Annotated in this window: 47 protein-coding genes, 2 rRNA genes and 2 pseudogenes; 25 read left to right on the top strand and 26 right to left on the bottom strand. The window is 60.4% G+C overall.

Annotated elements, in window-relative coordinates; all coding sequences use genetic code 11:
* The first annotated feature begins 11 nt into the window (after nucleotides 1-11).
* From CAF78_RS08265 to CAF78_RS08255, 3 genes are all read left to right on the top strand, one after another.
* On the top strand, nucleotides 12-1139 hold the full coding sequence (locus CAF78_RS08265; protein ID WP_085674975.1) for a lytic polysaccharide monooxygenase: 1128 nt from the start codon (nucleotides 12-14) through the stop codon (nucleotides 1137-1139).
* Nucleotides 1140-1214: 75 nt separating this feature from the next.
* On the top strand, nucleotides 1215-1580 hold the full coding sequence (locus tag CAF78_RS08260) for a PilZ domain-containing protein (protein WP_085674974.1): 366 nt from the start codon (nucleotides 1215-1217) through the stop codon (nucleotides 1578-1580).
* Between the two features lie 263 nt (nucleotides 1581-1843).
* Nucleotides 1844-3361 carry a nucleobase:cation symporter-2 family protein gene (locus CAF78_RS08255; RefSeq protein ID WP_085674973.1) on the top strand — a complete coding sequence of 506 codons (1518 nt, stop codon included), beginning with the start codon at nucleotides 1844-1846 and terminating at the stop codon, nucleotides 3359-3361.
* Between the two features lie 60 nt (nucleotides 3362-3421).
* Here the strand turns inward: CAF78_RS08255 and radA are convergent, their stop codons facing one another.
* A complete protein-coding gene (gene radA / locus CAF78_RS08250) occupies nucleotides 3422-4789 on the bottom strand; it encodes a DNA repair protein RadA (RefSeq protein ID WP_085674972.1) in 1368 nt (455 codons plus the stop codon).
* Nucleotides 4790-4965: 176 nt separating this feature from the next.
* On the opposite strand from radA, the gene mscL reads away from it, so the two are divergent.
* On the top strand, nucleotides 4966-5385 hold the full coding sequence (mscL, locus tag CAF78_RS08245) for a large-conductance mechanosensitive channel protein MscL (RefSeq protein ID WP_085674971.1): 420 nt from the start codon (nucleotides 4966-4968) through the stop codon (nucleotides 5383-5385).
* 32 nt (nucleotides 5386-5417) lie between these two features.
* Here the strand turns inward: mscL and CAF78_RS08240 are convergent, their stop codons facing one another.
* Nucleotides 5418-6194 (bottom strand): ferredoxin--NADP reductase, encoded by a 777-nt coding sequence (locus tag CAF78_RS08240; RefSeq protein WP_085674970.1) that lies wholly within the window; start codon nucleotides 6192-6194, stop codon nucleotides 5418-5420.
* Between the two features lie 211 nt (nucleotides 6195-6405).
* Between CAF78_RS08240 and CAF78_RS08235 the strand changes: the two genes are divergently transcribed.
* Both CAF78_RS08235 and CAF78_RS08230 read left to right on the top strand, forming a co-directional pair.
* Entirely contained in the window at nucleotides 6406-7116 is a 711-nt protein-coding gene (locus tag CAF78_RS08235) for an autoinducer binding domain-containing protein (protein ID WP_085674969.1), read from the top strand.
* Nucleotides 7117-7209: 93 nt separating this feature from the next.
* The gene (locus CAF78_RS08230) at nucleotides 7210-8334 is read left to right on the top strand and encodes a methyltransferase (RefSeq protein WP_085674968.1); all 1125 of its coding nucleotides are present in this window, start codon (nucleotides 7210-7212) and stop codon (nucleotides 8332-8334) included.
* A gap of 30 nt (nucleotides 8335-8364) precedes the next feature.
* Here the strand turns inward: CAF78_RS08230 and CAF78_RS08225 are convergent, their stop codons facing one another.
* From CAF78_RS08225 to CAF78_RS08215, 3 genes are read right to left on the bottom strand one after another with little or no spacing between them, the layout of a single operon-like run.
* Nucleotides 8365-8520 carry a DUF2474 domain-containing protein gene (locus tag CAF78_RS08225; RefSeq protein ID WP_085674967.1) on the bottom strand — a complete coding sequence of 52 codons (156 nt, stop codon included), beginning with the start codon at nucleotides 8518-8520 and terminating at the stop codon, nucleotides 8365-8367.
* 9 nt (nucleotides 8521-8529) lie between these two features.
* The gene (cydB, locus tag CAF78_RS08220) at nucleotides 8530-9537 is read right to left on the bottom strand and encodes a cytochrome d ubiquinol oxidase subunit II (protein WP_085674966.1); all 1008 of its coding nucleotides are present in this window, start codon (nucleotides 9535-9537) and stop codon (nucleotides 8530-8532) included.
* A gap of 3 nt (nucleotides 9538-9540) precedes the next feature.
* Nucleotides 9541-10962, bottom strand: coding sequence for a cytochrome ubiquinol oxidase subunit I (locus tag CAF78_RS08215; protein WP_085674965.1), 1422 nt, complete (start codon nucleotides 10960-10962; stop codon nucleotides 9541-9543).
* A gap of 345 nt (nucleotides 10963-11307) precedes the next feature.
* Between CAF78_RS08215 and CAF78_RS08210 the strand changes: the two genes are divergently transcribed.
* From CAF78_RS08210 to trmA, 3 genes are all read left to right on the top strand, one after another.
* Nucleotides 11308-12528 carry an MFS transporter gene (locus CAF78_RS08210; RefSeq protein ID WP_085674964.1) on the top strand — a complete coding sequence of 407 codons (1221 nt, stop codon included), beginning with the start codon at nucleotides 11308-11310 and terminating at the stop codon, nucleotides 12526-12528.
* 281 nt (nucleotides 12529-12809) lie between these two features.
* Nucleotides 12810-14105: an NCS2 family permease gene (locus tag CAF78_RS08205; RefSeq protein ID WP_085674963.1), complete on the top strand. Its 1296-nt coding sequence runs from the start codon at nucleotides 12810-12812 to the stop codon at nucleotides 14103-14105.
* On the top strand, nucleotides 14102-15187 hold the full coding sequence (gene trmA / locus CAF78_RS08200; protein WP_085674962.1) for a tRNA (uridine(54)-C5)-methyltransferase TrmA: 1086 nt from the start codon (nucleotides 14102-14104) through the stop codon (nucleotides 15185-15187). Before CAF78_RS08205 ends, trmA begins: the two co-directional genes overlap by 4 nt.
* Before the next feature lie 129 nt (nucleotides 15188-15316).
* Here the strand turns inward: trmA and pcaG are convergent, their stop codons facing one another.
* A complete protein-coding gene (gene pcaG / locus CAF78_RS08195) occupies nucleotides 15317-15922 on the bottom strand; it encodes a protocatechuate 3,4-dioxygenase subunit alpha (RefSeq protein ID WP_085674961.1) in 606 nt (201 codons plus the stop codon).
* Nucleotides 15923-15932: 10 nt separating this feature from the next.
* Complete coding sequence (gene pcaH, locus CAF78_RS08190) at nucleotides 15933-16652, bottom strand: protocatechuate 3,4-dioxygenase subunit beta (protein ID WP_051100860.1); 720 nt, start codon at nucleotides 16650-16652, stop codon at nucleotides 15933-15935.
* Between the two features lie 188 nt (nucleotides 16653-16840).
* On the opposite strand from pcaH, the gene CAF78_RS08185 reads away from it, so the two are divergent.
* Both CAF78_RS08185 and CAF78_RS08180 read left to right on the top strand, forming a co-directional pair.
* Nucleotides 16841-17731, top strand: a complete 891-nt coding sequence (locus CAF78_RS08185) for a neutral zinc metallopeptidase (protein ID WP_085674960.1) — start codon at nucleotides 16841-16843, stop codon at nucleotides 17729-17731.
* A gap of 177 nt (nucleotides 17732-17908) precedes the next feature.
* Complete coding sequence (locus tag CAF78_RS08180) at nucleotides 17909-19828, top strand: methyl-accepting chemotaxis protein (protein ID WP_085674959.1); 1920 nt, start codon at nucleotides 17909-17911, stop codon at nucleotides 19826-19828.
* Between the two features lie 119 nt (nucleotides 19829-19947).
* Here CAF78_RS08180 and ggt read toward each other — a convergent pair whose 3' ends face one another.
* From ggt to CAF78_RS08165, 3 genes are all read right to left on the bottom strand, one after another.
* Complete coding sequence (gene ggt / locus CAF78_RS08175; protein WP_085674958.1) at nucleotides 19948-21615, bottom strand: gamma-glutamyltransferase; 1668 nt, start codon at nucleotides 21613-21615, stop codon at nucleotides 19948-19950.
* Between the two features lie 117 nt (nucleotides 21616-21732).
* Nucleotides 21733-22629, bottom strand: a complete 897-nt coding sequence (locus CAF78_RS08170; RefSeq protein ID WP_085674957.1) for a LysR family transcriptional regulator — start codon at nucleotides 22627-22629, stop codon at nucleotides 21733-21735.
* Nucleotides 22630-22659: 30 nt separating this feature from the next.
* On the bottom strand, nucleotides 22660-23250 hold the full coding sequence (locus tag CAF78_RS08165) for an NAD(P)H-dependent oxidoreductase (RefSeq protein WP_085674956.1): 591 nt from the start codon (nucleotides 23248-23250) through the stop codon (nucleotides 22660-22662).
* A gap of 205 nt (nucleotides 23251-23455) precedes the next feature.
* On the opposite strand from CAF78_RS08165, the gene CAF78_RS08160 reads away from it, so the two are divergent.
* Entirely contained in the window at nucleotides 23456-23770 is a 315-nt protein-coding gene (locus tag CAF78_RS08160; RefSeq protein WP_027918390.1) for a putative quinol monooxygenase, read from the top strand.
* Here the strand turns inward: CAF78_RS08160 and CAF78_RS08155 are convergent.
* Nucleotides 23760-24524, bottom strand: coding sequence for a sulfite exporter TauE/SafE family protein (locus CAF78_RS08155; protein ID WP_085674955.1), 765 nt, complete (start codon nucleotides 24522-24524; stop codon nucleotides 23760-23762). The two genes, CAF78_RS08160 and CAF78_RS08155, sit on opposite strands and share 11 nt — an antisense overlap.
* 78 nt (nucleotides 24525-24602) lie before the next feature.
* Here CAF78_RS08155 and CAF78_RS08150 point away from each other — a divergent pair, with 78 nt between their 5' ends.
* Nucleotides 24603-25499 (top strand): LysR substrate-binding domain-containing protein, encoded by an 897-nt coding sequence (locus CAF78_RS08150; protein ID WP_085674954.1) that lies wholly within the window; start codon nucleotides 24603-24605, stop codon nucleotides 25497-25499.
* Between the two features lie 53 nt (nucleotides 25500-25552).
* On the opposite strand, the gene CAF78_RS08145 is transcribed toward CAF78_RS08150, so the two are convergent.
* Nucleotides 25553-25960, bottom strand: coding sequence for a type II toxin-antitoxin system HicB family antitoxin (locus tag CAF78_RS08145; protein WP_085674953.1), 408 nt, complete (start codon nucleotides 25958-25960; stop codon nucleotides 25553-25555).
* Between the two features lie 148 nt (nucleotides 25961-26108).
* Nucleotides 26109-26384: a metal/formaldehyde-sensitive transcriptional repressor gene (locus tag CAF78_RS08140; RefSeq protein WP_054886890.1), complete on the bottom strand. Its 276-nt coding sequence runs from the start codon at nucleotides 26382-26384 to the stop codon at nucleotides 26109-26111.
* Between the two features lie 70 nt (nucleotides 26385-26454).
* Here CAF78_RS08140 and dmeF point away from each other — a divergent pair, with 70 nt between their 5' ends.
* The 4 genes from dmeF to CAF78_RS08120 all read left to right on the top strand — a co-directional run bounded on the left by dmeF (nucleotide 26455) and on the right by CAF78_RS08120 (nucleotide 29602).
* Nucleotides 26455-27387 (top strand): CDF family Co(II)/Ni(II) efflux transporter DmeF, encoded by a 933-nt coding sequence (gene dmeF, locus CAF78_RS08135; protein WP_085674952.1) that lies wholly within the window; start codon nucleotides 26455-26457, stop codon nucleotides 27385-27387.
* Between the two features lie 96 nt (nucleotides 27388-27483).
* The gene (locus CAF78_RS08130; protein ID WP_003258412.1) at nucleotides 27484-27828 is read left to right on the top strand and encodes a cupin domain-containing protein; all 345 of its coding nucleotides are present in this window, start codon (nucleotides 27484-27486) and stop codon (nucleotides 27826-27828) included.
* 297 nt (nucleotides 27829-28125) lie between these two features.
* The gene (locus CAF78_RS08125) at nucleotides 28126-28614 is read left to right on the top strand and encodes a type VI secretion system tube protein Hcp (protein ID WP_085674951.1); all 489 of its coding nucleotides are present in this window, start codon (nucleotides 28126-28128) and stop codon (nucleotides 28612-28614) included.
* 10 nt (nucleotides 28615-28624) lie between these two features.
* Nucleotides 28625-29602 carry a hypothetical protein gene (locus CAF78_RS08120; protein WP_085674950.1) on the top strand — a complete coding sequence of 326 codons (978 nt, stop codon included), beginning with the start codon at nucleotides 28625-28627 and terminating at the stop codon, nucleotides 29600-29602.
* 480 nt (nucleotides 29603-30082) lie between these two features.
* On the opposite strand, the gene mmsB is transcribed toward CAF78_RS08120, so the two are convergent.
* Both mmsB and CAF78_RS08110 read right to left on the bottom strand, forming a co-directional pair.
* Complete coding sequence (gene mmsB, locus CAF78_RS08115; RefSeq protein WP_085674949.1) at nucleotides 30083-30973, bottom strand: 3-hydroxyisobutyrate dehydrogenase; 891 nt, start codon at nucleotides 30971-30973, stop codon at nucleotides 30083-30085.
* A 10-nt stretch (nucleotides 30974-30983) separates the two neighbouring features.
* Nucleotides 30984-32510 (bottom strand): CoA-acylating methylmalonate-semialdehyde dehydrogenase, encoded by a 1527-nt coding sequence (locus tag CAF78_RS08110; protein ID WP_085674948.1) that lies wholly within the window; start codon nucleotides 32508-32510, stop codon nucleotides 30984-30986.
* Between the two features lie 132 nt (nucleotides 32511-32642).
* Here CAF78_RS08110 and CAF78_RS08105 point away from each other — a divergent pair, with 132 nt between their 5' ends.
* The 7 genes and pseudogenes from CAF78_RS08105 (at nucleotide 32643) to CAF78_RS08080 (ending at nucleotide 39985) form a co-directional block, all read left to right on the top strand.
* Nucleotides 32643-33587 carry a LysR family transcriptional regulator gene (locus tag CAF78_RS08105; protein ID WP_085674947.1) on the top strand — a complete coding sequence of 315 codons (945 nt, stop codon included), beginning with the start codon at nucleotides 32643-32645 and terminating at the stop codon, nucleotides 33585-33587.
* Nucleotides 33588-33721: 134 nt separating this feature from the next.
* A pseudogene (locus CAF78_RS08100) lies at nucleotides 33722-34099 on the top strand (tyrosine-type recombinase/integrase); the annotation flags it as partial.
* A gap of 401 nt (nucleotides 34100-34500) precedes the next feature.
* On the top strand, nucleotides 34501-35325 hold the full coding sequence (locus CAF78_RS27805; RefSeq protein ID WP_143515029.1) for a hypothetical protein: 825 nt from the start codon (nucleotides 34501-34503) through the stop codon (nucleotides 35323-35325).
* A gap of 1055 nt (nucleotides 35326-36380) precedes the next feature.
* Complete coding sequence (locus tag CAF78_RS08090) at nucleotides 36381-36953, top strand: hypothetical protein (protein WP_085674945.1); 573 nt, start codon at nucleotides 36381-36383, stop codon at nucleotides 36951-36953.
* Between the two features lie 25 nt (nucleotides 36954-36978).
* Nucleotides 36979-37329, top strand: coding sequence for a hypothetical protein (locus CAF78_RS27800; protein ID WP_143515028.1), 351 nt, complete (start codon nucleotides 36979-36981; stop codon nucleotides 37327-37329).
* Nucleotides 37330-38029: 700 nt separating this feature from the next.
* Complete coding sequence (locus CAF78_RS08085; RefSeq protein ID WP_085674944.1) at nucleotides 38030-38506, top strand: hypothetical protein; 477 nt, start codon at nucleotides 38030-38032, stop codon at nucleotides 38504-38506.
* Nucleotides 38507-39418: 912 nt separating this feature from the next.
* Nucleotides 39419-39985, top strand: coding sequence for a recombinase family protein (locus CAF78_RS08080; RefSeq protein WP_085674943.1), 567 nt, complete (start codon nucleotides 39419-39421; stop codon nucleotides 39983-39985).
* 406 nt (nucleotides 39986-40391) lie between these two features.
* Here the strand turns inward: CAF78_RS08080 and CAF78_RS08075 are convergent, their stop codons facing one another.
* The 3 genes from CAF78_RS08075 to CAF78_RS08065 all read right to left on the bottom strand — a co-directional run bounded on the left by CAF78_RS08075 (nucleotide 40392) and on the right by CAF78_RS08065 (nucleotide 44510).
* Nucleotides 40392-42119, bottom strand: coding sequence for an AIPR family protein (locus CAF78_RS08075; protein WP_085674942.1), 1728 nt, complete (start codon nucleotides 42117-42119; stop codon nucleotides 40392-40394).
* Between the two features lie 52 nt (nucleotides 42120-42171).
* The gene (locus CAF78_RS08070) at nucleotides 42172-43254 is read right to left on the bottom strand and encodes a type I restriction endonuclease (RefSeq protein WP_085674941.1); all 1083 of its coding nucleotides are present in this window, start codon (nucleotides 43252-43254) and stop codon (nucleotides 42172-42174) included.
* 347 nt (nucleotides 43255-43601) lie between these two features.
* A complete protein-coding gene (locus CAF78_RS08065; protein WP_256573855.1) occupies nucleotides 43602-44510 on the bottom strand; it encodes a tyrosine-type recombinase/integrase in 909 nt (302 codons plus the stop codon).
* A 490-nt stretch (nucleotides 44511-45000) separates the two neighbouring features.
* On the opposite strand from CAF78_RS08065, the pseudogene CAF78_RS27795 reads away from it, so the two are divergent.
* Nucleotides 45001-45138, top strand: a pseudogene (locus CAF78_RS27795) (LysR family transcriptional regulator); the annotation flags it as partial.
* Between the two features lie 335 nt (nucleotides 45139-45473).
* Here CAF78_RS27795 and CAF78_RS08060 read toward each other — a convergent pair.
* From CAF78_RS08060 to CAF78_RS08025, 8 genes are all read right to left on the bottom strand, one after another.
* A complete protein-coding gene (locus tag CAF78_RS08060; protein WP_085674939.1) occupies nucleotides 45474-45962 on the bottom strand; it encodes an OmpA family protein in 489 nt (162 codons plus the stop codon).
* Between the two features lie 3 nt (nucleotides 45963-45965).
* Nucleotides 45966-47237 (bottom strand): diguanylate cyclase domain-containing protein, encoded by a 1272-nt coding sequence (locus tag CAF78_RS08055; RefSeq protein ID WP_085675283.1) that lies wholly within the window; start codon nucleotides 47235-47237, stop codon nucleotides 45966-45968.
* Between the two features lie 11 nt (nucleotides 47238-47248).
* The gene (locus CAF78_RS08050; RefSeq protein ID WP_085674938.1) at nucleotides 47249-47815 is read right to left on the bottom strand and encodes a YfiR family protein; all 567 of its coding nucleotides are present in this window, start codon (nucleotides 47813-47815) and stop codon (nucleotides 47249-47251) included.
* A 71-nt stretch (nucleotides 47816-47886) separates the two neighbouring features.
* On the bottom strand, nucleotides 47887-49962 hold the full coding sequence (gene recD, locus CAF78_RS08045) for an exodeoxyribonuclease V subunit alpha (protein ID WP_085674937.1): 2076 nt from the start codon (nucleotides 49960-49962) through the stop codon (nucleotides 47887-47889).
* Nucleotides 49959-53630, bottom strand: coding sequence for an exodeoxyribonuclease V subunit beta (gene recB, locus CAF78_RS08040; RefSeq protein ID WP_085674936.1), 3672 nt, complete (start codon nucleotides 53628-53630; stop codon nucleotides 49959-49961). Before recB ends, recD begins: the two co-directional genes overlap by 4 nt.
* Complete coding sequence (gene recC, locus CAF78_RS08035; protein ID WP_085674935.1) at nucleotides 53627-57091, bottom strand: exodeoxyribonuclease V subunit gamma; 3465 nt, start codon at nucleotides 57089-57091, stop codon at nucleotides 53627-53629. Before recC ends, recB begins: the two co-directional genes overlap by 4 nt.
* A gap of 123 nt (nucleotides 57092-57214) precedes the next feature.
* Nucleotides 57215-57330 (bottom strand): 5S ribosomal RNA (rrf, locus tag CAF78_RS08030).
* A gap of 132 nt (nucleotides 57331-57462) precedes the next feature.
* Nucleotides 57463-57540, bottom strand: a 23S ribosomal RNA gene (locus CAF78_RS08025); the annotation flags it as partial.

Raw genomic sequence — 57540 nt, 5'->3', positions numbered from 1 at the left:
AGGAACTTGTTATGTCACTGAATAAGCATGCCCGCACGCGTGACCCACAAGCGATCAGCTGGAAAGTTTCGCCAAAACATGGCGCCGTCGCGTCACCTGCCTCTCGCGCCTACTTTGCCGAAAAACAAGGTCTTATCGAGGGTAACCTGCAATACGGCATTGAATGGGGCAAGTTTTTCCCTGCCGTGGTCGGCGGTCTGCAAGACCCGTACGCACCTACGGACTCCACAAATATTGCGCCACCGGTCGATGGCAAGATCGCCAGCGGTGAAAGGCCCATGGCAGCCTATCTGGACAGAACTGACATCGACTGGCAAAAACATAAAGTGTATGGGGGCGAGGCGCTAGACTTTGTTTGGGAGTTTTCAGCACGCCACAAGTACCGTCGTTTCAACTACTTTATTACTCGCGTGGGCTGGGACCCAAGCCAACCGCTGTCACGTGCACAATTCGAAGCCGAACCATTTGCGACGTTCCTGAATACCCGAAAACCCCACTGGGCATATACCGATGAAGAAATGTGGCCGGCCAATCCCACTACGCATACACTGACCCTGCCAATGCGAGAAGGCTATTATGTCTTGCTGGGCGTATGGGAAATTGCCGAAACCGACAAAGCGTTCTACCAGGTAATCGATCTGGACTTCTTGCCAGGTGGCGAACAACCCGAAGGCCCGGAGGCACCCACCGAACTGCACGACATGGGCACGACCGAAACTTCAGTAGACCTGATGTGGGCTCACCCAGCGAACAGTGCAGCGATTGTTGGCTATTTCATTTATCGAGATGGTAATCAGGTCGGCTGCGTGCCTGTTACCCAACGTACGTTCACCGATGACAACCTCACGCCCGACTCCAGCTACCGATACACCGTCAAGGCTTTTGACGCGGAGCATCGACTCTCAGCTTCGAGCAATGTGCATAATGCACGCACGAAACCCAGTGAGGGCGGTGGTGAGTATGAGGACTGGAAGCTTAATGAAACTTACACCACCGGTCAGATCGTCCGTCACAATCAATCACTGTGGCAGTGCCTGGCCAGCCATCCCGCCCTTGTAGAAAGCTGGGCCCCTGGGGCAGCGGATGGCTTCACGCTGTGGAAGGCATATGGCCGCAAACGCATAAGCATCAACCGCTAGGCCTTCCAACATTCGGCGCACAACTGTGTTGGCCATGGCTGGTCTATAGTCAGTGCAACTGACGAGGGGCCTGCCATGACCACTTCTGCCGACGACCGCCGCCGTTTCCAGCGCATCGATTTCGACGCCCCTACCGAACTGCGCCAGGGCGATCGCCGCTGGCCGGTGAAGCTGCTGGACCTGTCGCTCAAGGGTCTGCTGATCGAGCGCCCCTCCCCTTGGGACGCCGACCTGACCCAGGATTTCGATGCGATCATCCACCTCGACCGCAATGTCCGCGTGCAGATGCAGGTGGAACTGCGCCACGAAGAAGCCACCCGCCTGGGCTTCATCTGCCTCTATATCGACGTCGAATCGATGACCCACCTGCACCGTCTTGTGGAACTGAACGTGGCCGACAGCACCGAAATGATGCGTGAGCTGCGCGAACTGATCGAATAATGGAATCTCTTAGCTAGCTAACAGCATCCCCACGGACTGTTTCTTGTCTACCCAGACAGCTTTCTGCCTGGGTATCAGCACGTTGTACACACCCTTCTAGCACAGCCTCTGACAACTTGGTACGCGATCTGCATTAGCACCTTGCACACATTGCAAGGCCAGCTGTTCGCGCTCCGATCAAAATATTGTATACAATTTATGTAGCAATCATTTGTAGGAAATGTCTACAGTAGTGCCACAACAATAAACAGAGAGCCTGCTCCATGACTACGTCCCCTAGCACGTCTCCCGCCCAGCGCCCCGAGGATGAAAACCTCGGGCTGGGTGCCAACCTGGCCTATGGTCTGCAGCATGTGCTGACCATGTATGGCGGGATCGTCGCGGTACCCCTGATCCTGGGCCAGGCAGCCGGCCTCAACGGTGCCGAGATCGGCATGCTGATCGCCGCTTCACTGTTTGCCGGTGGCCTTGCCACCTTGCTGCAGACGCTGGGCATTCCGTTCTTCGGTTGCCAGTTGCCGCTGGTGCAGGGCGTTTCGTTTGCCGGCGTGGCGACCATGGGCGCCATTCTCAGCAGCGAGGGTGGGGGCGGCCTGCCTGGCGTGCTCGGCGCGGTCATGGCAGCGTCGGTGATCGGCTTTCTGATCACCCCGGTGTTCTCGCGCATCACCAAGTTCTTCCCGCCACTGGTGACCGGCATCGTCATCACCACCATCGGCCTGACCCTGATGCCGGTTGCCGCGCGCTGGGTGATGGGCGGCAACAGCGCGTCGCCGGAGTTCGGCAGCGTGGCCAACATCGGCCTGGCTGCACTGACCTTCGCCATCGTCCTGGTGCTGAGCAAGCTCGGTAGCGCGACCATCTCGCGCCTGTCGATCCTGCTGGCCATGGTGGTCGGCACGCTGATCGCCTGGGCGCTGGGCATGACCGATTTCAGCAAGGTCGGCCAGGGCCCGATGTTCGCCTTCCCCACCCCGTTCCACTTCGGCATGCCGGAATTCCACATCGCCGCGATCCTGTCGATGTGCATCGTGATCATGGTGACCCTGGTGGAAACCTCGGCCGACATCCTTGCCGTGGGTGAGATCATCGACACCAAGGTCGACTCCAAACGCCTGGGCAACGGCCTGCGCGCCGACATGGCATCGAGCATCCTGGCGCCAATCTTCGGCTCGTTCACCCAGAGCGCCTTCGCCCAGAACGTCGGCCTGGTGGCCGTGACCGGGGTCAAGAGCCGCTACGTGGTGGCCACCGGTGGCGTGATCCTGGTGGTACTCGGCCTGCTGCCGGTGATGGGCCGTGTGATTGCCGCCGTACCGACCCCGGTGCTGGGTGGTGCAGGCATCGTGCTGTTCGGCACCGTGGCCGCCAGCGGTATCCGCACCCTGTCGAAGGTCAACTACAAGAACAACGTCAACCTGATCATCGTCGCCGCCTCGCTGGGCTTCGGCATGATCCCGATCGCGGCGCCGACCTTCTACCACAACTTCCCCAACTGGTTCGAAACCATCTTCCACTCGGGCATCAGCTCGGCGGCCATCATGGCCATCCTGCTGAACCTGCTGTTCAACCACTTCAAGACGGGCAACTCGGAAAACCAGTCGGTATTCGCCGCGGCCTACGAACGCACCATCCAGTACTCGGACATCTCGTGCCTGCGCGATGGTGACTACTTCAAGGATGGCAAGCTATTCGATGCCGATGGCAACGAAGTGCCGGTCATGGAGCTGGACGAGCACGGCAACCAGGCGCCCAGGCGCAGTGCGGTTGCCGAACATTGACCGCTGACTGAGCAGTGAGGTGGGGGGAGCCGATGCGCATCATCGGCTCCCCTTTTTCATTTATTCGAACAAGGCATCCAGCGCCTGCTCCAGGCGGGTCACGGCAATCACCTGCAACCCCGCTGGCGGCTCCTTCGGCGCATTGCCCTTGGGCACGATGGCGCGCTTGAAGCCGTGCTTGGCCGCCTCTTTCAGGCGCTCCTGGCCACTGGGCACCGGCCGCACCTCGCCCGACAAGCCAATCTCACCGAACACCAGCAGCCCATGGGCCAACGGCCGGTTGCGCAGGCTGGACATCACCGCTGCCAGCAACGCCAGGTCCGAGGCCGTTTCCAGCACCTTCACCCCACCGACCACGTTGAGGAACACATCCTGGTCATGGGTGGGAATGCCACCATGCCGGTGCAACACCGCCAGCAACATGGCCAGGCGATTCTGGTCCAGGCCCAGGGTGACCCGCCGAGGGTTGGCCAGGTGGCTGTCGTCGACCAGCGCCTGCACCTCGACCAGCATCGGCCGGGTGCCTTCCCAGGTGGCCATGACCACACTGCCCGGCACTTCTTCCTGGGTGCGGTTGAGGAAGATCGCCGACGGGTTGGACACCTCTTTCAGGCCACGGTCGGTCATGCCGAACACGCCCAGTTCGTTGACCGCACCGAAGCGGTTCTTCACCGCCCGCAACAGCCGCAGGCGGCCGTCGGACTCGCCCTCGAAATACAGCACGGTATCGACCATGTGCTCCAGCACCCGCGGCCCGGCCAGCGAGCCTTCCTTGGTAACGTGGCCGACCAGGAAGATCGCCGTGCCGCTCTGCTTGGCATAACGCACCAGCAGGGCCGTGCTCTCGCGTACCTGGGCCACACCGCCAGGGGCCGACTGCAGCTGCTCGGTAAAGATGGTCTGGATCGAGTCGATCACCATGACCCGGGGCTTTTCCGCCCGTGCGGTGGCGATGATGGTTTCGATGCAGGTCTCGGTCATCACCTTGAGCTGGTCCTGGGGCAGGCCCAGGCGCCGCGAGCGCATGGCCACCTGTTGCTGCGACTCTTCACCGGTGACGTACAACGCCGGCAAGCCCACGGCGATGTTGCACAACGTCTGCAGCAGGATGGTCGATTTGCCGATCCCCGGGTCACCGCCGATCAGCACCACCGAACCATCGACCAGGCCACCGCCGAGCACGCGATCGAGTTCGGTGCTGCTGGTGGTGAAGCGCGGGATTTCTTCGACGCTGACTTCGGCCAGGGTCTTGATCTGCGCCTGTTGCCCGGTCCAGCCGGCACGGCCGCTGGGCGCCGCCGCACCACCGCTCTCGATCATGGTTTCGACCAGGGTGTTCCAGGCCCCGCAGTCGGCGCACTGGCCGGCCCATTTGGGGAAGGTCGCGCCGCACTCGGTGCAGCCATACAAACGCTTGGCCTTGGCCATGGGCGGGGTCTCCTGGAAAAAACCGCCATGATAGCCGAGGCCGACGTGTCTCGAACGCGTCGAGATGCGACAAAACTATTCGTTCTAACCGCAGTCACTACCCCTGAAGCCAACGCATGAAGCGTGCAAGTGGCTTACACTGCGTTTACCTCACCATTTGTTACAAGGAATCAAACATGGGCATGCTCAGTGAGTTCAAGGCCTTCGCGGTCAAAGGTAATGTCGTCGACATGGCGGTCGGTATCATCATCGGCGCGGCCTTCGGCAAGATCGTCTCCTCGTTCGTCGGGGACGTGATCATGCCACCACTGGGGCTGCTGATCGGCGGCGTCGACTTCAGCGACCTGGCCATTACCCTGAAGGCCGCCGAAGGGGATGTACCGGCCGTGGTGCTGGCCTACGGCAAGTTCATCCAGACCGTGATCGACTTCATCATCGTCGCCTTCGCCATCTTCATGGGCGTGAAGGCGATCAACAAGCTCAAGCGCGAAGAAGCCGTGGCGCCGACCACACCACCCGTACCGACACCGCAGGAAACTCTGCTGACCGAGATCCGCGACCTGCTCAAGGCGCAAAACCAGAACCGCCTGCCCTGAAACAGCAGGGGCCGCATCGCGGCCCCTGTGCATCACCAGTAGTTTTCCACCGCCACCTGCCCCGGCCGCTTGCTCAGGCTCAGCTGCAGGTCGCGCGCCTTGAGGACCTTGCGCGTCTCGTCGATCATCTCGGGGTTGCCACAGAGCATGATTCGCGAATGCTCGGGCGACAGCTCCAGCCCTGCCGCCTTTTCCAGTTCGCCATTCTCGATCAGCGTGGTGATGCGCGCATTCAATGCCCCAGGGTGCTGCTCACGGGTCACCACCGGAATGAACTGCAGCTTGCCGGCGAATTCGGCCAGATAGTCACGCTGTTCCAGGCCGGCGATGTCGTCTACATACGCCAGTTCTTTCGCCTCACGGACCGAATACACCAGCTTGATGTTGTCGAAGCGTTCCCAGGCTTCGAAGTCCTGCAGGATCGACATGAAGGGCGCAATGCCGGTACCGGTCGCCAGCAGCCACAGGTCGCGGCCGCCGACAAAGCGGTCGAGGGTCAGGTAGCCGAACGCCTGACGGTCGATCAACAGGGTATCGCCCTCGCCCAGGCGGCTCAGCTCACTGGTGAACTCCCCCCCCGGTACCACGATTGAAAAGAAGTCGAGGTATTCGTCATGGGGGGCACTGACCATCGAATAGGCACGCCAGACCACACTGCCATCGGCCTTGGTCACGCCCAGCCGGGCAAACTGGCCGGCCCGGAAGCGAAACCCTGGATCGCGCGTGACCCGCAGGCTGAACAGGTTCGGTGTCAGCGGCTGGACGTCGAGCAGGGTCTGGCGGGTAAACTTGTCGGCACTGGCGGTCATGACGGGCTCCATCGATAGCGTGCGCCCAGTGTCGCGCAAAGCGCACGGGATAAAAACCGTTGGAGTGTAAGGACACAGCAAACGGCGCTCATTGTTGCTTCATCAAACCAGGGCCGCTATAACAAAAAATCCCAACATAGAGCTCGGACATTTCCTACAATCATGTCCGTATGCAAACGGATTGAACGGGCATTCCGAGGGAGAAGCACAGATGCTTCAGTGGAACCATGAGCATCTTCACAAGCTGGTCAGCGAAAGTACGCCGCAAAAGGTGTTCGACCTTGCGGTGCACCTTGTCCAGGACATGGACATGGCATTCCTCGGGCTGAAGGTGCGCATTCAACTCGCTGCCCAGTCTCCCCGGCTGTACCTCTACAGCAATTACCCGGTTGAATGGATCGAGCGCTACCAGCGCGACGATTTCTACAAACAGGACGCCGCTGCGACCCGCAGCCATACCTCGACCATGCCGGTGCTATGGACCGACGACCTGTACCGCGAGGTGCCCCACTACCGCGAACAAGCCTGCGCACATGGCCTGCGCCATGGCTGGACGCAATCCCTGCATGACCTTCAGCACAACGAAAGCCAGGTCAGCGTGTGCCGGCCACTGGGTGAAGTGAACATCGCCGAGTTGTATGACAAGGCTGGCAAGGTGCAGTGGTTGTGCCACACCCTGCACGCGATCATCAGTGAATATCACCTGGCCAAGCTCAGCGTGCCGCTGAAGATGAGCGACCGCGAAATCGAAGTGCTCAAGTGGTCGGCAGCCGGCAAGACCGCAGCCGATGTGGCCTGCATCCTGTCGCTGTCGCAGAGCACGGTGAACTTCCATATTCGCAGCGTGATCACCAAGACCAATGCCGCCAACAAGGCCGGTGCCATCGCCATCGCCATGATGCGCGGCCTGATCGAACAGTAGCCAGGCCTGCGGCCTCGGGCAAAGCCCTGTAGAATCGCGTACCGAAGCTCGTGGCGAACCGCCAGGGGCAGATCCGTACCCGAGCCAGACGCCATGCCCCTGTTGACCACCCCCTACGCCGAACTCGACCTGATCCGCCAGCCGGACCAGGCCAACGACCCGCTGCAGGCCTTCGATGCCGCCGATGAATACCTGCTAGAGCAGTTGCACGCGCAAGGCCTGGAAGCTGGCAGCCGCGTGCTGGTGCTCAACGACAGCTTCGGCGCCCTGGCCTCCAGCCTGGCCGGGCATGCGCAGGTGGTCAGCAGCGGCGACTCGCACCTGGCGCGCATGGCCCTGGAGAAGAACCTTGCACGCAACGGCAAGGCTTTCGACAGTGTGCCTTTCGTACCGGCCAGCGAACACTGGCAGGGCCCGTTCGACCGCGTGCTGGTGCGCGTACCCAAGACCCTGGCACTGCTCGAAGAACAACTGATCCGCCTGCAAGGCCACCTGGCACCCGGCGCCCAGGTGATTGCAGCTGCCATGATCAAGCACCTGCCACGCGCGGCAGGCGACCTGATGGAGAAGTACATCGGCCCGGTACACGCCTCGCTGGCGCAGAAAAAGGCGCGCCTGCTGACCGCCACGGTGGCCGAACGCCCGGCCGCAACGTCGCCCTACCCGACCCGCTACCTGCTCGACACGCCGGCGCTGGAACTGCTAAACCATGCCAATGTGTTCTGCCGCGAGGGGCTGGATATCGGCACCCGTGCGTTCCTGCCCCACTTGCCGCACAACCTGGGCAACGCCCGCGTCGCCGACCTGGGTTGCGGCAACGGCGTGCTGGCCATTGCCAGCGCGCTGGCCAACCCGGACGCGTACTTCACCCTGGTGGATGAATCGTACATGGCAGTGCAGTCGGCGCAGGAGAACTGGCAGGCTGCCCTGGGTGAGCGCCCGGTAACGGTCATGCCGGGCGATGGCCTGGCCGGGGTGGAGAAACAGTCGCTGGATGTGGTGCTGTGCAACCCGCCGTTCCACCAGCAGCAAGTGGTGGGCGACTTCCTCGCCTGGCGCATGTTCCAGCAGGCGCGCGAGGCGCTGGTGGTGGGCGGCGCCCTGTATATCGTCGGCAACCGCCACCTGGGCTATCACAGCAAACTGGCGCGGCTGTTCCGCGGCGTGGAGCAGGTCGCCGCGACGCCGAAGTTCGTGATCATCAAGGCCCGCAAGTAAAGGCAGGGGGCGCCAGGCGCCCCCTTTCACTCAGTGGGTGGTCAGGCCTGCGGCCCCCATGAACAGGCGCATCACCCAGGCCGCCACGCCCAGGGCTGCCACGCTCATCGCCCAGATCAGCACCAGCCAACCCAATCGCTGCCACAGCGGTTTCTTGTCTTCCATGCCCTGTTTACCGGTCATCATGTGGCCCTCCTAGTGATAGCCGTCTTCATGGGTCACCTTGCCGCGGAACACGTAGTAGCTCCAGAAGGTGTACATGAGGATGAACGGCAGGATGAACAACGTGCCCACCAGCATGAAGCCCTGGCTCTGCGGCGGCGCTGCGGCATCCCAGATCGAGATCGACGGCGGGATGATGTTCGGCCACAGGCTGATGCCCAGCCCGCTGTAACCCAGGAAGATCAACACCAGGGTGAGCAGGAACGGCGTGTAGTGCGCATTGCGCGCCACCGCCTTGAGCAAGCCGTAGAAGGTCACCAGCACCAGCAGCGGCACCGGCATGAACCAGAACAGGTTGGGCATGCTGAACCAGCGGTCGGCAATCTGTGGATAAGCGATCGGGGTCCACAGGCTGACGAGGCCGATCACGGCCAGCAGGACCAGCGCCAGTGGCCGGGCGAGGTCGTGCATCCTTACTTGCAGGTCGCCCTCGGTCTTCATGATCAGCCAGGTACAGCCCAGCAGGGTGTAAGCGACGATCAGGCCCAGGCCGCAGAACAGGCTGAACGGTGTCAGCCAGTCGAGGGTGCCACCGGCGAAGTGCCGGTCGACCACCTTGAAGCCTTCGAGGAAGGCACCCAACGCCACACCCTGGAAGAACGTGGCGACCAGCGAGCCGCCGATGAACGCCTTGTCCCACACATGACGCTTGTCGGCCTTGGCCTTGAAGCGGAACTCGAAGGCCACGCCACGGAAGATCAGGCCGATCAGCATCAGGATCAGCGGCAGGTACAGCGCCTCGAGCACCACGGCGTAGGCCATCGGAAACGCCCCGAACAGCCCGGCGCCGCCCAGCACCAGCCAGGTTTCGTTGCCGTCCCACACGGGGGCGACGGTGTTCATCATCACATCGCGGTCACGCTCGCCCTTGACGAAGGGGAAGAGCATGCCGATGCCCAGGTCGAAGCCATCCATCACCACATACATCATGACGCCGAAGATGATGATCACGGCCCAGATCAGCGGAAGGTCGATACCCATGGCTCAGTTCCCCTTGCTCAGGCTGGCGGAATCATCGGCGGCGGACAGCGGCCGCGCCGGCGTGCGTGTGGTGCCAGGGCCACCGGGGTTGTGCTCGTCGCCTTCGCCGGTCTGCGGACCTTTGCGCACCAGCCGCATCATGTAGCCAAGGCCGGTGCCGAACAGGGCGAAATACACCACCACGAACGCCACCAGGGTAAAGCCGAGCTGTGCATAACTGTGGTTGGACACGCCATCGGCAGTGCGCATCAGGCCATACACCACCCACGGCTGGCGGCCGATCTCGGTGGTGAACCAGCCGGCGAGCAGCGCGATCAGCCCGGACGGGCCCATCCACAGGGCCAGGTGCAGGAACGGCCGCGAGGTGTAGAGCGTGCCGCGCTTGCGCAGCCACAGGCTCCACAGGCCGACGAAGATCATCAGGAAGCCGAGCCCGACCATGACCCGGAACGACCAGAACACGATGGTCGAGTTGGGCCGGTCCTCAGGCGGGAACTCCTTCATGGCCGGCACCTGCTTGTCCAGGCTGTGGGTCAGGATCAGGCTGCCGAGCGCCGGGATCTCGACCTTGAAGCGGGTGGTTTCGGCCTTCATGTCAGGGATGCCGAACAGGATCAGCGGGGTCGGCTCGCCGGGCACGTTCTCCCAGTGGCCTTCGATCGCGGCGATCTTCACCGGCTGGTGCTTGAGCGTGTTGAGGCCGTGGAAGTCACCGATCACCGCCTGGATCGGGGCGACGATCAGGGCCATCCACATGGCCATCGACAGCATCTTGCGTACCGCCGGGTTGTCACGCCCGCGCAGCAGGTGCCAGGCTGCCGAGGCGCCGACGAAGAATGCCGTGGCCACGAACGCGGCGGTGGCCATGTGCATCAGGCGATAGGGGAACGACGGGTTGAACACCACCGCCAGCCAGTCCACAGGCACCACCCGGCCATCGATGATCTCGTGGCCCTGCGGGGTCTGCATCCAGCTGTTGGAGGCCAGGATCCAGAAGGTCGAGACCAGCGTGCCAAGCGCCACCATCACCGTGGAGAAGAAGTGCAGGCCACGGCCGACACGGTTCCAGCCGAACAGCATGACACCGAGGAAACCCGCCTCGAGGAAGAAGGCTGTCAGCACCTCGTAGGTGAGCAACGGGCCGGTAATGGCACCGGCGAAGTCGGAGAATCGGCTCCAGTTGGTGCCGAACTGATAGGCCATGACCAGGCCGGAAACCACGCCCATGCCGAAGTTGACGGCGAAGATCTTCGACCAGAAGTGGTAGAGGTCACGGTAGACCTGGTTGTGGGTCCGCAGCCAGAGGCCTTCGAGGACTGCCAGGTAGCTCGCCAGGCCGATGGTGATGGCCGGGAACAGGATGTGGAACGACACGGTAAAGGCAAACTGCATTCGGGCGAGCTCTAAGGCCTCTATTCCGAACATGGTGCTTCCTCTTCAGATAATCCGGCGTCCGGGCTTGTGGCCCCGTCGCCCACTGCCCCCACGGTAGTCGAGTGCGGCACGTTGGAATTGTTCTGTTCGATCGCAGGGATTCCGGCCCAAAGGCCAATTCGTTAAATCTGGAACGATTGATCCAGGTCAACGATTGCTAGGAAGCATAGTCCCGAATGGCCCGCCGGGCGGTGTGGTTGTTTGCCGCGTGACCGGTTGCCCCACCCACTTTCACCAAGCGTGAAAAAGTGCCGATCACGGCAAACAGTAACCGTTTGTTACAAACAGATGATACGCTGCTGGCCCCTCTACTGCGCCGAGGCCAACAGGTTTCCGATGTCCGATTCCGCACCGCAGTTGTTGCGTCATCACCGCCCCTTCATCGCCTTCTGGCTGGCCCGGGTGTTCACCGCCAGCGGCTTCCAGATGCTCACCGTGGCCATTGGCTGGCACCTCTATCAGCTGACCGGCAACGTGCTCGACCTGGGCCTGGTCGGCCTGGTCGAATTCGCCCCGCGGGTGCTGTTCATGCTGCACACCGGGCACGTCGCCGACCGTTATGACCGGCGCAAGGTCGCGGCGCTGTGCCAAACCCTGCAAGGGCTGATCGCCCTGGCGCTGGCGGTGGGCAGCGCCACCGACAACGTCAGCCGCGAACTGATTTTCGTCCTGGCCTTCCTGCTCGGTGCCACCCGCTCGTTCGAGATGCCGGCGACCCAGGCCCTGCTGCCCAACGTGGTACCTCCCGGGCTGTTCCCGCGGGCGGTCGCCGCTTCGGCCTCGGCGACCCAGGCGGCGACCATTGTTGCCCCGGCCGTGGGCGGCTTCCTGTACGCATTCGGTAGCATCTGGGTGTATGGCCCGACCGTAGCGCTGTACGCCATCGCCTGCCTGTTGATGCTCAGCCTCGACTCGCGCCAGCAGGTGCCGCAGCGCGGCCGCGCCAGTATCGAGTCACTGATGGCCGGGATCCGCTTCATCCGCAGCCGCCCAGACATCCTCGGGGCCATCTCGCTGGATTTGTTCGCCGTGCTGCTCGGTGGCGCTACCGCCCTGCTGCCGGTATTCGCCAAGGACATCCTGCTCACCGGCCCATGGGGCCTGGGCCTGCTGCGCTCGGCACCGGCGGTGGGGGCACTGCTGATGTCGCTGTGGCTGGCGCGCTTCCCGGTCGAGCGCAAGGTTGGCCGCACCATGTTCACCGCCGTCGGGCTGTTCGGCGTGGCGACCATCGCCTTTGGCCTGTCGACCTCGTTCTGGTTCTCGCTGGCGGTGCTGGTGGTGCTGGGCGCGGCGGACATGATCAGCATGGTCATCCGCGGCGCCTTCGTGCAACTGGAGACGCCGGACGAGATGCGCGGGCGGGTGAGCGCGGTGAACGGGTTGTTCATCGGCGCTTCGAACCAGCTGGGTGAGTTCGAGTCCGGGGTGACGGCGCACTGGTTCGGCACGGTGCCGGCGGTGGTACTGGGAGGTGTGGGCACGCTGGTGGTGACCGGGGTGTGGATAAAGTTGTTCCCCACGCTGGCCAAGCGCGACCGGTTGCATAACGAATGATGCGTTTACCGGTGCCGGCCTCTTCGCGGGCAAGCCCGCTCCCACAGGTACGGTGCAGCTCTCGAAACCTGTGCAATCCCTGTGGGAGCGGGCTTGCCCGCGAAGAGGCCGGTACAGGCTAAAGATCAGCCATTCCCCAACGGCGATAGGCCCCCGCCGAGCATGCTGGTATGATGCGCGGCTTTTTTCCGCCCCACACAAAACCACGGCATCCGCTACGGTCTGTGCTTTGCTGATGGGGTCGATACATTCACGGCGCGAGGGCGCCCTGGGGAGCGGGCATGCTGGAAAGGCTGTTTCAACTAAGAGCACACAACACCAACGTGCGCACCGAGATTCTTGCGGGCGTCACCACCTTCCTGGCCATGGCCTACATCCTGTTCGTCAACCCGAGCATCCTCGGCGAGACCGGCATGGACAAAGGCGCGATCTTCGTCGCCACCTGCCTGGCCGCCGCCATCGGCTCGACCACCATGGGCCTGATCGCCAACTACCCGATCGCCCTGGCGCCGGGCATGGGCCTGAACGCGTTCTTCACCTACACCGTGGTCCTGCACATGGGCCATACCTGGCAGGTGGCACTGGGCGCGGTGTTCCTGTCGGCGGTGATGTTCTTCCTGCTGTCGATCTTCCGCATCCGCGAATGGATCGTGAACAGCATCCCGCTGCCGCTGCGGTCGGCGATTGCCGCAGGTATCGGCCTGTTCCTGGCGTTCATCGCCCTGCATAACGCCGGCATCGTCGTCGATAACCCGGCTACCCTGGTGGGCCTGGGCGACCTCAAGCAACCGGCGCCGATACTCGCCACTCTGGGCTTCTTCCTGATCGTCGGCCTCGAGTCGCTGAAGGTCCGTGGCGCAGTGCTGATCGGCATTCTGGCCGTGACCATCACCTCGATCCTGATGGGCGTGACGCCGTTCGGCGGGGTAGTGTCGATGCCGCCATCGCTGGCACCCACCTTCCTCCAGCTGGACATCAAGGGCGCCCTCGACGTGGGCCTGGTCAGCGTGATCTTCGCCTTCCTGTTCGTCGACCTGTTCGACAACTCCGGCACCCTGATCGGCGTGGCCAAGCGCGCCGGCCTGATGGGCAAGGACGGCCACATGCCGAAGATGGGCCGGGCCCTGATCGCCGACAGCACCGCGGCCATGGCCGGTTCGCTGCTGGGCACCTCGACCACCACCAGCTACATCGAATCCGCTGCTGGCGTGAGCGCCGGGGGCCGCACCGGCCTGACCGCCATCGTGGTCGCCATCCTGTTCCTGCTGGCGTTGTTCTTCGCCCCGCTGGCCGGTAGCGTGCCGGCCTTCGCCACCGCCCCGGCGCTGCTGTTCGTCGCCGTGCTGATGGCCTCGGGCCTGGCGGAAATCAACTGGGACGACGTCACCGAAGCCGCCCCGGTGGTGGTGACCGCCCTGGCGATGCCGCTGACCTACTCGATCGCCAACGGCATCGCCTTTGGCTTCATCGCCTGGACCGCCGTCAAGCTGATCTCTGGCCGCCACCGCGACCTGAACCCGGCCCTGGTGATCCTCTCCATCCTGTTCGTCATCAAGCTGGGCTGGTTCAACGCATGAGTGCTGTCTTCGATCCCACCGCCTACGACACCCAGCTCGAGGGCAAAGTCGCCCGCCTGCGCGAGCTGCTGGCGCCCTTTGGCGCGCCGGAACCGGCCGTTTTCGACTCGCCGCGCGAGCATTACCGCCTGCGCGCCGAATTCCGCCTGTGGCGCGAGGACGGCCAGCGCCACTATGCGATGTTCGCCCCGGGCGACAAGCACAAGGCGATCCTGATCGATGACTTCCCCATCGCCAGCCAGCGCATCAATGAGCTGATGCCGCGCCTGAAGGCCGCCTGGCAAGCCAGCGAGGAACTGGGCAACCGCCTGTTCCAGGTGGAGTTCCTCACCACCCTGGCCGGCGATGCCATGGTCACCCTGTGCTATCACCGCCCACTGGACGAAGCCTGGGAAGTGGCGGCCCGGCAACTAGCCGCAGACCTCGGCGTGAGCCTGGTCGGCCGCTCGAAGGGCAAGCGCCTGGTGATCGGCCGCGACTACGCGGTGGAGAAGCTCGATGTGGCCGGCCGCGTGTTCAGCTACCGCCAACCGGAGGGCGCGTTCACCCAGCCCAACGGCGCGGTGAACCAGAAGATGCTGAGCTGGGCCTTCGAGGCCATTGGCGAGCGTGAGGACGACCTGCTGGAGCTGTATTGCGGCAACGGCAACTTCACCCTGCCCCTGGCCACCCGCGTGCGCCAGGTGCTGGCCACCGAGATCAGCAAGACCTCGGTCAATGCCGCGCTGAGCAACCTCGACGAGAACGCTGTGGATAACGTGCGGCTGGTGCGCCTGTCGGCGGAAGAGCTGACCCAGGCGTTGAACGAGGTGCGCCCGTTCCGCCGGCTGGAAGGCATCGACTTGAAAAGCTATGAGTTCGGCACGGTGTTCGTCGACCCACCGCGTGCGGGGATGGACCCGGATACCTGCGAGCTGACCCGGCGTTTCGAGCGGATCCTGTACATCTCGTGCAACCCGGAAACCCTGGCGGCGAACATTGCCCAGCTGCAGGACACGCACCGCATCGAACGTTGTGCGTTGTTCGACCAGTTCCCCTATACCCACCACATGGAAAGTGGGGTCCTGCTGGTTCGGCGCTAGAGCATTCGCGGGCAAGCCCGCTCCCACAGGTGTCGCGCAAGCATCAAGGCTGATGCTATCCATGTGGGAGCGGCGGTTCGGCACCCCGACTTGCCCGCGAAGGGCCGCACAGCAGCCCCAAGCTTTGACTCAGAAGTCGAAGAAGACGGTCTCCCCTTCCCCCTGAATACGGATATCGAAGCGATACGCCGTTTTCCCATCTACCTCGCAACGCTTGGCAATCAGCGTTTCGCGACGCTGCGGCTGCTCGATCAGGTTGAGCACCGGGCACTTGGCATTGGCCTCGGCCTCGTCATCGAAATACAGGCGCGTGTGCAGGTGGATGTTGATCCCCCGGGCAAACAGGCTGATGTTGATGTGCGGCGCCATCGGCACGCCTGCGGCATTGTTCACCACACCGGGCTTGACCGTGTGCACGGTCCACTCGCCGGCATCGAAGGTGGTGGCGGTGCGGCCAAAGCTGTTGAAGGCGTTTTCCAGGTTGTAGGCATCCTGGTACTGGCCATTGGCGTCGGCCTGCCACAGCTCCAGGAACGAGTCACGCACCAGGTGACCGTTGCCGTCATACACCTGGCCGATCACCAGGATGTGCTCGCCTGGGGCGTCTGGCTTGGCCAGGCGGTTCCAGATTTCCTGGTCGCGGGTCGGGTTGCCGGCCGCCTCCAGGGCCAGGCCGATGTGCACGTAGGGGCCGGCAGTCTGCGAGGGGGTTTCCGGCAGCAGTTCGATTGGCATGGCGGGGTCCTCAGCAGTTTTCGAAGTGGGTCTTGCGCTGGCCGCGCAGCACGATGTCGAAGCGGTACGCCAGGCAGTCCATCGGGTTGGCGTTGCTCATGTCGAGCTTGGCGATCAACTGCTGCACGGCTTCGGGGTTGGCGATCGACTTGACGATCGGGCACATCGGGATCAGCGGGTCACCCTCGAAGTACAGCTGGGTGATCAGCTTGGTGGCAATCGACGGGCCGCTGATGGCGAAATGGATGTGCGCCGGGCGCCAGTCGTTCGGGCCGTTGCGCCATGGGTACGGGCCCGGCTTGATGGTGCGGAAGCTGTAGTAGCCGTCGCGGTCGGTCAGGCAACGGCCGACTCCACCGAAGTTCGGGTCCAGCGGCGCCAGGTAACGGTCGTTCTTGTGGCGGTAACGGCCGCCGGCGTTGGCTTGCCACATCTCTACCAAGGTGTTCGGCACAGGCTTGCCGTACTGGTCGACGACACGGCCGGCAACGATGATGCGCTCGCCGATCGGCAGGCCACCGTTGTTGAAGTTCAGCAGCAGGTCATGGTCATGGGCACCGAAGCCCAGGTGGGAAAAGTCCGGGCCGGTGGTTTCGCTGATCGACTGCGGGATGCTGACCAGCGCCTGGCGCGGCGAGCGGGCGATGGAAGTCTTGTAGTCGGGGGTCAGGGCCTTGGGGTGCCAGTTGCGATCACGGATCACGAAGCGGCTGTTGTCCTGGGCGGGCATGCCGGATTCCTCTCTTGGAATTATGAAAACGCCTGTACACGGCAGGCGGACTTGCAGTTTCAGATAGGTCGCGCGGGATGAATATTGAAATCAGCCGCCCAAAACATAACCAAATGGTTATGCATTAGTGCCTTTGGCTGGGGTGATCTAATATTTATCCCCATGTTTCACGCTCTGGAGAGCACCTCATGGAATGGCGAAAAGGCCGGCGCAGCGACAACGTGGTCGATGCCCGTGGCGAAGGTGGCGGCGGTGGCATGCGCTTTGGCGGCGGCAAAGGGCTGGGGCTCGGGGCGATATTGCTGATCGTCGGCATCGGCTGGCTCACCGGCCAGGACCCGCTGCAGATCCTTGGCCAGCTCGCAGGGCAGATGGACCAGCAGCAACATCAGGCAGCGCCGAGTGGCGCCGGCGGCAAGGCGCCGCCGGCCAACGACGAACAGGCGCAGTTCGTCGCCTCGATCCTGGGTGACACCGAAGATACCTGGAAGGCCCTGTTCGCCCAGGCCGGCAAGCAGTACCGCGATCCCAAGCTGGTGTTGTTCAGCGGCCAGGTGAACTCCGCCTGCGGCTTTGCCTCTGCGGCGGTCGGGCCGTTCTACTGCCCGGCGGACCAGCGGGTCTACCTGGACATGTCGTTCTTCCGCGAGATGGAAACCCGCTTCGCTGCGGCCGGCGACTTCGCCCAGGCCTACGTGATCGCCCACGAGATCGGCCACCATGTGCAGACCTTGCTGGGTGTGTCGGCCAAGGTCGATGCCGCACGACGCGGTGGCCAGCGCATGGAAGGCGACAACGGCCTGCTGGTGCGCCAGGAGCTGCAGGCTGACTGCCTGGCCGGGGTGTGGGCGTATCAGGCGCAGAAGCGCCTGAACTGGCTGGAGCCTGGCGATGTCGAGGAGGCACTGAACGCGGCCAATGCCATTGGTGATGACCGGCTGCAGCAGCAGGGCCAGGGGCGCGTGGTGCCCGACTCCTTCACCCATGGCACCTCGGCGCAACGGGTGCACTGGTTCAAGGCCGGGTTTGCCCAGGGTAACGTCAACAGCTGCGACACCTTCAGCGCGCGTAGCCTCTGAGATCTTGGGGCCGCTTTGCGGCCCCCTGCGATCACCAAAGTTACAAATCAGCTGAAAAAGCGATTCAGCTTTCCGTTCGTCGTGCCGATAACAGCAGCACGAATCAGCGGGCTCCCAGAACAACAACGCCCTGCGATCGATGATCAAGTGAGCGAATGAATTTTCTGGAGAGCGTGCATGAACAGCTGGTTCGCCAACATCAGCGTCAATCTCAAACTCGGCCTGGGCTTCGGCCTGGTGCTGTTTCTAACCGGCCTGCTGGCCCTGACCGGCTGGACCAGCCTGGGCAGCCTGATCGACCGCAGCAACTGGATGGGCGACATCGGCCAGCTCAACAAGGACCTGACCGACCTGCGCGTGGCGCGCCTGCAGTACATGATCGCCAACGGCGATGACGCCGCCGCGGCCAACACCCAGGCCAAGCTCGACGCCTTCAGCAAGCAGCAGGCATACCTGGTCACGACCTTCACCAGCCCGGCCAACGTCGTGCTGCTCAAGGAGCTGGGGCAGACCATCAGCGAGTACAAGGTGTCGCTGAACAAGATGCGCGCCGGCTACAAGAGCTCGCTGGCCGCCCGTGACGCCATGAACGTGTCGGCGGCCAAGGCCGATGACGCCATGGAAGCGCTCAGCCAGGACGTCATGTCCCGCCCCGAGGCCGACAGCGTGCGCCTGGCCCAGTACCAGCTGATCAGCAAGGCGCGCCAGCAACTGCTGCAAGTGCGCATCGATGTGCGCGGCTACATCGCCGACAACACCGCCGCCAACGAGCAGGCCGCCCTGCGCCAGCTGGACGGTGCGCTGGCCGATATCGACAACCTCAAGCGCCAGCTGCCCGCTGAAGCCCCCCGCGTGCAGCAGTTCGAGCAATCGGTCCAGGCCTACCGCGATGCCGTGCGCCAGTTCCGCGATGCGGTCGGGGCGATTACCGTTGCCCGTGCGGAAATGACCGTGCAGGGTGCCGACATCGTCAAGCGCAGCGACGCGCTGTACAAGATCCAGCTCGAGCGCCGTGACGCCGAGAGCGCCCAGGCGCGCAGCCTGCAGACCATCGCCACGCTGCTGGCGCTGCTCGCGGGCGTGATTGCCGCCGTGGTCATCACCCGGCAGATCACTCGCCCGCTGCGCGATACCCTGCAAGCGGTGGAGCGCATCGCCGCTGGCGACCTGACCCACGACCTGCGCGTTACCCGCCGCGACGAAATCGGCGTGCTGCAGCAAGGCATCGCCCGCATGGGCATCACCCTGCGCGAGCTGATCAGCGGCATCCGTGATGGCGTCACCCAGATCGCCAGCGCCGCCGAAGAGCTGTCGGCAGTGACCGAGCAGACCAGTGCCGGCGCCAACAGCCAGAAGGTCGAGACCGACCAGGTGGCCACCGCGATGCACGAAATGGCCGCTACCGTTCAGGAAGTGGCGCGCAACGCCGAGCAGGCTTCGCACGCGGCCACTGGTGCCGACGACGAGGCCCGTGCCGGTGACCGTGTGGTAGGCGAGGCGATCAGCCAGATCGAACGCCTGGCCGAGGAAGTGCACCGCTCCACCGAGGCCATGAACCTGCTGCAGCAGGAAAGCCAGAAGATCGGCAGCGTGATGGACGTGATCAAGTCGGTGGCCGAGCAGACCAACCTGCTGGCGCTCAACGCCGCGATCGAGGCGGCCCGTGCCGGTGAAGCCGGCCGTGGCTTCGCCGTGGTGGCCGACGAAGTGCGTGGCCTGGCCCAGCGCACGCAAAAGTCCACCGAAGAGATCGAAGAGCTGGTGGCCAGCCTGCAGCACGGTACCCAGCAGGTGGCCAACGCCATGCAGGGCAGCCGCACGCTGACCGACAGCAGTGTCGAGCTGGCGCGCAAGGCAGGTGCTTCGCTGGAGAACATCACCGGCACGGTGTCGAGCATCCAGTCGATGAACCAGCAGATCGCTGCGGCGGCCGAGCAGCAGAGTGCGGTGGCTGAAGAGATCAGCCGCAGCATCCTGAATGTGCGGGATGTGTCGGAGCAGACTGCGGCGGCCAGTGATGAGACGGCGGCGTCCAGTGTCGAGCTGGCGCGGCTGGGTGGTCACCTGCAGATGCTGGTCAGCCAGTTCCGCGTCTGACCTTCAGATAGCATTCGTGGGCACGCCCGCTCCCACAGGTACGGCGCAAGTTTCGGATCCTGCGCTGTACCTGTGGGAGCGGGCGTGCCCGCGAAGAGGCCGGCACTGCCCATGAAGAGCTACTTGACGATCATCCCCACCCCGCGCCCACGCGGATCCGAAGCGGTCTCAAGCTGCGCCCCGTTGACCCGGATCGCCTGGATATCGCCCATTTCCCAGCCCTGGTCCTCCAGCACATAGCCCATCTTCTTCAGTTCATCAGCCACCGGCCCGGTCAGCGGCGCGTAGCTGTCGAAGTAGATGGTGTCCTTGGGCAGCAACTGATGGTGCACACGTTGCGCCGCCACGGCCTTCTCCAGCGGCATGCCGTAGTCGTACAGGTTGTTCATCACCTGGAAGATCGAGGTAAAGATCCGCGAGCCACCCGGCGTGCCGATCACCAGCTCGACCTTGCCGTCACGGGTCATCAGGCTTGGGCTCATCGACGACAGCATGCGCTTGCCTGGCGCGATCGCGTTGGCGTCACCGCCGACCACGCCAAAGGCATTCGCAGCGCCCGGCTTGGCGCTGAAGTCGTCCATCTCGTCGTTGAGCAGGAAGCCTGCGCCCTTGACCACCACACCGCTGCCGTAATCGAGGTTGAGGGTGTAGGTGTTGCTGACCGCGTTGCCCTGCTTGTCGACGATCGAGAAGTGCGTGGTCTGGTGCGGTTCCAGGCCTGGCTTGACTTTGTCAGTTTCGGAGATGGCTTTCGGGTTGACCTGCGCGGCACGCTTGGCCAGGTAGTCCTTGGCCACCAACTGGTCGACCGGCACTTGGGTGAACGCCGGGTCGCCGAGGTAATCGGCACGGTCGGCAAACACGCGCTTCTCGATCTCCGCCAACAGGTGGATGTACTGCGCCGAGTTGTGCGCCACGCCCTTGAAGTCCGCCGCACGGTCTTCCTTGATGCCCAGCAGCTGGGCCAGGGCCACCCCGCCGGAACTCGGTGGTGGCGCGGTGTAGACCACGTTGCCGCGCCAGCTCAGGGCCATCGGCTCGCGCCACACGGCCTTGTAGTCCTTGAGGTCTTCCTTGGTGATCAGGCCCTTGTCGGCCTGCATCTGCGCCACCAGCAGGTCGGCAGTCTTGCCCTGGTAGAACTCGCTCACGCCTTTGTCGGCGATGCGTTCGAGGGTCTGGGCCATTTCCGGCTGTTTGAACAACTCACCGACCTTCATGTTGCCGAAGTAATCGTTGAAGTTGGTCGCTGTCTTGAACATGCCCTGGGCATCGTTACGGTACTGGTACTGCTTTTCGGCGACCTTGAAGCCGTTCTTCGCATAGCCGATGGCTGGGGTCAGCAGCTCGCTCCAGGGCAGCTTGCCGAATTTCTGGTGGGCTTCCCACAGGCCCATCACCGTGCCAGGCACGCCGGCGGCGCGCACGCCAACCAGGCTCAGGTTCTCGATCACCTCGCCCTTGTCGTTCAGGTACATGTTGCGGGTGGCGGCCTTGGGCGCCACTTCGCGGTAGTCGAGGAAATACGGCTTGCCGTCGACGAACAGGGTCATAAAACCGCCGCCACCGATGTTACCCGCCTCGGGGTAGGTCACCGCCAAGGTGAACGCGGTCGCTACCGCAGCATCCACTGCGTTGCCACCCTTCTTGAGAATATCGGCGGCTACCTGTGCACCATATTGATCGGGCGCGGCCACCGCGCCGCCTTCCAACGTGGCGGCATACGTCGAGGAACAGCTCAGGATCGCGGCTGCCAGAGCCAGGTACTGGAACGGGACAATACGCATGACACTTCCTTGGTGTTGTTTTTGTTGAGCAGTCAGTAAGGCTGAAGCGTCTCGACTGCGCAATCAAACGTAGGAAGTTTCGCCGCCCGTGGACAGGATCTGTCGCGTTCAGGCAACTCAGCAGGCGTACATGGCCAGCTTGCGCTGGATGAAATCGAGGAAGCACTGGATGCGCAGGGCCAGTTGCGTGTTGCGGTAGTACACCGCGTGGATCGGCTGGCGGTAGCCGTTGTTGGCCTCGCTCAGCAGCACCTCGAGGCGGCCGGTACGGATGTCTTCGTGGGTCATGAAGTGCGACAGGGCGACGATGCCCTCCCCGGCCAGCGCCAGCTGACGCAGGGTTTCGCCGCTGGAGGCGATCAATGCCGGGCGGATGCCCCAGCGGTCACCCTGGGCATGGCGCAGTGGCCACTGGTTGAGCGACTCCGGTTGGCTGAAGCCGAGCAGGCAATGGTTGTTCAGGTCTTCGACCTTTGCCGGTGTACCGTGTTGTTCCAGGTACCCCGGGCTCGCCAGCACCTGCACCGGGCTGCAGCCGAGCGAGCGGGCATGCAGGCTGGAGTCGGCGAGGTCACCGATGCGGATGGCCACGTCGGTGCTCTGCTCCAGCAGGTCGATGATCAGGTCGTCGGTGTTGAGCTCCAGCTCGATGCCGGGGTACTGGCGACGGAACTCGCCGATCCACGGCAGGATGGCGTGCAGCATGAACGGCGCAGCGGCGTTGATGCGCAGCCGCCCGGAAGGGGTCTGGCGGTTCATCGACAGGCGCTCTTCCATCTCATCCATCTGCTCCAGCACCCGGCGCGAGCGCTCGAGGAAGAAGCGACCTTCTTCGGTAAGGTCCATGCGCCGGGTGGTGCGGTTGACCAGGGTGGTGCCGAGCTTGGCCTCCAGGCGCGACAGCGTGCGGCTGACGGCCGACGGGGTCTGGCCCATCTGCTCGGCGGCGGCGGAGATCGAGCCGCAGTCGATGACGGCGACGAACACCTGGAGTTCTTCGGATCGGGTTTTCACTTATGCGCCTGTGCTTGAACCATGCAGGGATTAGATAGCCTTGCCGAACACCTTGTCCAGATGCGCCTCATAGGCTGCCAGCGCTGCCGGTACATCCGGGCGCTTCATCACGTCCACCGCGAGGAAGGTCGGCAGGCCGGTCATGCCGAGGAACTGATTGGCCTTGTGGAAGGGGAAGTACACCGCATCCACACCTTTGCCCTCGAAGAAGTCGGTCGGGTCATCGAACGCCTGCTGCGGTGCGTTCCAGGTCAGCGACAGCATGTACTGCTTGCCGTGCACCAGGCCACCGCTGCCGTACTTCTGCGAGTGATCGGAACGGGTACGGCCATCGTTGGCGTAAAGGCTGCCGTGTCCGGCGGTGAAAACATCGTCGATGTACTTCTTCACGGTCCACGGCGCGCCCATCCACCAGCCCGGCATCTGGTAGATGATCACATCGGCCCAGAGGAATTTCTCCACTTCGGCCTGGGCATCATAGCCGCCGTCGATGAAGGTCTGCTGCACATCGAAACCGGCACGGTCCAGGTGGGCCAGGGCGGCATCGTGGAGGGTCTGGTTGAGACGGCCGTCGGAGTGGGCGAACTGTTTGCCGCCGTTGAGCAGAAGGATCTTTTTCATGCTGGCCTCGAAGGTGTCGGTGGCGATCCGAGGCCTGAATGCCTGTGATCGCGTCAAGAAGATGAGGCCGGCAGATTAGAGGCTCGCGGGCGCGGGATACAGCAGGCGTGGGGCAAAATACAATTGACCTGAAGTCAAAGATCCACGAAACATTATTGCCGTAAAATCGTTTCACCCACCCTTTGCCCAATGCGAGAACCGATCCATGAGCGAGCAGCACGCATTCATCCTCAAGGCCAAGACCCGTCCGGAAATGGCCGAAGCCTTCGAAACCCTGTTCCGCGCCTACGTCGAGCCAAGCCGCCAGGAACCGGGTTGCATCGAATACCACATGCTGCGCGACCAGCAGGACCCGAGCCTGTTCGTGTTCTATGAGGTGTGGGCCGACAAGGCGGCGCTGGATGTGCACTCGGCACTGCCGCACATGGTCGAATTCTTCGAAAAACGCATGGATTACCTGGAGCGCGACTTCGACATCCAGCCGATCGTGATGCTCAGCGCCTCGTCCGCTAACCGTTGATCAGCAAATGGCCGCCCAGCGCGGCCAGGCCGATGAAGAAGCAGCGCTTGAACAGCGCAGCACTGATGCGCTGGCGCAGCCACTGCCCGGCGAGCATGCCCAACAGCGCTGGCGCCAGCATCAGCAGCGAAGCACCCAGCGCTTGCCCGCCCAGGGCATCCTGCCCGGCCAGGCCGAGGGCGAGCGCCAGGGTCGAGACCGTGAACGACAGGCCCAGCGCCTGGATCATCTCGTCGCGGCTCAGGCCCAGGCTCTGCAGGTAAGGCACCGCCGGCATCACGAATACGCCCGTGGCCGCCGTGACCACACCGGTCACCAGCCCGCAGATTGGCCCCAACCACCCTTCCCGCCCCGGCGCCACACGCAAGGCCGGGCCCACCAGCCCGTACAACGCATAGATCACCAGCGCCGCCCCCAACCCATGCACCGCCCACGGCCCGCTGTTGATGCCCAGCCAGGCACTGCCAAGCAAAGTACCGAAGAAGATCATCGCCAGCATCGGCCCGAGCCTGCGCAGTAGCGCCAGCAGATGCCCACCGGCTGCGAGCTGCCAGAGGTTGGTGAGCGTCGACGGAACGATCAGAAGGGCCGCAGCCTGCGCCGGCGGCATAGCCAGCCCCAGCAAGCCCATGGCGATGGTCGGCAGGCCGAGGCCGATCACACCTTTGACGGCACCGGCCAGCAGAAAGGTGATGACCACCAGCAGCGTCAATGCCGGGCCGATGTCCTGGTAGAAAGCGATCAAGGTATTCATGGGCGCCATGATGGCGCGCTGCGGGTGGGCTGAAAATCTGCCATATACTCAGCCAGACTCTCGCCAGGACAGAGGCAGATGCACTTCGACCTGATCGACCTCAGGCTTTTCCAGCACACCGCCGAGTGCGGCAACATCACCGCCGGCGCCCGACGTAGCCACCTGTCGCTGCCAGCGGCCAGTGCACGCATCCGCGCCATGGAGGCCTCGCTTGGCACGCCTTTGTTCGAGCGCAATCGCCGTGGCGTGCAGCCGACGCCTGCCGGGCAGGCGCTGCTGCAGCATGCGCGGCTGATCGGCCAGCAGGTCGAGCGCCTGCAGTTCGACTTGGCCCACTATGCCAAGGGCCAGCAAGGGCAGGTTCGGCTGCTGTGCAACACGGCAGCGCTGACCGAATACCTGCCGGAACTGCTGGCCAGCTACCTCGCCGACAACCCTGGGATCAGTGTCGATGTGCAGGAGCTGCCAAGCCTGCGTATCGTGCAGGCGATCACCCAGGGCATGGCGGATCTGGGCATCATTTCCACCGCAGCGCCCAGCGCGCATCTACAGACCTTGCCGTTTCGCGATGATCCGCTGGTGCTGGTAACACCGCTGCATCACCCCCTCGCCACAGAACCCGCGCCCAGCTTCGTCGATTGCCTTGCCCATGGCCATGTCGGACTGGGGGCGAACAGTGCCCTGGCGTTGTACCTGGAAGAACAGGCCCTGCGCGAAGGCCACCGCATGCAGGTACGGGTGCGCGCCGAGGGATTTGACGGGGTGATACGCATGGTCGCCGGGGGCGCCGGTATCGGTGTGGTGCCGCTGGCATCGGTGCAGCGCTGGCAGGGGGTGCTGCCGATGCACTGGGTGGCGCTGCGAGAGGATTGGGCCAACCGGCGGTTACTGTTGTGTGCGCGGGATTTTGCCGGGCTACCCGGCTATACGGCGGGGTTGGTCGAGCGATTGACGCAGGTCCACAAGGAACTATAAGGCCCTTGAGCCCAGCGCGAGGCCTGCGATGGCTTGCAAAGCAGCTCCGCTGCTCAATGCGCGAGCGCCAGCTCTCGTAGGGCGGCCGACGCTAGAAATCCGGAGCGAGAGGCATATCGATGGTCACGCTTCACTTTTTCATCGATTCGCTGCAGCAGGTTTTCCGGCAGTGTCGCGTTAAACCGTACGGCCTTCCCCAGGTACGGCGAAACATCGAAATCAACAACAGCCCAGACCCCACCGGCATACTCGGGATTCGCCACATGGACGTCGACTTCCTGCGCTTGCGGAAGCGCTTCGTTATCTGCAACCAAGCCTTCGAAATGAAGCGCCAATGCCTCCTGAACGTTCTCCAGCGCCTGGGCGACAGTTCCTCCAGCAGAGAAACAGCCTGGTACATCGGGAATGGTCACGCCGTAATCCGAATCGGCGTCCTTGTGCAATACGACCGGAAATTTCATAGCGCGTCTCCACTGCATTTACCAAAATAAAGCGCAGTACACACCATGCACACTTCAGGCGACCAGCGGATGTTTCGGTCCGCAGAGTAAGCTTCTACTTATCGCCCTGTAGGAAACCAGCCTTGCTAGCCCATACCCCCAGGGGGTATCACTTCAGATAAGACCGCAACAACGCCGCCACCTTGTCCGCCTCTTCCTGCCGTTCTTCGGCACTCAGCCCTTCCGCCACCAGGTGCTCGCGGATGTGCCCTTCCATGACCTCGGCCATCAGCCCGTTCACCGCGCCGCGCACGGCGGCGATCTGCTGGAGGATCGCCAGGCAGTCCTTGTCCTGCTCCAGCGCCGTCTCCAGGGCGGCGGCCTGGCCTTTGATCTTGCGCACCCGGGTCAGCAGCTGCTTCTTGCTCTTGATCGTATGTGCCATTCGCTTTCACACCATGCTAGGTATACTGGGGTATAGTATATTTCTCGACATTCCGGGAGCATGATAAACCATGGCGACACAAACCTCAGGCCGCTGGCAGCACAGCCACCAGTTCCACACCAGCAACCTCGGCGCCGAGCGCAAGACACGCCTGGCCGTGTGGCTGACGGCGATCATGATGGTGGCGGAAATCGCCGGTGGCTGGTTCTTCAACTCCATGGCACTGCTCGCCGACGGCTGGCACATGAGCTCGCACGCCCTGGCCCTGGGGCTTTCGCTGCTGGCCTACGCCGCCGCGCGTCGCTATGCCAAGGACCAACGCTTCGCCTTCGGTACCTGGAAGATCGAGATTCTCGGCGGCTATTCCAGCGCCCTGCTGCTGCTCGGCGTGGCCGGGCTGATGGCCTTCCAGTCGGCCGAACGCCTGCTGACGCCGGGGCCGATCCACTATGACGAGGCGATCTTCATCGCCGTGATCGGCCTGGCCGTGAACCTGATCTGCGCCTGGCTGCTGCGCGACGATCACGATCATCATCACCAAGGCCATGACCATCATCACGACCATGGCCATCACCACCACGACCTGAACCTGCGCTCGGCCTACCTGCACGTGATCGCCGATGCCGCCACCTCGGTGCTGGCGATCGTCGCCCTGCTGGCCGGCAAGTTCTGGGGCGCCAGCTGGCTCGACCCGGTGATGGGCCTGGTCGGCGCGGTGCTGGTGGCGCTCTGGGCCCGCGGCCTGCTGCGCGATACCGGGCGCGTCTTGCTGGATGCCGAAATGGACGCACCGGTGGTCGAGGAGATTCGCGAGATGGTCGCCGAACTGCCGGTGCCTGCCACCATCACCGACCTGCATGTATGGCGCGTGGGCAAGGACCAGTACGCCTGCATCCTCAGCCTGGCCACCCAGGCGGCACTGAGCGCCGACAGCGTGCGCCAGGCACTGGGCGTGCACGAGGAACTGGCCCACATCACCGTCGAGGTCAACGCGCTGGCATAGCGCGGGCAGGCAGCTGGACGTCGAGCCCAGGCAACTGCGGCTCGGCCTTTGGGCCTATGGTGACCCGTCATTCAGCCAGTCACCAGGAGTTGTGCCATGTCCGATTTCATCACCGTCCTGCGCGAAACCTGCCCGACGCCGGTCGTGGACGCCACCAAGTGGAAGCGCATCGGCGGCGATCCGCACACCGTCAACCTCAACGCCTACCTGTCGGCCGACGGCAGCAAGATCATGGGTACCTGGATCTGCACCCCGGGCAAGTTCGAGGTCAATTACGAGAAGTGGGAGTTCTGCCACTTCCTCGATGGCTACTGCATCATCACCCCGGAAGGCGAAGAGCCGAAGCACCTGAAAGCGGGCGATGTGTTCGTGATCGAACCGGGGATGAAGGGTACCTGGGAAGTGGTCGAGACTGTGCGCAAGTACTTCGTCTTCGCCTGATTTTCTTTTGCCAGAACGATGTAAGCCCTGTGGGAAGTGCGAAACTTCCTACAGGGCCACCACCATAATTAACATCATGTTTAATACCCGTAGTAGAAGTGCATAAACCCAGTGATGCACAGTTACATCTCCTGACAAACACATTCAGACATAATCCCCTTTTTGTAGTCCTTTTCTGAATTGCATTTTTCCGCCCCACAGCCTATTGCCCTCGCACTCTCCCAGACCTAGCCTGCACTGATCGCCCGAATCGCCGGGCAGTATGGCCCATTCAAAATAATGTCAAGGAGAGTAATCATGGCATTCGACGCCTACATTCAGATCGACAGTATTCCAGGCGAAGCACTGGACGAAAAATACAGCAAATGGATTGAAGTGCTGGGCTACGACTTTGGCGTCAGCCAAAGTACATCAGCCACAGCCAGTTCCGCAGGCGGCGCAACATCAGGCAGGACGTCCGTCACCAACTTCACTTTCACCAAGTACCTCGACAGCGCCAGTTGCAAACTGATGGAAGCCAGTTGCACAGGCCAGCATCTGAAAGAAGTGAAGCTCGCCCTCTGCCGTGCTGGCGGTGACAAACTGAGGTACTTCGAAGTCATCCTCGAAGAGGTGATCATCGCGGAGTATTCGCAGGCCGTGGACTCAGGGGTGCCACTGGAAGTGGTGCAACTCAATTACGGGCGCATCAAGACCACTTACACCCAGCAGCGCCGCCAGGATGGCAGTGGCGGCGGTAATATCGCCGGGGGCTGGGACCGTATCGGCAACAGAAAATACGCGTGAGGGTGCTGCCATGTCTGAAGCTCGCGCGTACCTCAACCACAAGCTGCAAAATTATCACAGGCTGAAGTCCGACCTGGCGCTGACCGGTCATTCCCTGGAAAAGTTTGACGTATTGAATTCACACATTGCCAATACAGTGGTCCGTAGCGGTGAACTAATCATCATCGGCGACCCCACCACAGCTTCCTGCACCAGCCAAGAGGCCTGGATGATGAGGCAAGCGACCATTGCGCATTTGGGGCTGATGCGCAACGGCCAAGGTGTGGATAACTTTTTTCTGGACAATTTCGAGACATTGAAAAGCCTCATCGCGCATGCGTCCATAGGCGCTGGTGTGGTCAGTGAAGGCTGGAGCAAGCACCTGAAAGCGATCGAAGCCACTTTGATAGATATCGAGAAGCTGCATCAACGGCATCTCGGGTCAGGAACCATGGCGGCTCGCGATCAGTTCTATGCAAAGCGTGCCGCCTTGTTCATGAAACTGGATGAGCAGTTGGACAAGCTGGCTGCTTTCGGTTCTGGTCTAAGGAACAAAAGCTCGATCAAAAGGACGCTAGGGATATCCACAAAGAGTTATTTACATACAGGCGAAATTGCAGGATATGCTAACAAAGTATCAGGCGTGGCGACAGCTGCTAATTTGATAAAGAAAGGAACGTATGTCGGGATTGCGTTAGATGTCGCTGCTACCGGATTGGAGATACATAAAGCCTGTACGCTCGGACGCGAGGAGGAATGCAAAAAGGCGCAGTATGTCGAGGTTAGTTCATTAACCTTGGGCTTGTTTGGTACTACTGCTGGGGCAGCCAGTGGCAAGCTTCTTCTTGGTGCTGCTTGCAGCGTGGTGTTTGGCGTAGCGACAGGTGGAACCGGAGCACTCGCTTGTGGGATATTCGGCGGTACAGTGGGGGGAATGGCAGGCGGAAAATTTGGGAATAAAGCAGGCGCCTGGGCTGGGGAACTTCTATACGAGGCAGTAGCAAAATGACAATCATGCACTGGATTTTTTTAGTCTACAGCATGACAGTCACAGTTTTACTTTTCTTGAACTTGGCATTAACGACATGTATCGCTCATCGAAAAATTGATTACATTGAAGGATTTTTATTAAATTGCACTGCAATAACCGACGAAAAAAAACTCTGGCTGCATGCAGGCTTGATGGGGAAATTCTTTCGACTAACGAATATATCATTCATTCTGCTCATTCCTAAAATGTATGCACGAAAAAACCTCATTGACATCAAGGAAATAAACAATCTACCTTCAAAAATCAAGACCCTCCTAATCTTCCTAGGCTCCTCGCTTTTGATATTGACTATCGCATTTTTTGGTTTGGGAGTTTTCATGCATTACTTACCCCCCTTACCTAAATAATGCTCAAAAAACATCGCAGTACGGGCCCCCTCCCCTCTGGTGCGCAGTTACAGAGGGAAGGCCGCCCGGCCCGCGATGAAGTCCTCGCTCGTCAATCCTTCTTGCGGTAACCCTCGACGATCGCCGAGAAGTCCTTGCCGCCGTCACCACGCAGGCTCATGGCCTGGTACAGCTGCTGGGCCACAGCCCCCAGAATCACTGGCTGATGCGCCTGGCGTGCCGCTTCGGTGGCCAGCCCCAAGTCCTTGAGCATCAGTTCGGCGCCAAACCCACCGGTATAGCCACGCGACGCCGGCGCAGTCTCGATGATGCCCGGCCACGGGTTGTAGGTATCCGAGCTCCAGCAACGCCCGGTCGAGCTATTGATGATCCCCGCCAGCACCTTGGTGTCGATGCCCAGCGCGCTGCCCAGGGCCATGGCCTCGGACACGCCGATCATCGAGATGCCCAGCAGCAGGTTGTTGCAGATTTTGGCGATCTGCCCGGTACCGACCTCGCCGCAGTGCACGATGTTGCGGCCCATCTGCGCCAGCACCGGCTGCAGCGTGGCGAACAGCTCGGCGCTGGCGCCGACCATGAAGGTCAGGGTGCCCGCCGCCGCGCCGCCCGTGCCGCCGGAGACCGGCGCATCGCCCATGTCGACGCCTTTGGCCGCTGCAGCCTTGGACACCTCGCGGGCGGTCTGCGGGTCGATGGTGCTGCAATCCACGGTCGGGGTGCCTGGGCGGATGCCGGCCAGCACGCCCGTGTCTTCATCCAGGTAGACGCTGCGCACATGGGCCGCCGCCGGCAGCATGGTGATCACCAGCTCGCTGCTGGCCGCCGCGTCCCGAGGCGAGGCGCTGACCTGCCCGCCCAGTTCGGCGAGCTCGGCCAGCACGGTCTTGTTCAGGTCGAACAGGTTCAACGGGTGCCCGGCCTTGATCAGGTTGCGGGCCATGGGCGCGCCCATGTTGCCCAGGCCGATGAATGCGATACGCATGGCGTTCTCCTTAGCGCAGGCTGATGGTGGTGTTCACACCGTCATTGACGCTGTCGTCATCGAACCAACGGGCGGTGACGGTCTTGGTCTGAGTGTAGAACTGCACCACTTGCTTGCCGTACGGGCCGAGGTCGCCGAGCTTGGAGCCGCGCGAGCCGGTGAAGCTGAAGAACGGCACCGGTACCGGGATCGGGATGTTGATGCCGACCTGGCCGATGTCGATCTCGCTCTGAAACTTGCGCGCCGCCGCACCGCTCTGGGTGAACAGGCCGGTGCCGTTGCCGAATGGGTTGGCGTTGACCAGGGCGATGGCTTCATCGAGGGTGTCGACTTCCAGGGTGACCAGCACCGGGCCGAAGATTTCCTGGGTGTACACCTGCATGTCGGTCTTCACCCCGGAGAACAGGGTCGGGCCGACGAAGTTGCCTTGCTCGTAGCCCGGCACCTTCACGCCGCGGCCATCGAGTTCGAGTTTGGCGCCTTCCTGCACGCCGCTTTCGATCAGGCCCAGCACACGCTCCTTGGCGCGCTTGGAAACCACGGGGCCGACATCGGTGCCCGGCTCGCAACCGGCGTTGACCTTGAGCTTGCTTGCGGCTTCCTTGATGTCCGGCAGCCAGTCACGCGCCTTGCCTACCAGCACCGCCACCGAGGTGGCCATGCAGCGCTGCCCGGCTGCGCCGAAGGCGGCACCGACCAGGGCGTTGACGGTTTGCGTGCGGTTGGCGTCGGGCAGCACCACGGCGTGGTTCTTCGCGCCCATCATCGACTGCACGCGCTTGCCGTGCTGGCTGGCCAGGTTGTACACGTGGGTACCGACTTCGGTGGAACCGACGAAGGAAATCGCCTTGATGTCCTGATGGGTGCAGATCGCATCCACCACCTGCTTGCCACCGTGTACCACGTTGAGCACGCCCGCCGGCACCCCGGCTTCCAGCGCCAGCTCGACCAGCAGCATGGTCGACAGCGGGTCCTGTTCGGAAGGCTTGAGCACGAAGGTATTGCCGCAGACGATGGCCATCGGGAACATCCACAGCGGGATCATTGCCGGGAAGTTGAACGGGGTGATGCCAGCGCACACGCCGATCGGCTGGCGCAGGGTGTAGGTGTCCACGCCACCAGCGACGTTCTCGGCGAACTCGCCCATCTGCAGGGTGCCGATGGAGGCTGCGTGCTCGACCACTTCCAGGCCGCGGAAGATATCGCCTTCTGCGTCGGCGAGGGTCTTGCCCTGCTCGGCGCTGAGCACCTGGGCGATGCGCTTGGTGTGTTCGCGGATCAGCGCCTGCAGCTTGAGCATGATACGCATGCGTGCACCGATCGGGGTGTCACGCCAGGTCTTGAAGGCGCGCTGGCCAGCCGCCACGGCGGCGTCCACTTCTTCGACGGTGGCGAACGGTACCCGCGCCAGCACCTCTTGGGTGGCCGGGTTGACGATATCGCGCCATTCGCTGGTCTTCGACTCGACCCATTGGCCGTCGATCAGCAGCTTGACCTGCTCGACCTTGGTCTTGTCAGGGGATTGTGGGGCGTTCATCTGCGTTCTCCTTGGAATTATTGTCAGGACGAGATCGCCGGCGCCGGGCAAACGCGAGGTGGCGCCTTGGGGCTTTTTTCGAGTATAGATGTGCAAACATCCAACAAGAACGCACAAAAAAACCGGATCAACATGCAAAAAGACCTGACCTCCCTCAGTGCGCTGAACTGGGACGACCTGAAGTTCTTCCTCGAAGTGGCGCGCACGCGCAAAGCCAGCAGCGCGGCCAAACGCCTGGCCGTCGACTACACCACGGTATCGCGGCGCATCAGTTCGCTGGAGGGGGCGTTGGGCACGCTGCTGTTCGAAAAGTCACGCACCAACGGCTTCGTGCTGACCGCCGAGGGGCAGCGCCTGCTGGGCTACGCGGAGTCGATCGAGAGCACCTTGCACATGGCCTGCGAGCAGGTCTCCGGCTCGGGCGTGGCGCTGTCGGGGCATGTGCGCATGGGCTGCACCGAAGGCTTCGGCAGCTTCTTCGTCACCCCGCAGCTGAGCCATTTCGTCGATGCCTACCCGGCGATCTCGGTGGATATCCTGCCGCTGCCGCACTTCATCAGCCTGTCCAAACGCGAGGCAGACATCGTCATCGCCCTGGAGCGGCCGGAGCATGGGCCTTATGTGTGCTGCAAGCTGTGCGACTACCGGCTGCGGCTGTATGCGACCCAGGACTACCTCGACAGCCATGCGCCGATCCGCCAGGTCAGCGACCTGGTGGGCCACCCGTTCATCAGCTATGTGGACGACCTGGCGTTCAGCTCGGAGTTGCTGTACCTGGCCAACCTGATTCCCAATGCCAATGCGCATCTGCGCAGTACCAGTGTCATCGCCCAGTACACGGCGGCGTTGCAGGGGCGTGGGTTGGCGATATTGCCGTGTTTTCTGGCGGCGCAGGATGCACGCCTGGTGACGGTGTTGCCGGAGCAGATCGAGGTGACGCGGCAATTCTGGATGTATTGCCGGGAGGATTTGCGCAAGTTGAAGCGGATTACCCTGTTGTGGGATTACATCCGTGGGGTGACCGAGGCGAATGCGCCGTTGTTGATGGGTGAGACGCGCGAGATATGTTTCGCGTAACCCAGATCTACAAGGAGTAAGGGTGCCTCATCCTACCTAGACCGAGGGTGCCGTGGCAACGACTTGTGACAGGGGTTGTGACAGCACTTGTGACACCTTTGAGCGCCCACCCATGCAGGTAGCAGCCAGGGCACAAAGCCATCAGCAGTCGTCGCATACTCCCTCTGCACCCTGCCCTGTTGGACCTGGGTCTGCTTCAGCATGTTGAATCAGTCAAAGCTACTGGCGCTGACCGGGTGTTCCCTGAATTGGAGGCAGTGCGGGGCAAGCCCGGCCATGCTCCATCGAAGTGGTTTGGTCGCTACAAGACGAAGATGGGCATCACTGACTCGCGTAAGACCCTTCATAGTTTCCGTCACGCATTGATCGATGACCTACGTGACGCTGGGGTGCAGGACTCTCTCATCATGCGTATCGCTGGCCACGAGGACGGAGCGGTGACGTTTAGCGTGTACGGAAGTCGCAGCCCTACAAAAGCCATGCTGGAAGCTTTGGTGCAAGTAACTTTGTAGCTCCCAGCAGCCCGCACCGGCGTTTGCAATCTGTGGCGAGCTTGTCGCTGATGGCCAAGGGCTTCAGTACAGGCTCGAACACATCACTACAGGCATTTCCACCAGTGAAATGGAACAATATACACATACAAGTAAACTTTATTTTATGCAATTGACATGTATATAAAACAGACCTATTGACGCGACTGAAATAGCCTGTACTATTTTCACACCTGCCTACGCAGAAACCAGCAATACCTCACCTTACCAGACCACCACACCTCGCTTGTTCAAGCCTAAAGGCCACTGAGCAGAGCGGGTTTCGTGCTGCCTGGAATAAGGACCAATGGTTCCCATAAACTATATCCCGGAACACATCGAGCGTTTGCACATGAGATAAAAATAGTTTACCGAAGACAACTATGACAGCTAGCACCACTCCCAAAGAAAACGAAACAAACACTATCAAAGAGACCGCCATCCAACTTCGCATGTCAGGTGCAACCTACATCGAGATCAGAGAGGCCACCGGACTAACTGAGCGGCAAGTTAAAGATATAGTAAGAGGCACACCAAAACCAAAACGATCACGAAGCGTTAATTCGAGAGTTGATCTACCGTTCGCCAAGTCTTTCGAACGAGTGTTCCCACTAGCGATCCGCCCCCAAGGCATCCGAGATTATGAACTCAAAATCATTTTGCACGAAGAATACGGTACGACTTGGGACACATCTACTGGTTGCTACCGAAGCAAATTCGACAGTGACACCATCGCACGCGTCAAGGCGAAAGTCCGAAAGCGGGCATTGGATGAAGATTGCAATGTGATCTTCGCGATGGACTGGATTGATGAAAACAATCCCCGCTCAAGTAGTGAGTTCTTGGTAAACGCAGCCACAGACCTCCTCAGCAGGATTGACGAATACGTTCACGAGTACATGGCGAGCCACGGGACCAGGCAGACTGATAAGAGCGAAGCTTCTGAGCTAGCCCGCAAGAAGCAACATTATGCGGTGCAACAGCATTTACTCAAGCTCGCGATCACAGGCTACGGCAAAGAACCAGTTGAAAAGCTTCTCAACAGGACCGCTGACCTCATCGGTATGCTCGAAGGGAACCCTGATTTATGCCCGGCGGAGTGCTCAGGTTCTGATCAAGAGAAGGTCAATAAGCCCGAGTACATTCCAGAGCCCTATGGGATAGGTCACTTTCTTGATTACGCAGTGCAACAAGGCTGGATCATCTAGAAGAAGGGTGGCAATTGCGAATCCTTCGCGTTTGCCCGAAACTTCAAATCGCGCGTACCATACTAAGTGTACGGTAAACATCGGACACGCTACTGCACAGGACAACACCATCAAAAGTGTAAGTCGTGGCGTACTCGCCACCGCAAGACACTCTGTGCCTGAAGCACGGATAACAACTCTATTAAGCAGGGGAAGAAAGGGGCGACACCCCTTCCCCACTCTTGCTTCTAACTCTATAGGCATCATGTGCAGCATAAGCTAGTAACGGTACGTTACATCCAAACTGCAGTTAAGCCTCAGCGGATCGGGGGCTTTCGCCTCTGCCCCCACTATATCTATGACTATACTTTAAAGAAATTATAACTCTATAAGTTTTGAGCAGAGTGGTGCACCAGCACCCACTAATCACCAGTGCTTAAAACTTCAGATCAGAGCATCGTGACGAGCCGTCACACCATTAACACGCATTGTGCAGGCTGATAACACCGTAGAGCCGGCCACTGCCCTACCACACAGTCTGGCACTATGGACAAGACACCACTACTGCACGCGCTGCCAGGCATATGACCATAACCATAATTCCAGACAGCAACATGCGAGACACACCACAAGAGCACGCTGGAAATAAATTTTCAAAATAGGGCCAAAAACACTTGACACCTGCACCGACATGTTAAACTAGGTATTAGTTGAGTGAGACTGGCCACCAGCTCTCATCATTGCCTGCAACGGGCAATAGCGCACAGACCAATAGAACTCAGCAAGACAACTTAATAGAAGCCGAACCCGAAGCTCGCAAGAGTGACGGGTTTTCTATTGCATCAAAGAAACACCTACACAAACAAGAGAACATACATGCAAAAGTGTTACCCATTGCAGCGAAAGTCCTGCGACCACTGCAACAAGACCTACTACAGTCGGTCGCACCGCTCCCGCTGGTGCAGTTCAGTATGTCAGACGAGAAACCACAGAGCGAATAATGCAATCAGCCAAGACCAGCTAGAACAACAGTATTTTGCTCACGAAGAAGCACAAACACAGGAAACATCTCAACAATGATTGATACAGAATACTCATACGGTGAGAAAGTCATCGAATTCTTCAAGCACGATGAAGCAGAGCTAAGTCAGCTAATAGAGCAGAAGGTTGCTCGCTACAACGCCAACGCACAAGGGCTGTTCTTCAAAGACCCTGCTGCCAATCTAGAGTGGGTGTGTAAGAAACCTCTTCATCTCGCCCTGCTCGACTTACAGGAAGAATGGCGAAAGGGCTACACCCTCGTCAATGCCCGATACGACACCCTCGACTTCAAAGCCCAGCTGCGAAAGCCAGATAAGCTAATTAAGTCTGAGCTTCGTACGCTAACTGACAAAGCACGAGCCGACTACAACAAACTTCGATATGAACGGAATGCAGCGGAAACGGCTCGCCAAGTAGACATCACACTGTCTATTAATCGTCGCCGTGAAGAGAAAGCCCTAGCTGCAACCAAAGTAGCCACAGCAGAAGCTGAAGCCTTAGCAGCCGAGGCGATGGCACTGGCAAAGATCCAACAAGACTTACTAGATGAAGAAGCAGCTTTGGCTGACCTAGTACGCGCCTACTCAAAATCACAAGGGGCGAGCTAATCGCCCTACTCACCTGGAAACACCCTTGAACTTTTTCGCAGTACACAAGCAGTCGAACACAATTCAACGTGTTGTCTCTTCTAGCTTCACACCTACCAACACCGAGGAAACAACCTTCTATCCAGCAACCGATGGCCGATTGAGTCAGTATTACGCGAGATTGAAATATGACACCCCTATCGACATATACTCAATCATCGCCAAACCTAATCCTCCAGAGATCCTGCCCTTGACACCAGAAGGCAAGATCGCACTTAGACACTATGTACTGAAGCATCGCCAGCATGAGACAACCGAAGCAATGGCATCAGCATGGCGGGTCTCGGAGCGGACCATCAGAGACATCTTGTCCAAGCTTACCACCCCCTACCCTTGACTACCCTACAGGGCTAGGGGGTGGTAGCCCCATGGAAGCCCCGTGTATCAGGGCTTGTAGAAGCACTGTCGGACAAGTCTGAGATGCTGGTCACAGCAGTTACAGATCCAACCATTCAATGTATATGCCCTGCTCTATCGCAGTACGCTGTGGGCTTGGGTGCCCGAAGCAATGGCTTGAAGCTTCGCATGCTGGCGTCCCGTGGGGCATCTTGATGTCGTACCGTGTTTGCGTTGTCCCTAACGCTAGTGGTGGTGGTTTGACTGCTATCGCTAGCCGATCGTGGGGCAGTGCTGGTAGCCCACCACCAGGCACAACCCCGCCTGGATCACCACCAACAGCTATGACGGTTGATGTTACGGGGCTTTGATTGATCAGTACCCACAAGAATTAAACAGCTCATAGAATCGAGTAAGTGTAATAGATTTCAATCTGAACACTACTTGAAAGTTGTTGAGTTTTTGGAAATAGCCGAACGCACTAGTTTTCGACTTTTTGGAAAACATAGAAACACTAGACACACACTACTAAAAGCAAGTATCGATTTAGTGCAAGAGAAAATTTTAGTTAGTGTTCGAGTTTCCTGGAAAACCCAACCAAAGTGCCAGCACCCGATCAAAAAAAATTCTACCGAACCGCTTGACAAGCTCTCAGGCACACCGCTAGCGTGGAATAAGAACCCGACCAACGGAGCATGTCAGTGAACATTACAAAGCCCGACCTAAGTGCCAACAACGACCAATGGCAAGAATATGCAGATGCAGGGTGCTTGCACCTGAAGCAGAAGCTTTCCGAATTCCTTCAGGAACAATTCGGCTTCACAAAGTCTAAGGTGAACCGCTATTTGCATGTCGGCTTAGGCTCAACCGTGAAAGCCGATAACGCCCAGTACGACTATGACCTTTACTTCCGACTCTTCCCTGACCTGGAAGTTGGCTGGCCCCGTGAGACACTGGTCATCGCACGGCTCTATTTTGTAGAGCAACGCAAGGGGCATGGTCGAAGCTTGTTAAGTTGGCTCGTAAAACTTGCACCAGAAATTGGTTACAAGTACATTGCTATAGAGGCTGCAAACGAAAACTCAAGCGCTTTCGGTGAACGCTTTGGGCTTGAACTTTACAAAGGCAAGAGCGGCTGGCTTGGCTCTATCGATAACATTCAGCAAGCCCTTCGTTAAAACCAAGTTCAAACTTGTCTGGCGACCGCACGGCATTTGCTGCGGTGGCTAACTCGGCCGGCTAATTAGAACATGCCATTTCAGAAGAGCTGAACACAGTGCACTGTGTTCAACGTAGACTGCTGTCTGAGCTAGTAACAGGAATTCCGGCGTTGACAGCAGCCGCTGAAGTACTAACGGAAAGCTATCACCATATCTAATCCAGTCGACCACGCTTCCGAACCGTCTAAATGCCGCTACACGGTTACAGCCCAGTAATTCCAGGCACCTGCACTACAGGGTGTTAAGCAGATCGCCCCTTTCCCGCGTATTCCACAGACTCTGTGCGGGAATGGCGGCAGCCACTGTCGGTAATGGTAGGATTCCTACCTTTGCCGCTTTTCCCAAGTGCTGTCGGGGAAGCATAGGAAGCACCGACCATTCGCTATCTCTCTGTATCTGCCGACATACCCGGTTCCTTGGCAACGTGCACAATCCGGATCTGCGTGGGCTTTCAGATAGGCTTTCCAGGCGTACCAGCTAGTAGGTGCTGGCGTTGATCTTTCTTCTCTCGACTCACGGTCCAGCAGTTCTTCAAGTCCGTCAGGATCCTGCGGATCAATGTTCAAGGTTTCGCAGAGGTCTTCCCAGTCGCTCATCATCAGTCCTTTGTGCTTAGCTCAGTGCTTAGTGTTGGCGGGTCAGATACTACGTCCGAGGTGGGCTGTTATCCAGCGGTCCAACACCACTAACTCAACATGGCAGTGCAGAGGGTACTCAACCCGCGACGTGTATTCATTGGCCTGTACGCTAGCGGTCACGACTTGATGAATACAGAAACCACCTCAAAACCGTATTCATTAGCCTTGCTTTTAGTTTTGAATACACCCATACTCCTTGCATCTAGAGACAAATGAATACACAGGCGAGGATATGGCACAGGTCGGATACATTCGCGTTAGCTCGGTTGATCAAAACACAGACCGCCAGCTTGACGGCATCACTTTGGACAAGGTTTTCACTGAGAAGGTAAGCGGGGCAACTACAGACCGTCCCCAGCTCCAGGCAATGCTGGAGTACGTGCGAGAGGGGGATACCATCGTTGTTCACAGCATTGACCGCCTTGCCCGCTCCCTGGCTGACCTGCTGAAGCTGGTGGAGGACCTGAACAAGCGTGGTATCCACATCCGCTTTAACAAGGAACAGCTTGAGTTCACTGGTGAAGACAACCCGATGCAGAAGCTGATGCTCTCAATGATGGGCAGCTTTGCTGAGTTTGAGCGGTCAATGATCAGGGAACGCCAAAAGGAAGGCATTGCCAAGGCTAAGGAGAAAGGCGTCTACAAGGGCCGCACTAAGACCGTCGATGATGCTGCTATTCGTGCTGCTATTGCTGGTGATGGAATAACTAAAGGCTTGTCGTTCCGTGGGGCTGCTGAGCACCTTGGCGTTAGCCTGAGTACTGTACAACGTGCAATGAAAGCCTCTGTAGCCTCATAGCAAGCGATTACAGCAACGTTCCTGAATGGCTCGTCACCCAGGGGATATTCGAGAATCGTCTTTACGAAGCTGTATGGGGCTGGCGTAGGCCATTAAGGTAAGCGCGACAGCCGCCAGGATTTCAGCCGATCAGCCAATTCCAAGCTCCACCGTTGGTGGAGGTTGAGTTCCCTTCTCTGATAGTTTGCCCAGGAATCGCAAGTCGTTTTCCGAACAGGGCAAGGTGCCGCGTTCATAGCTGCCTCCGTGACGATCTATCACACTTGGATTGTGAACTTCGCACCAGGCGAGCAATTGCATCTCAGTCGGGAACTGGGCACCGAACCCTATGGTCGGCGCCCTTAGACCCAACTGATCTTCGTTTACAGTAGACTGGAACGACAACCCCTGAACCGCTGCTTAGAATTCAAACCACTTCCACCTGGGAATTAGCCTTAAACTTTCTAAATGCTTCAATCACCAATTCAGTATCAGTTTCCGACTTGTATTGACGCTTAGTCTTATCCAGCTCAGAAAGTTCGAACACTTCCCGCGCCTTACTAAAAATCTCACTAGACTTCGCGTCATTAGCCAAAACCACCTTGAGTCGCTCACAAGCCTTGTCAAACGCATTAGAATTGAAGAAATCCAACTTCTCACCAATCACCAGCATTCTAACAATCAACATCAACTGAAACCTGAATTTTTTATAATTCGTATCGAGCTCGCCGCTCCTAAACATCTGTTCAATACGGTAGTAAGCAAGACCACTTACATAATATGCCGAATACTTATGATCCTCATTAAAGATTTTCCCAGAAAATCTTTTAACAATAGTACCATAGTAACCCGACACCAGATGTGGAGAGTCTAAAAACATTGATGCAAAAGACTTAATTTGTGTAGGAATAGATATTATCTGTGTTCGCTTAACATCACCACCATAAGAGTTATACTGCTGCGAGCGTCGCTCATAATAAAGCTGAACACCGCCCTTTTCAGCAGCATAATACAATTCCAGCTTTTTCTGGAACGAGCTTAACGCTTCCAACTGCTCAGTTTTAACTTCCGTCTGACTATTGGTAGCCAAGGTAATGCTTGTTTTAATATCTTCATTATCCGTGACAATTATCTTCATTGGCACGAAAACCTTATCTATTCCAGCAATGTTTCTAGACTCGTGCAAAACATGGCTAGTCTGACAACCATTTACAACTTGATAATCTCTTATAGTGAATCTATTTCCCGCAGGCGTAAGCGATGAAGCCACTACTGTGACACCATTATTTAGAACACAGAATAGATCAAACTTACCCTGATCAAGAGTCCCTTTGATTTTAGCATTGACAGCATTCCCGCCTTGAAAATCCCGAACGTTGTCATCAAAAATACTATAAATCGTGCCACTTTCATCTTGGATTAGTTTTACATACTCATCGAATGGTATGACACCGAGATACGCCTCAGTAACACCCTCAATATCTGGCAGTGTAATTCTGTTCTGAAAGTTAACCGTAACCGACAAACGATTCTTCGTTTCCTGATAGAGCTTTTGCAACTCCGACGCGCCAAACGCATCAATAGACGCGCCTTCAAACAAATTCAGCAGCTCTAACTCTTTCTTCCCACTTGAAATGACCGCAACCAAATTATCATCATCCACCCACTTACCAGTACATACATAAAAAAGCTTACAGTTCGGACGACGGTTCACCATATTATCGGACATCTGGATAAGCAGCTCCCAGATACCCTTCATTTTCTTAATTGCAGAGTTTTGAACCAACTGAGGCGTATCAGCGAGAAAGTCCTTCACGCCGTGTATAAATGAGCCAATAGCAGAGCCATCGAAATTTGAACTTGTTTTCGCTTGCACAAAGGCAATATCAGCATCCAAGTACCCAGAATTAGCAACAACATCCTGCAGCATATCCTCATCAGTGATCAGACGACCATTGACCACAATACACATGCCATCTATAGCACAGTCCCCACCGGAGCCAACATGGATGTCATCCAGCTCAAAGCTGCCCCTAAATATCTTTGACGTTATAGCGTAATTTACAAAGTGCTCAAACTGCTCAGAAACATCTCGCTTCGTCAACTCATTCTGATTCACAAAGGTCGAAAGTAATGAGCTTGTAATTTTGTCCATAACAATCCTTAGGTTACAGCTGAGAATTCAATATTAAAAGCCAGTGACTCATTTACTCGTATAGAGAAATAGAGCTTTTCAGCTGCTCCGCGAAATTGTAAATCTCATCAAGTGAAGAAATAGGGTGCCTTGTCTCATTTTTATCTGCGTCGAAAAGTCCAATATATTTCTGACTGCGATTGAAGTGCAGGCGACAGATAGGCTTACGATTATTGTCATCAAGCAATACACCAAAGTAGCTCTTCGTATCTCGATGAACGATTCGTTTTGCATCAACAACCGCCCTAACGATTGCCTTAACAATATGAAATCCTTCCAATTCTTCAAGCGTCGTCTGGATCTGGTCTTCAGCACTATCTTCGGCAGGCTCCGAAACCGGGGTACTTTCGATAGCCTCCATCGCATATGACGGCTCAACTGCACCGCTCATAGCTGACTTCAGACGGTCATTGATCTGATCCCCCAAAAACTGAATTGCAGCTTTACGGGTCAAGGTTGTGAATTGCTCCCTAACCTTCTGGGTGATGATTCCATCGTAGACCCGCGTAGCGAAAAACTTAACGAAGTCGTCACTTGGCTGACTGAACTGTGAGGCCATCTCCTTCTTGATCTGTCCCACATACTTCAACTCACCGGCAGCACTGATGATCGAATCCACATCGAATGCAGACTTGGTCAGCTTCTGCAGTTCAGGTAGGGCGTGCTCGTCTATATCAAGAAGGTCCAGCTCCAAGAACGGCTTCTCGTCCATCTTGTTAGGGGCATCAAGATCAGTGAAGAACCGGTAGACCTGCCCATTTGTCAGGATGGAGATACGGGCAGTGGTGACATGGAAATATCGGAAGAGCTGGCTTGCATGGTTGATGTGCAGCGGCTCACCAATTTTCTTACATTCGATTAGAATCTGGATTTCGCCATTCTTCATGATGGCATAGTCGATCTTCTCTCCCTTCTTCGTCCCAACGTCGCAGACGTATTCGGGCGTTACCTCAGATGGGTCGAAGACATCGTAACCCAGGACAGAGTTGATGAAGGGCATGACGAAGGCAATTTTTGTCGCCTCTTCCGTTTGGATTGCAGGCCCCTGCTGGCGGATTTTGGCTGATAACGCGTTCAGTCGCTCTACGAATTCCATCTCTCGCTCCTCGCTCAGATGCCACATCCTAGTAGCAGAGCTACCGTACTGGCAATTGCAAATCATCGATAATGGAAGGGTAAAAAGCGATGCGACCAGATGACAGGGCAGCGCCAAAATTGGTGTAACCAGACAAGGGCAATGGGGAGGAGAAATATCGAAGCTAGAATCGCCAGCACAGTGCACCACTTAGGTGTACCCAAACGCTGTCACACTTCGAGATTTTTGAGAGAGAAATCCTTGAGAAATCAAGAAATTGCGTAATGGAGGCAACCCCAACAGGCACCACCAGTATCAACGTTCTATCCTCGCTCACCTGCTTTTATCCGCTTTAGATCTCGCACAAATCAGATGCGGAGATCTTTGAATAACTCTCTGAGTAGCTGTGCTATGGTCTCGACTGGTACTCCTGCCCCATAGGTATCAAACGTGATCGTGCCGGAGGCATGACCCATGACCGCCTGAGCATGGGTGATCGGTACCCCTTTGGCTTGCATCAACGACGCTAGTGAATGCCGCAATGAGTGGAAGACCAATCCGCGTTCATAGGCATCCCCTAAAGTAGTAGGGATAGCTTGCTGATTGACCCACTCACCCGATGGCCTGTAACCAAACTGGGCTAGCGCTTCGCTCCCACTGCTGTGCATTGCATCGACGTACCTTAGAAATGCTGCTAGGTCGAAACCGTACGCGCCATCAGTAAGTGGCACTAGTCGCTCACTCTGCTTGTTCTTGATTGACTTTCCCTCACCTGCCTCGTTGATGTGAATTGCAACAAGGCCAGACTCTGTGGTCACAACGTCCCCGACCGTTAACTGGCATATCTCCTTCAGTCGCCCGCCAGTGATGATTCCCAGGCTGAGCAGCCATCGCTTCCACGAAGTCTCTGGGAGGCCGTTTGCATAGTCCATCAGCTTGCTCACCTGGTGCTGAGTGAAAGCCTTACGGGTCGATTCAACCCCCTTTGTAAGCTTCAGTTTCTTGTCGTAGGTCTTACACAGATGGCCGTTCTCGACGGCCCAGGTAAAGACTGCCGAAAGCTTCACGATCAGCTTATTCACGGTCGATGGCATCCGACCTTCTGACAGACGCTCTCGGAACTGCACAAGGTCTGCTCTGGAATGTGTCCTCAAATCCAAACCTTCCAGATTCTCAGAAATCACCTTGTGGCACAGGGTCGTCTCCTTCAAGGTCGTGGGCTGCTGGTCCCCTCCACGATCAGCCATGTAAAGCTGCGACAGCACATCGAAGGTCATAGGGGTTGCCGATGGCTCTGTTGCCGTACTCATCACCTCACCATTCGGAGCGAACACCGACGAGGGGCTAACAGCAACGTTCCGGTACAAGTCCCCCCAATGCCGTAGTGGGTGGCCGTCATCAGCAGACATAAGCGTACTTCTCACCAGCGTGAGCAGTTGCTCTCGTAGGTCATTCCACGAGGCATCAGGACGATCCAAGTGGAATCCCCGTAGCGATGACGTGAGATGTTCAGACGCCTGCATTGCACTTCTGCGATCAGTGGTCTTGAGGGAGACAGACACCGTTCTATTCACGCTGCCAGTCACACGAAGGCGTAGGTAGTAGATACCGTGTCGTCGGTAGTGGTACGGACTCGCCAGCCGGCACGTTGGCCTCAATGGAAACGTGCGGTTTGTGACAACACTTGTGACAGGATGTCCCTGTGGGTGGGTGTTCATGACGGTTAAGCCCCTGTAATCATTGGGTTAACCCTTTCCCTCTTTGTCGTTCTGGATGTATTGCCGGGAGGATTTGCGCAAGCTGAAGCGGATTACCCTGCTGTGGGATTACATTCGTGGGGTGACCGAGGCGAATGCGCCGCTGCTGATGGGTGAGACGCGCGAGATGCGCTTTGCTCAGGGTTGATGGAGGTCTTTAGGTGTTCGCCACAGCATTTCCAGCGCCTATGAGAACGAGCGCCGCCCGCGCGGCGCATCGCGAGCTGCGCTCGCTCCTACGTTTGTTTCGGGCCAATATTTCCTGTGGGATTTGCGCGCGTACGCCTTGACTCATGGCGCGATATCGCGTCGTACCCACAAGGCGGTCGCGCGCGCCTGTCCCAGGCGTAACTGGCCCGAAACAAACGTAGGAGCGAGCGCAGCTCGCGATGCGCCGCGCGGGCGGCGCTCGATCTCATAAGCGCCGAAATCCTCAAGGCAGGCACCTGTCAGCTACACCGCGCTGTATTCTTTACAGCTATTTCAATAAGACGCCACCACAATCGACACCCGCCGGTTCTCGGTTCGCCCTGCGCTGGTGCGGTTGTCTGCCACCGGCTGCGTGCTGCCCAGCCCCCGGGTAAGAATGTTCTGCGCTGGCATTCCCACGCCGGCCAGTGCCTTGGCCACACTCTGCGCGCGCCGTTCGGACAACTGCTGGTTGTACGCCGCCTTGCCCGAGGCATCGGCATGGCCGTCGACGCGCACGCGCTGAATGCCCACGCCCAGCAACGCCTTGCCAATCCGCTCGACGATTGCCTGGCTCGTGCCGTTGAGGTTGTCCAGATCACTGCCGAACAGCACCTTGCCCGACAGGTCGAACGCCCAGCCCTCATCGGTGGGGGCAAAGCCTTCACGCTTGAGCACGGCAATCTGCTCTGCGGTCAGCCCCTTGGGCGGTGTGCTCTGGCACCCAGCCAGCGCCAGCAGGGCCAGCACCATCACGAAAGAAAAACGCAAACGCTGTATCACGGTTCAACTCCTGTTCCTGTAATCGGCGGCGGACCGTTCCGTCTGCGCCGCTTGCCACTGGCCACGGCGCTTGCGCTTGGCCTGGTACATCGCCGCATCTGCGGCATTGAGGAGGCTGGCAGGGTCGCTGCCATCATCCGGGTAATACGCGATGCCGACGCTCAGCGAGGTGGTGAGGCTTTCGCCGCCATCAAGCAGCATCGGCAGTTGCATGCTGGCGATGATCTTCTCGGCGATGCGCTCGGCATCCTCGCGCGAATGCAGCGGGGTCAGCAGCACGGCGAACTCGTCACCGCCCAGGCGGGCCACCAGGTCGTGCTCGCGCAGTTGCGCACGCACACGGTCGGCAACGTTGATCAGCACTTCGTCACCCACGGCATGGCCAAGGCTGTCGTTGATCTGCTTGAAGTGGTCACTGTCGAGGAACAGCAACGCCAGATGGTCCTGCTGGCGTGCGGCGTTGCGCAGGCTGCGGCTGAGCCGGCCCTCGAAGAATGCGCGGTTGGGCAGGCCGGTCAGGCTGTCGTGGCTGGCCTGGTGAGCCAGGGTGGCGTTTTCGTTCTGCAGGTGGCTGTGCCAGACCTCCAGTTCATCGAGCAACGCGTTGAAGTCGTTGCCCAGCTCGTTGAGTTCGGCGATGGGCGCTTCCGGTACCCGGCGGTCGAAACTGCGCTCGCGACGGGCGGCGTGGGCGACGCTGGCCAGGCCGCGCAGGGGCCGGACGATATCGCCGAGCAGGCGCCGCGACAGGTACAAGGCGACGAAGGCACTGAGGATGGTGCAGAACAGGATGCCGCCCAGGCCGCTGAGCAGGAACAGCAGCAGGCTGCGGCCCTGGCCGATCAGTTCGATATGCCCGACCTTCTGCTGCTGGTGCATGATCGGCAGGTTGATCGGCTCATCCAGCAAGGCCGTCGCCACTTGCGCCTCCAGGTGCGCGAGCACGCCCTCATCGCTGCGCTGCCAGTGCGCCAGCTGCTCACCGTCGTTGTTGAACACCTTGGCATCGGCCACTTCTTCGGTTTTGGCGATCAGCTCCAGCGCCTCATTGGCCGCGGCGCTGTCGTCGAACACCACGGCGGCTTCGACGGTGTAATTGATCGAGCGGGCAATCAGGTGCAGGTTGTGGTTGGCGTACACACGCAGGGCCAACACGCCGAGCAGGGTCAGCGAGATGCCAGCCAGGCCCACCGCCAGCAGGGCCACGCTGAGGTGGCCACGGCCGAGCACCGAGCGCAGGGTCGGGCGCACGCCCTGCTTGTTGCCGGCCTTCATGGCTGCACGCTTCATGGCAGCGCTCCGCGGCGCCGTGACAGCTGCAGCACACTGGGGTGGATACGCACACCGGAACGCGCCACGGAGTCGAGGTTGACCTCGAAGGCGACTTGTTGATCGCTGACGCGCAGGCAAAACAGGCTACCGACCGTGCATGGGTCGTCGGCTTCGCTGATGCTCAGTACCGGGCGGCCACTGATGGCCTGGAACAGGCGGTCGCGCTGGCCATCGTCGAGCTTGCCGATGTACACGGCGTCACAGGCCTGGGCAACCTGCCGGTCGTCGGCCAGCAGGCGCCGTACCTGCAAGGGTTGCCCGGAGTTCTGCACGCTGCCTTTGATCAGGTCGTCGGCGTATTCGGTGGGGCCGACCAGGCACAGGCGCAAGGGCACTGGCTCGGCAGGCCAGCGCGCATAGCTGAGGATCCCCAGGACCACCTGGGTCACCGCCCTGGCACGCTGCTGGGCCTGTGCGGCGGTGGCCGAACCGTCCGCCTGGGCAGGGCCGGCCATTAGCGACAGGGCGACCAGCAGCAGCGAAAGCGCACAGCCTGTCAACCGCTCCCTGGCGCCTGTCATGTGAGAATTCTCTCAAAATCCTGTGTGAAGTCGGCGCAACGATAGCACAACGCTGGCTATCTGTAGGCGCGTCAGACTTGTTCGAGCATCAGACCGGATATGCGCCGAACCTTGCGCAGCACTGCTTCTTCGAAAATACCCTGGCGCGGCTCGATCAAGCTGAAGCAATGCTTGGCCCGGGTGATGCCGGTGTACACCAGCTCCTTGGTCAGCACCGGGTTGAGTGCATCCGGCAGCACCAGCGCGGTGTGGCTGAACTCGGAGCCCTGGGATTTGTGCACGGTCATGGCGTAGACGGTTTCCACCTCGTTGAGGCGGCTGGGCAGAACGAAACGCACCCCGCCACTGCCATCGTTGCGCGGGAAGGCCACGCGCAGCAGCGCTTCGCCGTGCTCATCCGGCAGGCGCAGGGCGATGCCGATGTCACCGTTCATCAAGCCAAGGCCGTAGTCGTTGCGTGTCACCAGCACCGGGCGGCCTTCATACCAGGGCTGCTGGCTGTCGATCAGCCCGGCGTTGTGCAGCACCCGCGCCACTCGCTCGTTGAGGCCTTCGACCCCCCAGGCACCCTTGCGCACGGCGCACAGCAGCTGGAAGTCTTCAAAACTGTGCAGCACTTTGGCGGCCCATTGTTCCCAGCGCGGATCGTCGAATGCGCTACCCGGCGCCGGGCGATGGCGGCCAATGGCACGCAGGTAGCTGCGATAGCCCTGAGGCCCTTCGTTACCGCGGTTGAGGCCATCGAGAATCAGGCGGTCGAAGGCCCGATCCTGTTCGCCGCGCAAGGCCAGGCCGAACACGTCCGCTGGCGGAAGGCTCAGCAGGTCACGTGCCGCCTGGGCCTCCTGGCGGTTGACCAGGCGCGCCAGCTGGCCGATGCCACTGCCTTCGCCAAAACGCCGCGAAAACCGCAGCATCACGACCTGCTGGGCCAGCGGATTGCGTTGTGCATCGCCAGGTTTCAGGCCACTGGCAGCCAGCGATTGGCCACCGATCTGTTCCAGCCAGGCCTGGGTCGCGGGCGAGTAGCAGCCCTCTTCGGCATCCCGGCACAGGTCACCGAGCACGGCGCCAGCCTCGACCGAGGCCAGCTGGTCCTTGTCCCCCAGCAGAATCAGCCGTGCCTTGGGCGGCAACGCCTCAAGCAGGTTGGCCATCATCTCCAGGTCGATCATCGACGCTTCGTCGACCACCAGCACATCCAGCGGCAGCAGGTTGCCGGCGTGGTGACGGAAGTGCCGCGAGCCCGGGCGACTGCCGAGCAGGCGGTGTACGGTGCTGACGTCGGTGGGGATCTGCCCGCGCACGTCGGCGCTCACCTGCAACCGTTCAACCTGCTGGCCGATGGATTCGGTCAGGCGTGCAGCGGCCTTGCCAGTCGGCGCAGCCAGGCGAATGCGCAGCGGCCTGCCCTGCTCCACCGCAGGTGCCTGCAGCAACGCCAGCAAGCGCACCACGGTGGTGGTCTTGCCGGTACCGGGGCCGCCAGTGATGATGCTGAAGCCTGCGCGGGTGGCCAGGGCGCAGGCCAGTTTCTGCCAGTCCACCTGGCCGGCCTGGGCGCCTTCGTCGAACAGCTGCGCCAGGCGTGCTGGCAGGTCGGCCGGGGCCGCTTCGTCCTGGCTCAGGCGCTGGCGCAGGGTCTGGTCGATCTGCCGCTCGTAGCTCCAGTAGCGGCGCAGGTACAGGCGCTGGCCGCTGAGCACCAGCGGCCGCGACTGCTGGCCCGGCGTATCGCCGGCTGCCACCAGCGGGCTGGCGGCAATGCGTTGCAGCCAGGTCGGCAAGCCGAGGTTGGCCAGCAGTTGCGAGGGCAGCAGCAACGGCCCGGTCAGGGCATCGCCTTCCGGAGGCAGCGACAGCGCGAAGTCCGGCTCGGCGAGGGTCTGTTGCAGGTCGAGGCAGACATGCCCGTGGCCCAGCTGGTGGCTGGCCAGGGCGGCCGCCAGCAAGAGCAACGGGTCACTGCCAGGGGCACGCTCTTCGAGAAAGCTGACGAACGCCCGGTCTAGCGCGCGCAGCCAGCCACGCTCCACCCAGCGATCGAGCAACTGCAACAGGTCTGCACTGTTGTGCTGAGGGGCCAGGGCCAGCAGATGCTCGGCGTGCAGTGGCGTAGGCAAGAGATCGTCGAGGGTTCGGCTCATGGCGCGGCTCCGGCAAACAGGTCCTGCTGCTCGGGCGCGTGCACGCCACGGAACAACGCGTCGAGGGCCTCGATCAGCTCACGTGGCGGTTTGGCGAAGTACACACCGTGGCCACTGCTGCTGGCGCCGCGCAGGAAGATGAACAGGGCACCGCCGACATGGCGGTCATAGTCGTAATCAGGCAGCCGGGCGCGCAACTGGCGGTGCAGGGCCAGCAGGTACAGCACGTACTGCAGGTCGTAGCGATGCTCGAGGATGGCTTTTTCCATGGCCTGGGTGTCGTATGCCTGAATGTCAGGGCCAAGCCAGTTGGACTTGTAGTCCGCCACGTAATAGCGCCCGTCGAGCGCGTAGGCCAGGTCGATGAAACCCTTGAACATGCCGTTGAGCAAAGTCGGTTGTGCTGCCGGGCGTGCACTGCCGGGGTGGGTGTGGCGGGCCACCAGGCGGTCGAGTTGCACGGCGTCGACATTGTGGCTGGCGAACCAGAACTCCATCTCGATCTGGTAATGCTGCAGTTGCGCGAGCGTCAGCTGCGCAGGGCCGGCCGGCAGTGGCTCGTTGAGCAGGCGCTGCAGCCACTGGCTGAGTGTCGGGATCCAGCCGGCCCAGTCGCGGCGGTTGCAACGCTGGCCGACAGTGCGCTCGATGAGCTTGGCATTACCGGCAACGTCGCCAAAGCCTTCGCGGCCGGCCCACTCCAGCAGCCCATGGAGGAACGTGCCCGGGTTGGGGCCGCGGGGGAAGCGATGGATGTCGCCGCCGTCGGCGGGGACTTCACGGATCAGCTGGGTGTCGGCAACTTCGTCATCCAGCAGTTGCTGAGCCTGTGAGCTGTCGGCGCCGAGGGTCTGTTCGCCAACGCGCAAGGCACTGTAGGAGGCGACCCACCAATGCTCGGCAGCCGCCCGGCGTGGCTTGCGGGCGGGCACCAGCTCGCGCTCGGCCTGGGTCGCACGGTAATGCTCATCGCTGGCCTCCGGCAATGACGGGCAGGCAATATCCACGCAGCCTGCCAGCAAGCTCTGCAGCCATACCTTGAGGTGCTCCGAGCCTGGCAGCGCCAGGCCACCACCCAGCAGGTAACCCAGCGCCGAGCGGTGCAGCTGCGAGCTTTTCTGGTTGCCGCGCTTGAGGTCGGCGACACCCAGCCAGCAGGCGTGCTGGGCACGCGTCAGGGCCACATAGAGCAGGCGCAGGTCTTCGGCCAGGCGCTCCTCGTCGGCCAGGGCGATCTGCTCGGCGTCGGGGGTCAGCGTCAGTTGTGCGTTGCCCTGGCTGTCGTGCCAGGCCAGGGGCAGACGGCTGCCGTCCACCGGCTTGCTGGTGCAGATGAACGGCAGGTAGACCAAGGGGTACTCCAGGCCCTTGGACTTGTGGATCGTCACCACCTTGACCAGCTGCTCGTCGCTTTCCAGGCGCAGGATCTGCTCTTCGCCCGCCTGGCCGGAGTTGGCCAGGTGCTCGGCCAGATGACGGATCAGCGCCTGTTCGCCGTCCAGCTCGCCGGCCGCCTGCTGCAGCAGTTCGGCCAGGTGCAGCAGGTTGGTCAGCACGCGTTCGCCATCCGTGCGGCCGATCAGCATGCGCGGCAGCTCGAAGTCGTGCAGCAGGTGCCGCAGCATGGGCAACACACCCTGGCGCTGCCAGATCTCACGGTAGCGGCGAAAACGCATGACCCAGCCTTCCCACACCCGCTCGTCCTGGTTCAGCTGATCAAGTTCAGCCAGCGACAGCTCCAGGGTCAGGCTGGCCAGTGCGGCCTTGAGCAGGCGCTCGGAATCCGGCTCGGCGCAGGCCTTCAGCCAGGCCAGCAAGTCATGGGCCTCCTGGGCGGCGAATACCGAATCCTTGTCGGAGAGGTACACGCTGCGTACTTCGCGAGCGGCCAGCTCGTTGCGCACCAGCTGCGCTTCATGGCCATCACGCACCAGAATGGCGATGTCCGACGGCTGGCACGGGCGCAGCCCGCCCTGGTCATCGCTGAAGCCGGTGACCCCACGCTGGCCACCATTCAATACCGCAACGATATGGCTCGCGCAGCTGGCAGCCAGCTGTTGCCGGTAGAGCGTGCTGGATACCGGCTCTTCGCTTTCCAGCTGCCAGCATTGCAGGGCCGCACAGGCCTCGCCGTCGATCAGTAGGCGTTCGCTTCGGCCTTTGGCACGGACCTCGACGAACGGCAGCGGGTTGTCGTCGGCTTCGCGGAATAGGAAGGCGCCCTTGCCCTGCGCACGGGCTTCTGCCTGCAGGAACACCTGGTTGACCGCCGCGACCATCGCCTGGCTGGAGCGGTAGTTGGTATCCAGGCTGTGCAGGCGCCCGGCGGTGGCGCGACGGGCCGACAGGTAGGTGTAGATATCGGCACCGCGGAAGGCGTAGATCGCCTGCTTGGGGTCGCCGATCATGAACAGGCCGGTTTCCGGGTTGTTCTCGCTGATGCGGTAGATGCTTTCGAAGATGCCGTACTGGACCGGGTCGGTGTCCTGGAACTCGTCGATCAACGCCACCGGGAACTGCTCGCGGATCAACGCCGCCAGGCGTTCGCCCGACTCCGTGGCCAACGCCTGCTGCAGACGCAGCAACATATCGTCGAAGCCCATTTCGGCACGGCGGCGTTTTTCCACTTCGAAGCGCGCCGCCACCCAGGCGGCAGCATGTTCAAGCAAGCGGGCATCCGGGCTGGCCAGGGCCTGCAACTGTTGCTGCAGGTTCTGCATCGCATCGAAGGCCGGGTGGTCGGGTGGATCACCGACTTTCCAGGCTTCGGCCATCCCGTCTGGGGTCAGGCGGGTAAAGCCCGTGCCCAGGTCGAGTTCCACCGCTTGATCATCACTGGCCCAGGTGCGCAGTTTTTCGAACCAGGGTTCGAAGTAGCGCGCCTGCAACTTGCGGCCATCGGCCTGTTTCGCCGCCACGGCGTCGCGGCAGATTTGCTGCAGCTCGCCCGCCCATTGCGCCCACGGCGCCTTGAGTTGGCTCAACTGCTCGCCGCGCAGTTGCAACGCACCCTCGATCAGCGCTTGCGGCTCCGCTTCGTCCTGCTGCGCCCGTACCCGGCCGAACAGCGGGCGGATGCGCGGCAGCAAGGCATCGGGGCTGCCCCAATGGCTGCGCACCCAGTTCAGCGCTTCGCCGTGCATGCCATAGCAGAAGCGCCGCCAGTAGTCGCGCATGACCTGGCCGAGCAAGTCGCTGTGGTCGGTTTCCAGGCTCTGGGTAAACAGGCTGCCACTGTCGAACGCATGCTCACGGAGCATGCGCTGGCACCAACCATGGATGGTCGACACCGCCGCTTCGTCCATCCACTGCACGGCAACTTCCAGGCGATTGGCGCATCGTGGCCAGTCTGCTTCGGCATAGTCATCGCGCAGTTGGTGCAGCAGGGGGTCGCCGCCTTCCAGTTCGCCGCGGAAGAAACGCGCGGCCTCGGCCAGGCGGGCGCGGATACGCTCGCGCAGCTCTTTGGTGGCGGCATCGGTGAAAGTCACCACGAGTATCTGCGGCGGCAGCAGTTCGCGGCCGAAGCCTTGCTCACCGCCATGGCCGAGGATCAGCCGCAGGTACAGCGCGGAAATGGTGAACGTCTTGCCCGTGCCGGCACTGGCCTCGATCAGCTGGCTGCCATGCAGGGGAAAACTCAGTGCCAGGGGGCGGGCCTGGGTCATGCTTCACGCTCCGGATTGGCTTGGGCCTGCCAGGCGGCGCTGAACAGGGGGCGGTACAAGGTTTCACACCAGCCTTCGAAGGTTTCGTCGGCGCTGAGCGCGGCAAAGTCACGGAACTGCCGGGCCAGGGCAACACTTTCGCTGCGCTCACCGAAACTGGTGCGGCCATCCCCCTCGTAGGCTCGGGTAGCGGCAGCCAGGGCCTTGTCCGGATCTTCCTGAGCCAGCCAGGCAAAGGCCGTCTTGGCGGCGACAGGCAGCGGTGCATTCATCGCGGCTTGGCGCGCTACCAACAGGTGGCCCAATTGTTCGCCCGCCTGAGCCTGCGGCAAGGGTCCGAGCAGCAGGGTGACGTCACTGGCCAGCAGCGCACTGTGCAGTGGATAACCGGCGGCGCAGGCGGCCAGGTGCATCACCCAGCTGCCAATCAGACGGTGCCACTTGAGGTTATTGCGCCCGGCACTGATGGTGTTGGGAACCGTGGTGATGCTCAACAGGCTTTGATCGTCGGCCTGATAGACCCGGCCGAGCCAGCCCTCAAGACGATGGCTGGCGTGCTCGAAGTGGATCGGCAGCGCTCCGTCGACCACCGTGGGCCAGCGCTGCAGCAGTTGGTGATGACGCTGCAGCAGATCGGGCAGTGGCTGGATCAGTTCGGCTTGCAGCAGTTCACCGAAACCTGCCAGGGGCAGCATGCCGCAGGCTTGCAGGCGGCGGGCCTGGGCCTGTAATGCACGTTCGGCGTTGTCAGGGTCACTCAGGGCAGCACCCAGCAGGCTTTCGCTGGCGCTGTAGCGCTGCAAGGCGTCAAGGACGAAGGGCTCTTCATCTGGTGTGGGGGCTTCGAGGGCTTCGAAGAACACTTTCAGGCGCTGGCTGAAAAAATGCCTCACAGGGTGACGCAAGAAATCCTGCAGCTGGGTCAGCGTCAGTGCTTCATCGCTGACATACGGTGGCAGGTCAAGGTCAGGCTGCTGCTCCTCAGCAGTCTGCTGGTGCAGCAATTGCCATTCATGGGCATAGCTGAACAACGCGCTGCCCTTCTGGAAGTAGCGCGCACTGAAGGGCTGCAGCGGGTGCTCCTGGGTCAAGGCGTGCAGCAGCTGCTGGCCGTCAGCATCACCCTTGAGGCGCCAACCGGCAGCCAGGTGATCGCGCAACTGGCCGATCAACACCGAGGCCGGTCGCTCACTGTTGTCACGGATGCTGCGGCCAACCCAACTGATGTAGAGCTGGTCACGGGCCGACAGCAGCGCTTCGAGCAGCAGGTAACGGTCGTCCTCCCGACGCGAACGGTCGCCCGGGCGGTAATCGCTGGCCATCAGGTCGAAGTCCAGCGGCGGCTGGGCGCGCGGATAGTCGCCGTCGTTCATGCCCAGCAGGCACACCACGCGAAACGGAATTGCCCGCATCGGCATCAAGGTGCAGAAGTTCACCGAGCCGGCGAGAAAACGCTGGGACAACTTGCCCTCGTCGAGGCCCGAGAGCCAGGCCTCCCGGATCACCGTGAGTGGCAGCGGCTCTTGCAGGTTTACGGTCTCACAGACTTCCAGCCAGCTGTCGCGAAGCGCCTGCAACTGCATCAAGAGAAATTCGTCGTGCTCTTCCTCGGCCAGGAAAAACACCTGCAGCAAGGCGTTAAGGCGGTCCCCCCACTCGCTGGCGGTGGCGGGTTGGGACAACGCCTGGTTGGCCACATCGAGGGCATCGAGCAGCGCAACCAGGGGGCCGATCAACGCGGCGTCCAGACCGCCGATTTCATCGTACGGCTCGATGCCATCGCAGCCCTCTCCCACGCCCACGGCGTACCCCAGCAGCATGCGCCGCAGGCCAAAGCGCCAACTGTTCTGCTCCAGGCCCTGAGGCAACCCGAGGGTGGCACGCTGATCGGCGTTCAAACCCCAGCGAATGCCCGCGCCTTCGATCCAGCGGTGCAAGGTAGGCAGGTCGCTTTCGCGGATGCCGAAACGCGCGCGCACTGCAGGGACGTCGAGCAAGTCGAGTACTTCGCTGACGGCGAAGCGGCTGTCAGGCAGCTTGAGCAGATGTTCCAGGGCAATCAGCAAGGGGTCGCGGCCACGCTGGCCCTGGTCGGTCAGGGTGAACGGAATGTAGCGCGGGTCGTTGCGCTGCAGTTGGCCGAACACTGCACGGATATGCGGGGCGTAGGTGTCGATTGCCGGGAGCATGACGATAACGTCACGCGGGCGCAGCGTGGGGTCGGCGCTGAAGCGGGCCAGCAACTGATCGTGGAGGATTTCCACTTCGCGCTGTGGGCTGTGCGCCACGTGGCAGCGCACTGAACGGTCCTTGTTCAGGTCGACCTCAGGCCAGCGTTCCCGGGTTTCTGCGAGTGGGCGCAGTTCGAGAATGTCGTCCTGCAACTGGTTCAGCAGCGTGGTGGGCTGACTTTCGCTGAACAGGTCGATACGCCCGTCGCTGAATACGCCTTGATAACTGCCGGGGTCGTCGTAGCTGTCCAGCAGGTTGATGTAATCACGGCCTTGCTTGCCCCAGGCAGCCAGCAGTGGGTGGGCATGCTGATGCAGCGACTCGTCGTCCAGCTGCAACGGCATGCCGTGCTTGCGCTGCTGGCGCTTGTACTGGTGGCGTAGCAGGTCTTTGTCGGCAACGATGTCGGCCCAGTGGTGACGGCAAGGGTTGTGAACGCACAGCAGCACCTGGCTGAAACGGGCCAACCCGGCCAGTGCCTCCAATGCCTGGGCGGGCAGGGAGGAAATACCGAATACGATCACCCGCGAAGGCAACCCGTGAGGTGCTTCTTGCAAGCTGTTGATGCGTTCGATGAAGCGCTGGTGCACCCCTGCCCGGCTCTGCGCCATGCCCTGTTCACCGACATCCTCGAGCAACGCTCGCCAAAGTTCGGCCTGCCAGCGGTTACCTGGGGCGAGGGGCTTACGCTCACCACGGGCGGTATTGAGGATGTGCTCGCCGGCTGCCCAGTCTTTGAGCCAGTCGGCACGGTAGACCTGGTATTGGTCGAACAGGTCGGCCAGGCGCTCGGCCAGCTGATAGCGCTTGCGCAGGTCACTGTCATCGGTAAGGAAGCGACGCAGCGGCTCGAAATGCGGGCGCTCGATCAGTGCAGGCAGCAGCCGCATCAGGCGCCAGGTCAGCGGCGCCTTGTCGAGCAGAGACACTTCAGGGATCTCGTCGCGCCCGAGCACCTGGCGGTACAACTGCCACATGAAGCTACCGGGCAGCTGCACATCGATGGCGGCGGCAATTCCGCAGCCACCCATGTCATCGTCCTGTGGATCCTCGGCGAGGGCCAGCTTGAGCCACTGTGCAATGCCATTGCTCTGTACCAGGGCAATTTCGTTTTCCAGCGGTGCCAGCGGATAGCGGCGCATCCAACTCACCACCAGGCTGCGCAAGTCGTCCAGACGGTTGCCGTGGACGATCATGAAACCAGGTTGCAATGAGGTGGTGTTGGGCATGGAAAAGTCCCTGAGAGGAGAATGGGAACGATATCACGGCTGGCTGCCGATCCTGGCCCAGGTAAAAGCCAGAAAAGACAAAACCCCTACCTGCATACGCAGATAGGGGTTTTGCGAAATGAATCTTGACGATGACCTACTCTCACATGGGGAAACCCCACACTACCATCGGCGATGCATCGTTTCACTACTGAGTTCGGGATGGGATCAGGTGGTTCCAATGCTCTATGGTCGTCAAGAAATTCTGTTGCCAGAATGTCCTGTTGGACAGCCCAGCGAATTCGGATATGCGATATTTGTGATGTTGCGAACTTTCGGTTCGTTTCGTCTTCACCACCGCAATCTGCATGAGCAAATTGCTTGGGTGTTATATGGTCAAGCCTCACGGGCAATTAGTATTGGTTAGCTCAACGCCTCACAGCGCTTACACACCCAACCTATCAACGTCG

Origin of the sequence: Pseudomonas sp. R28(2017) (assembly GCF_002112505.1) — a bacterium.
Taxonomy (GTDB): Bacteria; Pseudomonadota; Gammaproteobacteria; order Pseudomonadales; family Pseudomonadaceae; genus Aquipseudomonas.
Note: the sequence above shows the minus strand (reverse complement) of the source record. Positions and strands in the feature narration are given on the sequence as shown.

Excerpts from the sequence above, each read along its gene's own strand:
- CAF78_RS08265 (WP_085674975.1), top strand. The coding sequence starts at position 12 with ATGTCACTGAATAAGCATGCCCGCACGCGTGACCCACAAGCGATCAGC.
- CAF78_RS08260 (WP_085674974.1), top strand. The coding sequence starts at position 1,215 with ATGACCACTTCTGCCGACGACCGCCGCCGTTTCCAGCGCATCGATTTC.
- CAF78_RS08255 (WP_085674973.1), top strand. The coding sequence starts at position 1,844 with ATGACTACGTCCCCTAGCACGTCTCCCGCCCAGCGCCCCGAGGATGAA.
- radA (WP_085674972.1), bottom strand. The coding sequence starts at position 4,789 with ATGGCCAAGGCCAAGCGTTTGTATGGCTGCACCGAGTGCGGCGCGACC.
- mscL (WP_085674971.1), top strand. The coding sequence starts at position 4,966 with ATGGGCATGCTCAGTGAGTTCAAGGCCTTCGCGGTCAAAGGTAATGTC.
- CAF78_RS08240 (WP_085674970.1), bottom strand. The coding sequence starts at position 6,194 with ATGACCGCCAGTGCCGACAAGTTTACCCGCCAGACCCTGCTCGACGTC.
- CAF78_RS08235 (WP_085674969.1), top strand. The coding sequence starts at position 6,406 with ATGCTTCAGTGGAACCATGAGCATCTTCACAAGCTGGTCAGCGAAAGT.
- CAF78_RS08230 (WP_085674968.1), top strand. The coding sequence starts at position 7,210 with ATGCCCCTGTTGACCACCCCCTACGCCGAACTCGACCTGATCCGCCAG.
- CAF78_RS08225 (WP_085674967.1), bottom strand. The coding sequence starts at position 8,520 with ATGATGACCGGTAAACAGGGCATGGAAGACAAGAAACCGCTGTGGCAG.
- cydB (WP_085674966.1), bottom strand. The coding sequence starts at position 9,537 with ATGGGTATCGACCTTCCGCTGATCTGGGCCGTGATCATCATCTTCGGC.
- CAF78_RS08215 (WP_085674965.1), bottom strand. The coding sequence starts at position 10,962 with ATGTTCGGAATAGAGGCCTTAGAGCTCGCCCGAATGCAGTTTGCCTTT.
- CAF78_RS08210 (WP_085674964.1), top strand. The coding sequence starts at position 11,308 with ATGTCCGATTCCGCACCGCAGTTGTTGCGTCATCACCGCCCCTTCATC.
- CAF78_RS08205 (WP_085674963.1), top strand. The coding sequence starts at position 12,810 with ATGCTGGAAAGGCTGTTTCAACTAAGAGCACACAACACCAACGTGCGC.
- trmA (WP_085674962.1), top strand. The coding sequence starts at position 14,102 with ATGAGTGCTGTCTTCGATCCCACCGCCTACGACACCCAGCTCGAGGGC.
- pcaG (WP_085674961.1), bottom strand. The coding sequence starts at position 15,922 with ATGCCAATCGAACTGCTGCCGGAAACCCCCTCGCAGACTGCCGGCCCC.
- pcaH (WP_051100860.1), bottom strand. The coding sequence starts at position 16,652 with ATGCCCGCCCAGGACAACAGCCGCTTCGTGATCCGTGATCGCAACTGG.
- CAF78_RS08185 (WP_085674960.1), top strand. The coding sequence starts at position 16,841 with ATGGAATGGCGAAAAGGCCGGCGCAGCGACAACGTGGTCGATGCCCGT.
- CAF78_RS08180 (WP_085674959.1), top strand. The coding sequence starts at position 17,909 with ATGAACAGCTGGTTCGCCAACATCAGCGTCAATCTCAAACTCGGCCTG.
- ggt (WP_085674958.1), bottom strand. The coding sequence starts at position 21,615 with ATGCGTATTGTCCCGTTCCAGTACCTGGCTCTGGCAGCCGCGATCCTG.
- CAF78_RS08165 (WP_085674956.1), bottom strand. The coding sequence starts at position 23,250 with ATGAAAAAGATCCTTCTGCTCAACGGCGGCAAACAGTTCGCCCACTCC.
- CAF78_RS08160 (WP_027918390.1), top strand. The coding sequence starts at position 23,456 with ATGAGCGAGCAGCACGCATTCATCCTCAAGGCCAAGACCCGTCCGGAA.
- CAF78_RS08155 (WP_085674955.1), bottom strand. The coding sequence starts at position 24,524 with ATGAATACCTTGATCGCTTTCTACCAGGACATCGGCCCGGCATTGACG.
- CAF78_RS08150 (WP_085674954.1), top strand. The coding sequence starts at position 24,603 with ATGCACTTCGACCTGATCGACCTCAGGCTTTTCCAGCACACCGCCGAG.
- CAF78_RS08145 (WP_085674953.1), bottom strand. The coding sequence starts at position 25,960 with ATGAAATTTCCGGTCGTATTGCACAAGGACGCCGATTCGGATTACGGC.
- CAF78_RS08140 (WP_054886890.1), bottom strand. The coding sequence starts at position 26,384 with ATGGCACATACGATCAAGAGCAAGAAGCAGCTGCTGACCCGGGTGCGC.
- dmeF (WP_085674952.1), top strand. The coding sequence starts at position 26,455 with ATGGCGACACAAACCTCAGGCCGCTGGCAGCACAGCCACCAGTTCCAC.
- CAF78_RS08130 (WP_003258412.1), top strand. The coding sequence starts at position 27,484 with ATGTCCGATTTCATCACCGTCCTGCGCGAAACCTGCCCGACGCCGGTC.
- CAF78_RS08125 (WP_085674951.1), top strand. The coding sequence starts at position 28,126 with ATGGCATTCGACGCCTACATTCAGATCGACAGTATTCCAGGCGAAGCA.
- CAF78_RS08120 (WP_085674950.1), top strand. The coding sequence starts at position 28,625 with ATGTCTGAAGCTCGCGCGTACCTCAACCACAAGCTGCAAAATTATCAC.
- mmsB (WP_085674949.1), bottom strand. The coding sequence starts at position 30,973 with ATGCGTATCGCATTCATCGGCCTGGGCAACATGGGCGCGCCCATGGCC.
- CAF78_RS08110 (WP_085674948.1), bottom strand. The coding sequence starts at position 32,510 with ATGAACGCCCCACAATCCCCTGACAAGACCAAGGTCGAGCAGGTCAAG.
- CAF78_RS08105 (WP_085674947.1), top strand. The coding sequence starts at position 32,643 with ATGCAAAAAGACCTGACCTCCCTCAGTGCGCTGAACTGGGACGACCTG.
- CAF78_RS27805 (WP_143515029.1), top strand. The coding sequence starts at position 34,501 with ATGACAGCTAGCACCACTCCCAAAGAAAACGAAACAAACACTATCAAA.
- CAF78_RS08090 (WP_085674945.1), top strand. The coding sequence starts at position 36,381 with ATGATTGATACAGAATACTCATACGGTGAGAAAGTCATCGAATTCTTC.
- CAF78_RS08080 (WP_085674943.1), top strand. The coding sequence starts at position 39,419 with ATGGCACAGGTCGGATACATTCGCGTTAGCTCGGTTGATCAAAACACA.
- CAF78_RS08075 (WP_085674942.1), bottom strand. The coding sequence starts at position 42,119 with ATGGACAAAATTACAAGCTCATTACTTTCGACCTTTGTGAATCAGAAT.
- CAF78_RS08070 (WP_085674941.1), bottom strand. The coding sequence starts at position 43,254 with ATGGAATTCGTAGAGCGACTGAACGCGTTATCAGCCAAAATCCGCCAG.
- CAF78_RS08065 (WP_256573855.1), bottom strand. The coding sequence starts at position 44,510 with ATGACCTTCGATGTGCTGTCGCAGCTTTACATGGCTGATCGTGGAGGG.
- CAF78_RS08055 (WP_085675283.1), bottom strand. The coding sequence starts at position 47,237 with ATGAAGGCCGGCAACAAGCAGGGCGTGCGCCCGACCCTGCGCTCGGTG.
- CAF78_RS08050 (WP_085674938.1), bottom strand. The coding sequence starts at position 47,815 with ATGACAGGCGCCAGGGAGCGGTTGACAGGCTGTGCGCTTTCGCTGCTG.
- recD (WP_085674937.1), bottom strand. The coding sequence starts at position 49,962 with ATGAGCCGAACCCTCGACGATCTCTTGCCTACGCCACTGCACGCCGAG.
- recB (WP_085674936.1), bottom strand. The coding sequence starts at position 53,630 with ATGACCCAGGCCCGCCCCCTGGCACTGAGTTTTCCCCTGCATGGCAGC.
- recC (WP_085674935.1), bottom strand. The coding sequence starts at position 57,091 with ATGCCCAACACCACCTCATTGCAACCTGGTTTCATGATCGTCCACGGC.